The organism is Rhizobium sp. LARHSG275, assembly GCF_052871115.1.
This window is the reverse complement of the sequence record NZ_JBIXJN010000017.1, coordinates 111,485-161,577: the sequence shown is the minus strand read 5'-3', so window position 1 is coordinate 161,577 and position 50,093 is coordinate 111,485. Positions and strand designations below refer to the sequence as shown.

The window sequence follows — 50,093 nt, the reverse complement described above, 5'->3', positions numbered from 1 at the left end:
CCCGAAGATCATCCGAAAAAGGTTTCGCCATCCAGACCGGCCTCCTGCACCCGCCAGAATGGTGAATCTGATTTGCACCAGAAAGGGAATCCCTGTTCCGATTCCGACTAAAACAATCCCGCTCTAGCTGCAAAGCTTGAATATCGCTCCTCTCCATACCCTTCACATTGATGATGATGTTCACGTCGACGGGTTTGTCGATGTCGAGAATCGGCGCTGTCGATTTCGCCATGGCAAAAGCCACGATCTCTTCCACAGACAACGAAGAGCGAATTGACTGCAGCTTTGTGGTATCGATCGCAAGCGCAGGTGTTCCAACCAGCGCTGCGGCCAGTCCTGCAACCAGGCGCCGTGGCGCCCTTTTGAATAACATAAGCGCCCCCAACAAATGCCGTCCGCCGCTGATCAACCAATCAGCGGCTTCAATGTTTGAACCGGTCGATCACACGCCGGTGGAGCCGAAGCCGCCTGCGCCGCGCGTCGTTTCGCTGGCCGCGGTAATCTCCGCCACCCGCGTTTGGGTCACCGGCGCGATCACCATCTGGGCGATGCGCATGCCGCGCGAGATGACGAAGGGCTCCTCGCCGAGATTGATCAGCAGCACCTTCACCTCGCCGCGATAGTCGCTATCGACGGTGCCTGGCGAATTCAGGCAGGTGATGCCGTTTTTGAAGGCCAGGCCGGAGCGTGGCCGCACCTGTCCCTCGAAACCTTCGGGGATCTCGAAGATGAAGCCCGTCGGCACCAGCGCCCGCTTGCCGGGTAGAAGTGTCAGTGGTGCTGCCTCGTCGACGGCAGCGCGCAGGTCCAAACCGGCCGCTCCCTTGCTTTCGTAGGCGGGCAGATCGAGGCCTTCGCCATTGGCCAGGCGAATGAGGTTCAGCATCGGGCTGAGATCGTGATGAATGGTCATGGCCCATTACTTTGCGCGTGGAAGGGCAAGGTCAATTGCATTGCCGGGCTTTAATCGCTAGATACGCGGCAATTCCACAGGATTCACAAGCATGGCCGAAAGTCTCGCCGAGGCGGTCTCCCGCCGCCGCACATTCGCTATTATCGCCCACCCGGATGCGGGCAAGACGACGCTCACCGAAAAGCTGCTGCTGTTCGGCGGCGCCATTCAGCTTGCCGGCGAAGTCAAGGCCAAGAAGGATCGCATGCAGACGCGCTCCGACTGGATGAAGATCGAGCGCGAACGCGGCATCTCCGTCGTCACCTCGGTGATGACCTTCGAATATAACGACAATGTCTTCAACATCCTCGACACGCCCGGCCACGAGGATTTCGCCGACGACACCTATCGCACGCTGACCGCCGTCGACGCCGCCGTCATGGTCATCGATGCCGCCAAGGGCATCGAGCCGCGTACGCTGAAGCTCTTCGAAGTCTGCCGCATGCGCGATATCCCGATCATCACCTTCATCAACAAGATGGACCGCGAAAGCCGCGATCCCTTCGAGATCCTCGACGAGGTGGAAGAGAAGCTGGCGCTGGATACCGCGCCGATCACCTGGCCGATCGGTCGCTCGAAGACCTTTTGCGGTTCCTACAATATCGCCGCCAACACGGTGCGCGGTTCGGATACCGAAATCGAGGGAACGCCGGTCAATGGCCCGCAAAGCGTGGCCGGCAGGCTGCCGGAAAACGAACGCCAGGTCTTCATCGAGGAGACCGAGCTGGCGATCGAGGCCTGCCGTCCCTTCGACCGCGAATCCTTCCTGGAAGGCCATATGACGCCGGTCTTCTTCGGCTCGGCGCTGCGCAATTACGGCGTTCGCGACCTCATCAACGCGCTCGGCGATTTTGCGCCGCCGCCGCGTGACCAGGTCGCCGATACCAGGACCGTGCATGCGACCGACGACAAGATGACGGCCTTCGTCTTCAAGATCCAGGCCAACATGGACCCCAACCACCGCGACCGCATCGCCTTTGCCCGCATCTGCTCCGGCAAGCTCGAGCGTGGCATGAAGGCAAGGCTCGCCCGCACCGGCAAGCAGCTCGGCCTGACGGCGCCGCAATTCTTCTTCGCCTCGCAGCGCCAGCTCGCCGACACCGCCTATGCCGGCGACGTCGTCGGCATTCCGAACCACGGCACATTGAGGATCGGCGATACGCTGACCGAAGGTGAATCGCTGGTCTTCCAGGGCGTGCCGAACTTCTCGCCGGAGATCCTGCGGCGCGTGCGCCTGGAAGATGCGATGAAGGCGAAGAAGCTGAAGGAAGCCCTGCAGCAGATGGCCGAAGAAGGCGTCGTCCAGTTGTTTTCGCCGGAAGACGGCTCGCCGGCGATCGTCGGCGTTGTCGGTGCCCTCCAGCTCGACGTCTTGAAGGAGCGGTTGATGGCCGAATACGGCCTGCCGGTCTCCTTCGAAATGTCGCGTTTCTCCGTCTGCCGCTGGATTTCGGCCGAGCAGCCGGCCGACCTCGAAAAATTCCTCACCGTCAAGCGCGGCGATATCGCCCGCGATCTCGACGGCGACCCCGTCTTCCTCGCCCAGGACGGTTTCTCGCTGCGTTACGAGTCCGAGCGCCATCCGGCGATCAAGATGGTCGCCATCAAGGAATATCACGCCGCCAAGGCGGCGTGATCATCATCCGCCAAGCCGCTCCGCCAGGAAATCGACGACGGCGCGCACCGCCGGCAGCTGGCCGCGCCGATGCGGCATCAGGATGGTCGTCTCGATGCTGCCGGCCGTCCATTCCGGCAGCACCCGCACCAGCCGCCCCTCTGCCAGCGCCTTGCGGCAGACGGATGTCGGCAGGCAGGTGATGCCGAGCCCAGACATGGCCATTTCCATCAAGACATAAGGCTCATCCGCCGCCATGACGGATTGCAGCATGACGAGAGCCTCATCGCCGCCCGAATAAAGCCGCCACTGGTCCTCCGTCAGGCTGGTCATGATCGTCGCATGCTGTGCCAGTTCCTCCGGCCGGCGCGGCTCGCCATGGGCACTCACATAATCCGGCGAGGCGAGGATGAAGAAAGGATGGCTGGCGAGCTTCCGCTGGACCAGCGCCGAATCCGGCAGCGGCGTCCGGTGGCTGCGCAGCGCGATGTCGAACCCTTCCTGGACGATATCGACGAAACGGTCCGTCACATGCACGGAAAGCCGGAGCTTCGGATAGCGCACCGCCAGCGCCGGCAGATGCTCCGTCAAGGTAAACTGTGCCGTCGGCACCGAGGCGGTCAGGCGAACGCTGCCGGCAGGTTCGGCCAGATGCCGCCGCACGATGCCCTCGGCCATCTCCGCCTCGATGATCGAGGCCTGGGCATGCTGAAAGAACTCCCGGCCGAGTTCGGTCAGTGCGAAGCTTCGCGACGTGCGCTGGATCAGCCGTACGCCAAGCCGCCCCTCCAGCTCTGCAACCCGCTTGCTCACCGTCGATTTAGGCATGCCGAGATGTCTCGCCGCAGCCGTAAAGCTGCCGCTGTCGACGGCCTGGACGAAAAGATGGAGGTCGTTGAGGTTGAAAAGCGCCATCGTCAGCTTCCAGATATGTGGACATTGCGATGCATTTATAGCATCTACCGCAAGATCGTCCACATCCTCACATTCATCGCGTCCAAACGGGTTCAATTCTGAAAGGAACGATTGATGTCACCCATATTGTTTTACGGCGTCCCTGAAGGCTGCTCCTTCGGCTCGATCGTCGCGCTGGAATGGTCCGGCCTGCCTTATCGGCTCTGCCGCGTTGAGATGCCGGAAATAGTCTCCAGCGAAGAATATAAGCGGATCAACGCAGTCGGCGAAACGCCGTCGCTGCTGCTCGAAGATGGCAGGACGATCAGCGAAAGCATGGCGATCCTCCACCATATTGGTGCCCGCGCAGTCGGCAACGGTCTGGGTTTTGTGCAGGGGGCGGCGGATTTCGATCGGCTGAACCAGATGCTCGCCTTTCTCAACACCACCTTCTTCAAGGCCTTCGGCCCGCTCTGGTATGCGATCGAGCATCCAATGGAGCCGGAGGAGAAGCAGGTCCTCACCGCCTATGGAATCGCCGCGGTCGAAAAGGCGCACCAGACGCTGGAGCGTCTGCTCGACGGCCGCGAATGGCTTCTCGGCAACGGGCCGGGCCTGGCGGATGCCTATTTCGTCGGCATCGCCCGCTGGAACGACTTTCACCAGGTCGTCGACCGCCGGCAGTTTCCCGGCCTGCATCGCCTCTATGAGCGCATGCAGCAGGAGCCGGCCGTGCGTTTCGCCCATGCGATCGAGCATCGGCAGGAGGCGAAAAGCAGTGGCGGTTTCCGCGGTGAGGTCGATCTGGCCGAGGCGCTCGGCCTGTTGAAACAGGCGGCCTGATTGCCGCAGCCGTCGCATCCCTGGGGATGCGACGGCCAATCTGCCGTCAGCCGGCGGCGATGATTTCGATCTCGACGAGCCAGTCGTCGCGGAGCGTTTCGACGATGATCGCCGTGGTCGGCACGGCGCGGCCGTTAAGGGCTCCAAGACGGGCATTCTGGTTCGCCTCCACAAAGGCGCCGTCGCTGAGATAGCTCGTCAGCCGCACGATATTATCCACCGTCATATCAGCGGACGTGAGGATGGCGCGCAGATTGGACCAGATGAGATCCAACTGGCCTTCCAGATCGGCCGCGGCCATTCCCTGTTGATCGAGACCCATGGTGCCGCTGACGAAGAGCAGCCGGGACGGTTGCCTGACCTCCAGCGCATGGATGTAATCAGGGCTGGCCGCATAGATCCCGTTTGCTGGATTGTGCGCGATCATCTCCATGAGATTTCTCCTCCTCCGAATATTCTATTGAAGAATGCCAGTATCGGCGATTATTCTTCGGCAGAAAGGGGAGTTTGCGGAATGGTGAAAAATACAGACGATCTTCGGCGGAGACGGCCCCAGCCGCCGGTCATCGATGCCTTCGACCGAAGGATATTAGCCGCGCTCGCCGCCGACAGCAGCCAGAGCTATGCCAGGCTTGGCGAAACGGTCGGCCTCTCGGCGCCGGCCGTGCATGAGCGTGTGCGCCGACTGAGACAATCCGGCGCCATCAAGGGCGTGCATGCTGCGCTGGACGGCGCAGCCCTTGGCAAACCGCTGCTTGCTTTCGTGCATGTGGAGGCGGCCGGCTGGGGCAAGAGCGAGCGGCTGATGCAGGTCCTGCAGTTTCCCGAGGTCGAGGAGATGCATTCGGTCGCCGGCGACGCCAGCGTTCTCTTCAAGGTCCGCACCGCCAGCCCGCAGGCCTTGGAAGCTTTTCTCGCCCAGATCCATGCCGTTCCCGGTGTCACCGGCACCCGCAGCTATATCGCCCTATCCACCTATCTGGAGCGTCCGGTCCAGGCCGGCGTGACCGATCGCTGGCCTGGTATGCCGCTGCCGGAATAAAGGCGCGATGGTAAGCCGGCCTGAGCCTAATCCTCTCTCTCGAAGCGTGGCAGCTTTTCGATATTCGCCAGCCCAGGCAAAGCCGAGCGGCACCATATCTGCTTTTTCGGCACCAATTCCCGCCGCTGGTCGATACCGCCGACGCGGATGCCGATGGCGCCGCCTTCGCCGTCTGTGCGGTAGAGCGGCGATCCGCAATTCGGGCAGAAGAATTGACGGCTGAGACCGCCGCTGTCGCCATATTTTGCATAGGCTTTTGGCTCACCTGACGTGAGCGTGAAACTTCCCGGCCGCGCTGGTGCTGTGATGCGATAGGCGGAGCCCGTCAACCGCTGGCAATCGGTGCAATGGCAGATCGAGACCCGCTCCGGGTCGATCTCCGCCTGATAGCGGATCGCCCCGCAGTGGCATCCTCCGGTGATATGCATCGGCGATTCCTCAGTCTGCCGGCGGAGCGGCCGGGTGTGTGGCGTAGAAGGCCTTCGCATCCGCCGTGAAGGCCGCCCGCTGATCGGCTTTCGTATAGAACATATGCCCGCCGCGATAAAGCTTCAGCCCGACGCGGCCACCGGCGAGCGAGGGCGGCAGGTGGTCGACCACGTAGCGGCTGACGCCATAGGGCGTTACCAGATCGCTGTAGCCATGCGCAATCAGCAGACGGAATGCCGAGTTCGAGGCGAGCAGCTGCCGGATGTTGTCGGTGGCGCTGGCCTGGAAGCGCGATCCGCCGCCACGTCCTCCACCCCATTCCCAGCGTCGGCTGATATCGCCGTCGAGCAGCGAATAGGTCATCTCGGTCTTGAAGCCGAGCTCGTTGCGGGCGTAATCGGCAAAGGCGCCGCCATAGGCGCGGGCGAAGCCGTCGAGGATGGCGTCGTCGCCGCGATCGTAATCCGATTCCGGATAGGGATCGGGTGCTGCAAAGGAAGCGTCGTAGGCGCTCATCACCTCGCCGCTGCCGGCGTCCGAATGTTTGACGTAGGAATTGCCGAGGAAGCCGCGGTTGCGGGTAACGATATCCTCGGGAATGCCCGTCAGCCCGGCGATCCTGCCATAGAAGACGGCGGCGTCGGCACCCGTCGGCGGCGGCCCGGCCAGCGTCGTCAGATAGTCGCCAAGCGCGAAGATCTCGGCCGCCTTCTGCTTCTCTTCGTCGAAGGCCTTGTGCCGGTCGAGTTCGGCTGCCGCAAGTGACGGCAGCTCCAGCGCTGCGCCGAGCGCGAACTGATCGGCATTGAACATCAACTGGCCCTCGAGCAGGGGGGAAAGCATCACCGCGCCGGCGACAATGATTCCCTGGCTTTCCTGCAGCACCGAGGCGACCTTGGCCGCACGGAAGCCGCCATAACTCTCGCCGAGAAGATATTTTGGCGAGTTGGAACGGTTGTTGTGCGCGACATAGAGCGCGATCGCCTTGGCGATGCTCTCAGCATCTGAGTTGACGTTATAATAATTGGAGGCGTCGTCGGCCTTCGCCGTCCGGCTCCAGCCGGTGCCGATCGGGTCGATCAGCACGAGATCGGTGAAATCGAGCCAGCTTTGCTCGTTATCGACGAGTTTCGCATTGGCGCCGTCGCGTCCGTCCGGCCCGAAATCGAGCACCTTCGGCCCGACCAGCCCGAGATGCAGGAAGGCGGAAGCAGCACCCGGCCCGCCGTTGAAGGCAAAGGTCAGAGGCCGGTTCGGCCCGGCATCCCGCGCGACATAGGCGGTGTAGAAGATCGCGCCGGTCTGCGCGCCGTCCTGGCCGAAGAGATCCAGCGTGCCGGCGGTTGCAGTATAGGCGAGCTTCCGGTCGCCGATCGTCAGCGCGTGCTCTGTGACGGAATCGGCCGGCAGCAGCTTCAATACGCCGTCGCGCGCGCCGCTGTGGACATTTGCCCTCGGCTGACTGCTTTCCTGCGCATAGGAAAGGGCGGGGGTCAGCATTGCCGCAAGTGCGGCGAGCAGAAACAGGGTTCGTATGCGCAAGATGTCTCCTCCGGCGGTGGGGAATGAGAGGCTGAGATAGCGCAACATCCGCGGCTGACGACCGGCATCAAGAGATGGTGATGGACAGGTGAGCGAAGGGCTCAGCCGTCCTTTTCGACCGCATGGACATTGATCTCGACCGCCCGCCCGGCCTTCCAGCCATTGATCGCCGCTCCAAGCCCGAGCGCAACGAAGAGAACCGCGCACCAGGAAAAACTTCCGGTCCAGCCGCGGATGAGGCCGACGATGAGCGGGCCGATGGCGGCGAGCAGGTAACCGACGCATTGCGCCATGCCGGAAAGATGGGCTGCGATATCGGGATCGCGCGAGCGCAGCACGATCGTCGTCATGGCCGCCGCGATCAGCCCACCCTGGCCGATGCCCTGCAGCACCGCCCACAGCCAGACCGTCGAAAGCGGCGCAAAGAGCAGGCCGAGCAGGGCGATGACGGCAACGCCACAGAGGCTCGCATTGATCAGCCGCTGGTCGCGGCCGCGCACGGCGATATGCGGCACGATCAGGCAGGATGCCGCCTGCACCATCACCGACAGCGAAACGATTGCCCCGGCAGTGACGCCGTCCAGCCCGCGTTCGCGCAAGATCGGAACCAGCCAGCCGAAGACGCAATAGGCAAGCGCCGATTGCAGCCCCATGAACAGCGTCACCTGCCAGGCGAGCCGGTCACGCCAGAGGCCTTTGACGTGGAAGCCATTTCGTCTAACCTGGGTGCCGCTGCGAAGAACCTCAGGCAGCCAGAGCAGGCTGACGGCGAGGGCGGGTAGCGCCCAGATGGCGAGCGCGCCCGCGAGAGAGCCGCCGAGTGCGTGCTCGATCGGCAGCGTCAGCCCGGCGGCACTGGCCGCCCCGGCGCAAAGCGCCATCGTGTAGAAGCCGGTCATCAGCGCGGCGCGCCCGGCGAAATCCCGCTTCACCAGCCCCGGCAGCAGCACATTGCCGACGGCGATGCAGGCGCCCGCAAGGGCGGTGCCGATGAAGAGCAGCGGTATGGAGGAAAGCCCGCGCAATGCGGTGCCGAGTGCCAGAAGCAGGAGAACGCCGAGCAGCGTGCGTTCCGTCCCGAAGCGCTGGGCAAGACGAGGGGCAAGCGGCGAGAAGGCGCCGAGGCAGACGACCGGAAGCGTCGTCAGCAGGCTGGCGCCCAGCGCGCTCAGGCCGAATTCCCCACGGATTTCCGGCAGCAGCGCCGAGGCGCTGGAGAAGACCGGGCGCAGGTTGAAAGCGATCAGCACCAGGCTTGCGCCGAGCAGAATCCGATCCGCAACTCCCCGCACCGGTATTACCTGCGGCGGCGGAAGGCTGCCGGCCTCGGCGTCTGCAAGCAGTTCGTCGGCGGCATCGAGCGCGCTGACGGCATGGTTGGCAGGCGTGTTCATGACAGGATCATCCGGTCGAGTGCGGCAAGAACCGGCGCCATGAAGCGCCGCACCGCCGCATCCGCCTTGCCGGGGTCGCCGGTTTCGATGGCGTCGACGATATCGGCATGCGCCTGCATATCCGGCTCGGGAATGTCCTTGCCGAGCGTCGCCGCGATGGTATCGGCGATCGAGTCCGAGAAGAAATCGTAGATCTCGATCATCGCCCGGTTGCCCGAAGCGGCGATGATAGCCTTGTGAAAGGCGAGGTCGCGTTCGATGAAGGCGGCCTGGTTGCCGCCGTCGTAATTGCCGCGTTTGGCAAGCAGCCTGCGAAGTCCGGCGACCGTCTCCGGCGTCTTGCGCATCGCCGTCAGCCGGGCAGCCTCGACGTCGAGTGCCAAGCGCGCCTCGAACTGGTCGCGCAGGCTGGCGCGCCGCGCCATTGTCAGCGGCCGGCCGGCGTCGCTGGTCGCGCGGACATAGGTTCCCGAACCCTGCCTTGTTTCGAGATAACCCTGAGAGGCGAGAACGCGCACCGCCTCGCGCACCGTGCCGCGGCTGACGGAAAGCATGGCCGAGAGCGAGGCTTCATTCGGCAATTTTTCGCCGACCGCTCAGCGTTTGCCGAGAATGTCGCCGCGGATCGCCTCGATCGCCTCATCGGCGAGATTGGTTTTGCTGAGCGCTCGCATCTCACTACTCATAAAGTCATCAGATGACCTTACGAGTAGTGAGATTTCGATCTTTCGTCAACGCCTGGCATCAAGACAATAAAGACATCAAGACAGTAAAAAAGGGCCGCCTCAGCGACCCTTTCCATGAGTTTGGCCTCTAACTGGCCTGGACTGTCTATGCAGCCCTAGGAAGGCGGGGATTAGAGCGAGGGCTGCCTCGCCTTCGTCACCTCTTCCATGCCCGTTACGAGGTCCGAAATCTCATTAGACATTGGATCACCTTCCTTTCGTTCTGTTGCTGATGACTTAAAGTTAGGCTGATTCTTCGCAGATGCAAGAGAGAAATGCGTTCAATGCGCAGCTTTGATGAAGGTGCCGTTCTGCAGTTCGCGCATCGCCTGCATGATTTCCTCGCGCGAATTCATCACGATCGGGCCGTGCCAGGCAACCGGCTCCTCGATCGGCTTGCCGGAGACAAGCAGGAAACGGATGCCCTGGTCGCCTGCCTGCACCGTCACTTCGTCGCCGCTGTCGAAGACCACGAGCGTGCGGTTGCCGGACATGTCGCGGATATTCAATTCCTCGCCGTCGACTTCCTTCTCGACGCGCACGCCGAAGGGTTTCGATGCATCGCGGAAGGTGCCGGAGCCGGCGAAGATATATGCGAAGGCATTGCGGTAGGTATCGACCGGCAGGCGCTTCTTCCGGCCGGGCGGCACCGACACGTCGAGATAGATCGGCTCGGCGGCGACACCATCGACCGGACCGGCCTTGCCCCAGAAATCGCCGCAGATCACCCGCACCGCCGTGCCGTCATCATCGACGACGACAGGAATATCGGTGGATTTGACGTCCTGGTAGCGCGGCGCCGTCATCTTCAGCGAGGAGGGCAAGTTCGCCCAGAGCTGGAAGCCGTGCATTCGGCCGGCAAAATCGCCCTTCGGCATTTCCTGGTGCATGATGCCGCTGCCGGCTGTCATCCACTGGATGTCGCCGGCGCCGAGCAGGCCGCTATTGCCCAAGCTGTCGCCGTGCTCGACGGTGCCGGCGAGCACATAGGTGATCGTCTCGATGCCGCGATGCGGATGCCAGGGAAAACCGCGGATATATTCCGCCGGATTGTCGTTGCGGAAATCATCCATCATCAGGAAGGGATCGGTCATCGCGGGATCGCCGAAGCCGAAGACGCGGTGCAGCTTTACGCCGGCGCCTTCCATGGTCGGTGTGGCAGTACTTTCATGCTTGACGGGGCGGATCGACATGGCGTCCTCCTAGGGGTTCAACTTGGCGGCGACTATAGCCGCCCGGCTGCCGGGCGCGAAGTCTGCGGGGCAGACAACGCAGTGTTCACAAAAGAACACAGCGTTTCGCCGAATTTGAAGAGGTCAGGCGTCAAGAAATCGTCATGTTTCACTTGCAAACCGGCCGGGCGTTAAGCTGTTATTAGCGACGACATTCGACAATTCAGTTGAGTTTCAGCATTTCCCGCCGATGCGGCGGGTTCCGGAGCAAAGAGCCATGTGTCGCTGGGCAGCCTATCGCGGAGACCCTCTCTATCTCGAAGATCTGGTATCCTCGCCCGCCCATTCCCTGATCGAGCAGTCGCATTGCGCCACCCGCGCCAAGACGGCGACGAATGGCGATGGTTTCGGCATTGCCTGGTATGGTGACAGGCCCGAGCCCGGCCGCTACCGCGATATCCTGCCGGCCTGGTCGGATTGCAATCTGAAGAGCCTGGCACGGCAGATCCGTTCGCCGCTCTTCCTCGCCCATGTCCGCGCTGCCACAGGCGGCGGCACGCGCCGCGACAACTGCCATCCCTTCACCAATGGCACCTGGTCCTTCATGCACAACGGCCAGATCTCCGGCTTCGAGCGCCTGCGCCGGCCGATGGAGGCGATGCTCGACGATGAATTGTTCAATGCCCGCGGCGGCACGACCGATTCCGAGCTGATGTTCCTGTTGGCGCTGCAGTTCGGCCTGCGCGAAGCGCCGGTCGCCGCGATGGCGGAAATGATCGGCTTCATCGAGGACCTGGCGGAAAACACCATAGGCTCGATCTTGCTGCGTTTTACCGCTGCCTTCTCCGATGGCAACACGCTCTATGCGATCCGTTATGCCACAGATCGCAGGGCCCCGACGCTCTATGCTTCTCCCGTCGGCGCGGGCTATTGCCTTGTGTCCGAGCCGCTGAACGACGATGGCGATGCCTGGGCGGAAATTCCGGATGGCAGCGCCGTCACCGTCGGTAAAGGCGGCATCGATGTCGCCGACTTCCGGCCGGAGAAGCGGAGCGCCTCCAAGCCGCAGCGGGTCGCCATTCCTGCCTGAGCCGCTTGCGATCAGCTGAGCCGCTCGGCGTTAGCCGATCTGCTTGGCGATCAGCGCCGCGAGCCTTTCGGCAACCTCTTCCTTCGTCAGGTCAGGCCATTGCTCGACCCCGTCGCGGCGAATGAGTTTGACGCTGTTGCGGCTGCCGCCCATGATGCCTGTCGTGGGGGAAACGTCATTGGCGACGATCAGGTCGGCGCCTTTCCTTTCGAGTTTCGCCTTCGCATTGCTTTCGACGTCCTGCGTCTCGGCGGCAAAGCCGATCACGAGCCTCGGCCGCATCGTATGATGGCCGACGGTTTTCAGGATGTCCGGATTCTCGGTCAGCGCCAGCGTCGGAATGGATTCGCCGGGATGTTTCTTCAGCTTCTGGTCGGCGGCCGAGGCGACGCGCCAGTCCGCCACCGCTGCCACCATCACCGCGATGTCGGCCGGCAGTGCCGCAAGCACGGCATCGCGCATTTCCTCCGCCCGTTCGACATGCACGGTGTCAACGCCGACGGGGTCGGCGATCGCCACCGGCCCCGATACGAGCGTCACATCAGCCCCGAGCTTTGCAAGGGCTGCGGCGATCGCATGCCCCTGCCGGCCGGAGGAGCGGTTGGCGATATAACGCACCGGATCGATCGGTTCGTGCGTCGGTCCTGACGTGACGATCGCTTTACGTCCCTTGAGCGGCTTTTCTCCATCGTCGAGCAGGGTTTCGGCCGCAGCGACAATGTCAAGCGGTTCCGCCATCCGGCCAAGCCCCGCCTCCCGGCTTTCCGCCATCTCGCCGGCCATCGGCCCGACGAAGCGGATGCCGTCGGCTCGGAGCATTGCCGCATTCCGCCGCGTCGCTGGATGCGCCCACATGCCGGGGTTCATCGCCGGTGCCGCCAGCACCGGCCTGTTCGTCGCCAGAAGCACGGTCGAAGCGAGATCATCGGCAAGCCCGTTCGCCATCTTCGCCATCAGATCGGCGGTGGCAGGAGCGATCAGCACGAGGTCGCAGTCGCGCGCCAGCCTTACATGACCGATATCCTGTTCGTCCTGGCGCGAAAACAGATCGAGGAAGACATGGTCCGCCGCCAGTGCACCAACGGCAAGCGGCGTGACGAATTCCTGCGCGCCTTTGGTCATGACGGGGCGCACGCTCGCGCCGCGCTCGCGCAGCCGGCGAATCAGATCCAGGCTCTTATAGGCCGCGATGCCGCCGGAGATGATGAGGAGGATGCGTTTGCCGCTGAGAGCCATGGCCTTCTTCCCGTTGCCTTTTCTGACCACCCTCGACCCTAAGCCTTTGGCGTTGAACATGCAATCGCGGGGACGGCACCCATCGGCCGCAGCCGGCGGGTCCGCCCCGTTCATGACGTCAGCTGTCATCTTCGTCGGGTCAGAGGTTGCTCATCCCGCCGTCGATGATGAGTTCGCTGCCGACGATATAGGCCGCCTCATCGGAGGCGAGGAAGACGATCGTCTTGGCGACTTCGCCGGGATTTCCGAAACGGCCGACGGGGATCTGGGCCTGGATCTGCTCGGCCATCGCCTTCGATTGGGCTTCCGAGGCGCCGAGCTTGCTGTAAAGCGGTGTGGCGATCGGACCGGGGCTGACGGCGTTGACGCGGATGCCGCGGCCGATGAGTTCGCCCGACAATGTCTTGGCAAGCGTCAGCAGCGCACCCTTCGTCAGCGAATAGACGCTGGAGTTCGGCATTCCGATATGGGCGTTGATCGAGGTGTTGAGCACGATCGCGGCCTGCTTCGAAAAAATCGGCAGCAGCGCCTGAATCAGGAAGAACGGTCCTTTGACGTTGATATCAACCGACTTGTCGAAGGCGGCTTCGCTCCACTGTTCCAGCGGCCCGAATTCGGCGACCCCGGCGTTGACGAAGAGGATGTCGAGCGTGCCGAAAACCTCTCTCACGCTATCGGCGACGGCCTTCTGGCCGACCGCATTGCCGGCATCGGCCTGGATGACGGTGGCTTTGCCGCCAAGTTCGGCGCGGGCCGCCTCGACGCTTGCCGCGCTGCTGCCGGTAACGACGACGCGGGCGCCCTCGGCGATGAATTGGCGGGCGGTCTCGAGACCGATGCCGCTGGTGCCGCCGGTGATGAGGGCTGTCTTGTTTTGCAGGCGTGACATGATGACGTTCCTTTGATCGAATTTTGGGCCGCGGCCCGTTGTTGGGAGAATGCCCTGAAAAAGGCGGCGCGATAAGCCGGCGCGTTGAAGGATCGTCAACCCGCAGCGGATAATCGCGCCGCGCCGTCTCAGGTGCGGGTGATCGAACCGCCGCCGTCGACCAGCGACGCCGTGCCGGTGACGAAGCTCGCATCGTCGGAGGCGAGATAGAGAACCGAGCGGGCAAGTTCTTCGGGTGTCGCGACACGCTTTAACGCATGCAGGTTGGTGACGAAGGCCTGCTTCTCAGGCGTGTCGTTCATGTCCCGATACATGTCGGTATCAACAGCACCCGGCAGGATGGCATTGACGCGCACGCCCTGCTGGCCGAATTCGGCGGCAAGCGCCTGCGTCAGGCCGATCAGGCCGGATTTGCTGGCGGCATAGGCGGCAACGCCCGGAAAAGCGAAGCTGTAGCCGACGAAGGTCGAGGTGAAGATCACCGAGCCGCCGCCATTCTCCACCATTGTGCCGATCTGGTGCTTGGCGGCGAGGAAGGAGGCCGTCAGATTGATCGCCAGTGCCTCGCTGAAGCCTGCTTCCGAAACGGCGGTGCTCGGACCGGCTTCGCCGAGCGTGCCGGCATTGTTGAAGGCGATGTCGAGCTTGCCGTAATTCGTCACGGCGGCGACGACCAGCGCCTTGTGATAGTCTTCCGAGCGCACGTCCCCGGCAATGGCGATGGCGTCGCCGCCCTCTGCCTTGATCTCGGCGACGAGACTGTCGAGTTCGCCCTGGCGGCGGGCGCCGACGACGACCTTGGCGCCTTCGGCGGCAAAGAGCTTTGCCGTGGCGCGGCCGATGCCGGAGCTTGCGCCGGTGACGATTGCGACCTTGTTGTTCAAACGGTTCATGGATCCATCTCCTGCGTTTAAGGTGAGGGGGCCCCTGCCGTCCCTTTCGATGAAGGGAAGATGGCATTTTCCTTTCGTTCGGATTAGTCTCCAGATTGGGGAATTCGAATTCGGAAAAGCCGAACGATGATCAGGATCGAGGGTATTGCGGCTTTCGTCGCCGTGGTTGAGGCGGGCTCGGTCAGCGAGGCGGCCCGGCGCCTGCGGCTGTCCAAATCCGTCGTCAGCGAAAGGCTGGCGGAACTCGAGAAGTCGCTGGGCGGCATGCTGCTGCACCGAACGACCCGCAAGCTCACCTTGACGGAGGATGGCGCGGTCTTCCTGGAGCGCGCCGCGCGCATCGTACGCGAGATCGAGGAAGCCGCGGCCGATATGGCCGAACGGCGCGGAACGCTGTCCGGCCCGATCCGCATCGCCGCCCCCGTCACCTTCGGCCGCATGCATCTCGGCCCGGCGCTTTATCCCTTTCTTGCCGAACATCCCGAGATCGAACTGACCCTCGATATCGATGACCGGCGCGTCGATGCCGCCTCGGACGGTTATGATGCCATTATCCGCAACGGCCCGATCGCCGATAGCCGGCTGGTCGCCTGGAAACTCACGCGCAGTCGCCGCCTTCTCTGCGCCTCGCCCGATTATCTCGCCCGCCGGGGAATTCCGTCGTCGCTTGATGATCTCAACAGCCATCGCGGCATCTTCTACACCAATCGCGGCGCTGCCGACTGGCGCTTCCAGACGCCCGACGGTGCGATCGTCGTCCGCGCGAAACTGGCGCTCGGCATCAACAATGGCGACATGCTCCGCGACGCCGCGATTGCAGGGCTCGGCATCGCGCTGCTGCCTGCCTTCATCGCCGGCCCGGCCATCCGTGAGGGCCGGCTTGCCGAAATCGATGTCGGCCACAAGCCTGAGGCCGAATTCATCTACATGGCCCATCCCGAAGGCCGAAATCCCTCCGCCAAGCTCCGCGCCATCGCCGATCATCTGAAGAAGAGTTTTGGTGATCCGCCCTATTGGGATCCGGTGGGTTAGAGCATGTCGCGCAAAAGTGTGCAGCGGTTTTGCGGGAACGACATGCGCAAAACAAAGACCTAAAGCGCGAAGAGCGAATCGGAAAGATCGCGACGCGCTTTAGCTAGCTCAGCAAGCTGATCAGGTTCTCGGTGACCGGCGAGCGATGTGTTTTCAGCATTGCCAGCGCCAGGCCGCCACGGCCGGCGGCCCCTCGATCGGCCGGTAGGCCGCACCTTCGAGCTTCATCTGCGAAATGGAGGCCGGCACGATCGAGACGTCGAGATCGGCGGCACCAGAAGGAAATCTGCGGCGCCTCCTGCGCCACGGCCAGCTCGAACCCCGCCCGCGGCAAGCGAGCACGACATCGTCTTCCTCTCCAGATCGCGGATCTACTGGCTGAGCGGCGGCTGCCCGATGCCGAGTTTGCCGGCGGCACGGGTGAAGTTGCCTTCTTCCGCCACCAGGAAATATCGCAAGTGCCGCAGCTCGATCGTCATCTCCAAAACCTATCGAAATCGCTAGTTTCATATATTGGAAAAATGGAGTGGCGTTGACTAGATCGAAGGTCGGAAGGATGAAGAGATGCCGACGTCAGCGCATGCAATAAAGACCGCCGAGACAGCTGCGATCCCAGGGCAAAAACACTATCTGACCCGCGGAACCGGCGCCTATCGCCGCGCCAGCCTGGCGCTCTTCCTCTCCGGCTTCTCCACCTTTTCGTTGCTCTATTGCGTGCAGCCGTTGCTGCCGATTTTCTCGCAGCAATTCGCCGTCAGCCCGGCCGAAGGCTCGCTGTCCCTGTCGCTCTCCACCGGTTTCCTGGCGGTTGCCATCGTCTGCGCCGCCGCCGTCTCGGAAGGCCTTGGCCGCCGCAGCCTGATGTCGATATCGCTGGTCGGCGCGGCATTGCTGACCATCGCCACCGCCTTTGCCCAGAACTGGCACTTGCTGCTTGTCATCCGCGCGCTGCAGGGCCTCGTTCTCGGCGGCGTGCCGGCCGTCGCCATGGCCTATCTCGCCGAGGAAATCGATCCGCGCGGTCTTGGCGCCACCATGGGCCTTTATGTCGGCGGCACGGCCTTCGGCGGCATGTCCGGCCGCGTGCTGACCGGTATCTTCGCCGAATATCTCACCTGGCGTCCGGCGCTTTTTCTCATCGGCGCCATTGGCCTTGCCGCCGCGATCGGCTTCATCGCCCTCTTGCCGCCGTCACGCAATTTCGTCCGCCGGTCGGGCTTCGATCCAAGCTTTCATGCAAAAGCCTGGCTTGGCCACCTCAGGAATCCAGCGCTGCCTTTCATCTTCGCCATTGCCTTCCTGGCGATGGGCTCCTTCGTGACGATCTACAACTATGCCGGTTTTCGTCTGGTGGCGCCGCCTTACGACCTCAACCAGACCGAACTCGGGCTGATCTTCACCGTCTATCTCTTCGGCATCGGCGCCTCTTCGATCGGCGGTCTGATCGGAGACCGGATCGGGCACTTTTCCGTGCTTCTCTTCGGTCTGGCGCTCACCGCCGCCGGCAGCGCGTTGACGCTCTTTGCCTCGCTCCCGGTCATCATCCTCGGTATAATAGTGCTCACGACCGGCTTCTTCATGAGCCATTCCATCGCCAGTGGCCTTGTCGGCAAGTTGGCGCATGGCACCAAAGGCCACGCCTCATCGCTCTATATGCTCGCCTATTACGTCGGCTCCAGCCTCATGGGTTCGGCGGGCGGGTGGTTCTTCGCGGTTGAAGGCTGGGCCGCCGTCGTCGTCTTCACCCTTGCCATGCTGGCGCTGGCCTTTATCTCCGCCTGTGTCGCCCAGCGCCTTGCGAGGAGAAAAGCATGATCCGCATAGACCATCTCGATCATCTCGTGCTGACCGTCGCCGATATCGCGAGCACCTGCGATTTCTATTCCCGCATCCTCGGCATGTCGGTCGAAACCTTCGCGGAAGGCCGCAAGGCACTGAAATTCGGCGGGCAGAAGATCAACCTGCATCAGGCCGGCCACGAATTCGATCCCAAGGCGAGACACCCCACACCCGGCTCCGGTGACCTCTGCTTCATCGCCGAGACACCGCTTGCCGATGTCATCGCTGATCTACAGGCCGCGGACGTTGCGATTGAAGAGGGTCCGGTTGAGCGCACCGGTGCGACTGGGCGTTTGCGCTCGGTCTATTTCAGGGACCCCGACGGCAACCTCCTCGAAGTCTCCAATCTGATCGCTTGACGTCGGCCTCCCGCACATCAACCAAGCCGGATATAGGGCACGTCCTTCTTCGCCACCTCATCAAGCGCCTCCTCGTAACCCGCATCGGCGTAACGCATGACGCCGAGCGCCGTATCGTTGGTCAGCGCATGGTCGAGCCGTTCGTCGGCGGCATCCGTGCCGTCGGCGATAACGGTGACGCCGCAGCTCGTCATGTAGCCGGCATAGCCGCCGCCGCCGGAATGGACGACGACCAGATCGGCCATCGACGAGCAGAGCATCATCGCATCGATCAGCGGCCAGTCCGCAATCGCATCGGAGCCGTCCTTCATCCCCTCGGTCATGATATTCGGATGCGCCATGGCGCCGGCGTCGAGATGGTCACGGGAGAAGGCAACCGGCCCTTTAAGGGTGCCGTCTGCCACAATCGCGTTGACGCGCCTTGCGAGTGCGGTGCGTTCGCCGTGGCCGAGCCAGGCGATGCGGGCCGGAAGACCCTCGAAGGGCACATGCTCGCGCGCCAGCCGGATCCAGTTGGTGATGATCTTGTTGTCGGGGAACATCTCGAGCAGCAGATCATCGATCCGGGCGATGTCGCTCTCCTCGCCCGATAGCGCCATCCAGCGGAATGGACCGATCGCCCGGGCAAACAGCGGCCTGAGATAGGCTTCGGTAAAGATCGGAATGTCGAAGGCATTGGCGACGCCGCCCTCTTTGGCCTGCGTGCGGATCAGATTGCCGTTGTCGAACACTTCCGAGCCGCGCTTCTGGAACTCCAGCATTGCCGTCACATGCTCGACGATCGAGGCGCGGCTTGCCGCCATCAACTGGCCCTGGCCATCGTCGCGCAGGCCCTTGACCTGACCGAGGCTCATGCCCTTCGGCACGTAACCGTAGACGAGGTCATGCGCCGAGGTCTGGTCGGTGACGATATCGGGCACGATGCCGCGCCGGGCGATTTCCGGATAGACCTCCGCCGCATTGCCGACGAGGCCGACGGACAGCGCCCGCCTGTCCTTCACCGCCGCATCGATCATCTGAAGGGCGGTATCGAGATCCGGCGCGATTTCCTGGAGATAGCCGATCTGCTGGCGCTTGCGGGCGCGCTCCGGATCGATGTCGATGCAGAGGATTGCAGCCCCCGCCATGCGGCCGGCGAGCGGCTGCGCCCCGCCCATACCGCCGAGGCCGGCCGTCAGCACGAAACGACCGAAAAGATCGCCGCCGAAGCGCCGCTCGGCGATGCGCATGAAGATCTCGTAGGTGCCCTGGATGACGCCCTGGCTGCCGATATATTGCCAGGCGCCGGCTGTCAGCCCGCCCCAGCAGATCAGTCCCTTGCGCTGCAACTCGTAGAACACTTCGGCCTTTGCCCATTGCCCGACGATATTGCAGTTCGCCATGATAACAAGCGGCGCCTTGGCATGCGTTCGAACGAGCCCGATCGGCTTGCCGGACTGGATGAGCAGCGTCTGGTCTTCCTCCATCTCGGTCAGCGCCTTGACGATGCCCCTGTGCGCCGGCCAGTTGCGGGCCGCCTTGCCGAGCGCGGCATAGACGATCAGATTGTCGGGATCCTCACCGACGGAGAGCACGTTTTCGAGCAGCCGCAGCAGCGCTTCCTGCCGCCAGCCCTTGGCGCGCAGCTCCGGCCCGCCGGGGATCGGAAATTTCGGATGACGTGGATTGGCCTTCGGCATCGTGGGTTCCTCGTTTGGTTGCTTTTCCCTTCTCCCCTCGGGGGAGAAGGTGGCCCGAAGGGTCGGATGAGGGGGCTGCACGGCATGCACTTGCCTGCCTTCGCTTGCGCTCAGGCACTCGCGGCTTTGCCGCTCGCCCCCATCTGTCCTTCGGACATCTTCTCCCCGCTGGGGAGAAGGGGAAAAGCTCAGTCTTTATTTCTCCGGCATCGATTCCACATAGGCGAGTGCCGCATCGAGCAGACGCCGTCTCAGGGCATCGTCGCCGTAAACCTCGGCATTGCCTCGCACCCAGCCATGCATCACCCTTTCGCCCGACAGCATCCGGATCACGCCTGGCAGTGCCAGCGCCCAGCCGTCATTGCCCTTGCCGAGACGGATCAGCATGCCGTCATGGCGCGCGCAGCAGAGAAGATTGCCGTTCAGCATGAAGGCCAAGCCGCCGAACATGGATTTCTCGGCAAGGCCCGGCCGGCCGCCGAGTTCCTCACGCATCAGTTCTTCGAGACCGGGATCGCGCGCCATGGCTCAGGCCCTCGTTGCCAGTGCATAACGTGCGATCTCGATCCCCATCGCCTTTTCGACGACGGGGTAGACGGTCGGATCGAGCACGCTTGCCGACAGCGGAATGATATCCATCGGCACATGCAGGATGAAGACATGCATGCCCTCCTTGAGCTGGCCGACGCTGAGCGGTTCGCCCTCCGGTGAAAGCGTGGTGATGACCGCGGGGAAAGTCGCAAGCCTTTTGCCATCCGCATCGTCCACCGCCATATATTCGTTCATCACATGCAGCGTCACCGACATTTCGCCTGCGCCGACGGTGATCGTGCCGATGTCGAAGGCTTCCTTGGTGTAGACGACCTCCCTGCGGGTAATGATCCCTTCGGCAAGGATATGCCCGCCCGTCGTCTTGCAGATCGCGTCGATGATGGCTGATCCGCCGCGCTTCTCCGCCGCGATAATTGCTTCGCCGAGCGCAAGCGCCATTGAGATGCCGCCGAGCGCCGCATGGGTGCGGACATAGGAGGCCTTCAGCGGATTGCGGCAGCTGGCGATGAAGCCGCCGGATTGGTCGGCAGCAGTGCGCAGCACCGGCGAAATCTTTGCCGTCGCCCCTTTCACCACCAGCTCGATGTAACGGTTCTCGGCGCGATTGCCGCCGACAGCGGTCTGGATCATCGGCTCGGGCGAACCGGCCATGCCGATCGAGCCCATGTCGCCTGTCGGATGCGCGCGGATATCGCCGACCGCGTCGACCACCTTGGTGCCGAGGATTGCCGACGGCAGCCAGCCGTTCAGCGTCGAGGATTTGCCGTTCTGGCCGATGATCAGCCCGGAAAGCTTTTCGCCGAGCGCCTCCTGCAGCAATTGCACTGATTTCACATAGTCGATGCCCTGCATTTCCCAGGGGGTGGTGGAGGCCGGCGCGCCGATCGCGGCCGCAGTCGCAATCCAGTCCTCGTCCTTCAACTCGTCGATCGAGACCAGCTCCGGCTTGCCGACATTGACGGCGGCATAACCGAGCATCCGCCCGTGATCGGCCCAGCCGCCGCCGCCGGCGGCATAGACGGAGCCGCCCTTGACGGCAGCTTCCACGTCCTTCTCAACGAGTATGCGACCCATTCGCCTTCTCCTGATTCAAGCCCTTGTTAATCAAGCCCTTGTCCATCTCGCGCACCGCCTCGAAAAGCACGGCGGCGCCGAGCGCGATATCGTCATTGTCAGCCCATTCGTCGGCCGAATGGCTGCGGCCTTCCCGGCAGGGCACGAAGATCATCGCCGCCGGTGCCACCTTGGCGATCCAGGCCGTATCGTGCCCCGCGCCGGAGGCCATGCGCCGATGTTTTGCGCCGACCCGTTCGCAGGCAGCCTCCAAGATCGACAGCAGCCCGGCATCGCCAGGCGTCGGCTGATTGTCGGAAACCCGGTTCGGCGTTTTGATCGTCACGCCATAGGCCCCCGCCAGCTTTTCGACATGGCCGTCGAGCCAGCGGCAGAATGCCTGCATGTCGGCGCGGATTTCGGCACGGCCATCGATCAGCAGCACCACCTTCGAAGGCACGACATTGGCGGCGTTCGGCTCGATCGTGAATTCGCCAACCGTCGCTGCGAAATGCCCCGGCGTTTTGGCAAGTTCGGCGGCGGCATTGCGGATATCGAGCACCAGCTGTGACGCCGCCACCAGCGCGTCCGCCCGGCGGTCCATCGGCGTCGTGCCGGCATGGTCGGCCCGCCCTTCGACGGTGATCTCGATGCGGGTGATGCCCGATATCGCGGTGACGATGCCGATATCCTCCTTTTCAGCTTCGAGCACCGGGCCTTGTTCGATATGAAGCTCGAGAAAGCCCGCTATATCGGGTCTGTTCTGCTGCATCAGCACGTCGGGTCGGCCACCGACCTCGGCGATGCCCTCGGCCAAGTCGCGTCCGTCGCTGACACGCGAAAGCCAAGCCTCCGGCAGTTGGCAGGTCATGCCGCGGCTGCCGATGCAGGACACGCCGAAGATGCTCACCTCCTCGGCGAGGAAATCGACGATTTCCAGATCATGATCGAGCTCGATATTCTGATCGCGTAGCGCGCGCGCCACCTCCAGCGCCGCAATTACCCCGGCAATGCCGTCAAAGCGGCCGCCGTCCGGCACCGTGTCGGAATGCGAGCCGGCCATGATCGTGCCGAGCCACGGCTTCCGGCCTGTCCGCCGGCCGACCAGATTGCCGGCGGCATCGATCCGTGTTTCCAGTCCCGCCGCCTTCATCCGCGCTTCGATATAGGCCCTGCCGTCGAGGAAGAGCGGCGAGAAGGCCCGCCGCGTCCAGGGATGCCCCGGCTCGGTAATCCCGGCCAGCGTCTCGATATCTGCAGCGATCCGGTCGGCATTGACGGGAAGATTGCGGCTCATGCGAAGGCTCCCGCAATGACCTGGCGCGGCAGCGGCCGAACGAAGCGCCCGGTGCCGGGTTCAGCCAGCACCTTGGCGCCCTCGGCGATCTTTTCGCCCCTGAGGTAGGTGGCGGAAACCGTCCAGGGCAGGCGGAGGCCGTTATAGGGGCTCCAGCCGACGACGTTGTTACCGCTCGCGGCGGCGTGATAGACACTGTCGCGCGGCTCGAGCACGACGATATCGGCATCCTTGCCCGGGGTCAGCGCACCTTTGATATGGTCGAGCCGGAAATGCTTCGCCGGGTTTTCCGCCATTAGCCTGGCTGCCCATGTCAGCGGAATGCCGCGTTCGACGGCGCCTTTGATGAAAAGCGGCATCATCACCTCGAGGCCGGGAATGCCGGAGGCGTTGGCGAGCATGTCGGGATTGGTCTTGCGGTTTTCCGACCAGCTGACGTGATCGGTCGAGACCAGCCAGACATCGCCGTTAGCCACTTTCCGCCAGAGCCTCTCCACCTCGGCGCGCGGCCGCACCGGCGGATTGATCTTCGCCTTGCCGCCGAGCCGCTTCACGTCGTTTTCCTCGTCGAGCGTCAGGTAATGGATGCAGCATTCCACAGTCGCCGCAAAGCCGTCGCGGCGATAGGCGCGCGCAATATCGTAACCGCGCGCGAGCGAGCAGTGCACCACATGTGCCGGGCAGCCGGTATGAGCACCCGTTTCGAAGATCGTGTGCATCGCCAGCAGCTCGGTGATCGGCGGCCGCGACAGGCCGTGCGCCCGCCAGTCGGTGATGCCGCTCGCCTTCACCTGCTCCACGTAAGTGCGCACGGTCTCATCGTCTTCATTGTGCACGCCCGCCGTCAGCCCCGTCGGCGCGATTGCCGCAAAGCAGGCGTCGAGCAGGGCCGGCGGAATGCGCGGAAAGCGCTTGGGATCGGTGCCGAAGGTCGAGAATTTGAAGGCGGCAACGCCTGCCTCCACCATTTCGCGGATCCGTGCGGGGCCTTCTTCCGGATCGACGGTGCCGTAAAGCGCGAAATCGACCCGCGCTTGCGGGCTGGCATGGTCGATCTTCCGCTTCACCGCCGCCGCCGAGCAGACGAGATTGCCTTCGTCATAGGGCATGTCGACAATCGTCGTCACCCCGCCGGCCGCCGCCGAGCGCGTCGACCAGAGGAAATCCTCTTGGTCCTTCTGGGAAAGCGAATGCACCTGCGCGTCGATCGCGCCGGGCAGGATCAGCGCTTTTCCGAGCAGATGCCGTTCGCGGCCCGCAGGCGGCACGCCGAGGCCGACCTCGGCGATTTTGCCGTCGCGCACGGCGACATAACCCTCGTCGAGAATGCGCTCCGGCAGCACCACCGTGCCCTGCAGAACGAGATCGAAATCCATGCCGCTTCCTCCCTAAACTGGATCAGACTGCCGGCTGGAGCATGATGTCGAGAAGTGTGAGCGGTTTTCGGACGGCATCATGCTCTAACTCTTTCATTTAGCTGGTCAGCCGCTCCTCGACACGCTCCTGCGATCCGAGGGCGAAGAAATCGTCGAAGGACGCGATCGGAACCTGTTCGGTCAGCTTCGAGACGAAGTCGTCCGAGCCGAGCTCCTCCTCGATCGCCTCGACCTCAGCCGAAAGCGGCCGGTCGACCGTATAGAAATCCGCATGTTTGCGCACGACCTCATAGAGCATGGCGGCGACACCCTTCGGCTCATCGCCGAGAATGTCGATTGCCTGGGCAGACAGCAGCGCCTCGAGGGCTGCGAGACGCTTCAGCGCCCGCATCTGCCGGTCGAAGCGCTCGATGACGAGCGGCAGGAAGGCAGCTTCGTCCTCCAGCCCGGCCGCAACAACCAGTGACTGGGCCGACACGGGATTGGACATCGACAGCACGCGCGAGAAGATCTCGCCGGCAAGTTTGATGATCGGCCCGAAACCGGTGGCAATCCGCCCCGGCGGCACGAGATTGACCGGCAGGTCGCGCCGCTGGCCGTTGCCGAGAATGACGCACCGGTTGAAGGCGTTGCGCGCTGCATGCGCCATACAGAGTGCTGCCGATTCGAGCAGGATTGTCACATCGAGCGGCAGCGAACCGCCCGACGTCATCACCCGGCCTTCGACCACGACGGGATTGTCGTCCGAGCGCCCGGTGGCGGCAAGGATCTTGTGGCCGGTCGATAAGAGGTTTTCGATCACCGCGCCGAACACCTGGGCGATCATGCGCAGGCTGAGCGGATCCTGCACATGCGTTGCGACGGGCCAGTTCCATTCGTCGGCGGCATTGCAAAGCCAGGCGCCGATCAACGCCTCGCGCGCCGTTCCGACATGCCGGACCGCCCTCCAGGGATCGCGGGAAGCACCGAGCGCGCCGGCCGCCATCATCGCTGTCGCCAGCAGGACGCGGATCGAGGCAGCAGCATTGCGCGTCGTTTCCGCCGCCGAGGCAAAGCTCACCGCATTGATGCTAAGCGAGGCGAGGCTATCGCGCGGCGCCATCTGCATCGGTTCCAGCCCGGCCGCCTGGAAAGCCTCGGCCGCCTGCATCCGGTTGCCGCGATAGATCGCTTCGCCGACGCCGGTCAGTACCGCGCCGATCTGTCCCATCAGGCCGATATCCGCACAGCCGATCGAGCCGGTACGGCGCACGACCGGGATGAGATCGGCCTCGAGCATCCTGATATAGGCCTGGATCAGCTCCGGCGTGCAGCCGACCTGGCCGGTCAGCGCCGTGTTGATGCGGATCGCCATGGCATTGCGCACGATATTGCAGGAAAAGGGTGTGCCGGTGCCGAAATGATGGGCGCGCACCAGGCCGAGATTGAAGGTGTCGAGTTCGTCGGCCGACCATTCCACATCCTTCATGGCGCCGACGCCTGTCGTCGAGCCGTAAACGGGCATGCCGGAGGCAATCGCATCCTCGACGACCTCGCGGGCGATTGCGATGCGGGCCATGCCTGTCGCCGAAGCCGAAATCACAGCCTTGCCCGCACCAATCGTCACCATCTCGGCAAAACCGAGCGGTCGTCCGGAAAGTTCGATGCCAGGGCGTTCGTGCTTCATGTGCTGTGTCTCCCTAGAACAGGATGATTTTAGGCCGATCGGTCTAAAATCTGAATCCTGTTCTCAATTAAAGAGTCAGAGCATGATGTCGCCTGAAAACCGTTCACACTGTTCGGCATCATGCTCGGAACGCGAGACTAAGCGAGGCCTCCGTCACATGGGATATCCCAAATGCCGAACACCGCATGTTGGCAGGCGGTCAGCTCAGCATCCAGGCAATATAGACAAGCGTCAATGCGATGATCCACAGCGCAATCCTGCCCGAGCGGTTGTGCCGCGCTTCGGACTTGCCGATCGCCTCCGCCGTCTCATTGTCGAAACGTAAGCCGTGCTCGCTCATATGCAGCAGCTGATGGTGGAATTTTTCGGTCTTCGCCGCGATTTCCGGCACGGCTTCGGCGAGCTTGACCGCCGCTTTCAGCCCGTCCTTGAGATCGGTGGCGATCCGTTTCGGACCGAGATTGGTGCGGATCCAGTCGCCGACGACAGGTTCGGAGGCCTTCCACATGTTGAAGCGCGGATTGAGCATGCGCGACACGCCCTCGACCACGACCATGGTCTTCTGCAGCATCACCAGCTCCGGACGCGTCGCCATGTCGAAGAGCTCGGTCACCTCGAACAGCAGTGTCAGCAGCTTGCCCATCGAGATCGTCTCGGCCGGCTGTCCATGGATCGGCTCGCCGATCGCCCGGATCGCCTGGCCGAAGCTTTCGACATTGTGGTGGCCGGGCACATAGCCGGCCTCGAAATGCACCTCGGCGACGCGGATATAGTCGCGGGTGATGAAGCCATAGAGGATTTCGGCGAGGAACCGCCGTTCCTTCTTGCCCAGCCGCCCGACGATACCCATGTCGACGGCGACGATCATGCCGCCCGCATCGACGAAGAGATTGCCCGGATGCATGTCGGCATGAAAAAAGCCGTCGCGCAGCGTATGACGCAGGAACGACTGGATCAGCGTATCGGCAAGCAGGTTGAGGTCGTGGCCCGCCGCGCGCAGGCCCTCGACATCGGACATCCTCGTGCCGTCGATCCACTCCATGGTGATGACGTCGCGCCCGGTGCGCTCCCAGTCGACCTTCGGCACACGGAAGCCGGGATCCTTTTCGGTATTCTCGGCGATCTCGGAAAGGGCTGCCGCTTCCAGGCGAAGATCCATCTCCACCTTCGTCGTCTGCTCCAGCGTCTTCGTCACCTCGACCGGCCGCAGCCGCCGGCTGGACGCCAGGAAACGCTCCTGCATATGAGCAACGAGATACATTGCCTCGATATCGTGGGCAAAACGCTGGCGTACGCCGGGCCGCACGATCTTGACGGCGACCTTCTTCCGGCCCTCGGCGCTGTTGACCTCGGCCGGATGCACCTGCGCGATCGAGGCGGCGGCGATCGGATCGCCGAAGCTTGCATAGAGTTCGCCGATCGGCCGCCCGAGCGAGCCTTCGATATTGGCCTTGGCGGCTGCCGAGGGAAAGAAGGCCATGCGGTCCTGGAGCTGCGACAGGTCGTTGGCGAATTCGACGCCGACGACATCCGGCCGCGTCGCCAGGAACTGCCCGATCTTTACATAGGAAGGGCCGAGCCGCTCGACCGCCTTCGCCAACCGGTCGCTGCGCTTCTGATGCCGCGCCTTGCTTCGCTCGAAAATCGTGACGAAGGATTTGGCAAGCGCCACCGGCGGCGGCAATCCTTCGGAAGGAAGGGCTGACACGACACCCTCACGCACGAGCACCCAGCCGACGCGCCAAAGGCGGAAATATGCGCCGAAAGTACTCATGTTCTGTTTGATTCTCGCGCGACGCTATTCGAAAACCGCTCTACACTTTTCGGCGTCATGCGTCAGAGCTTCCAGCCGGAATGGAGTGCGGCGATGCCGCCGGTATAATTGGTGAAGGTGACGCGCGAAAAGCCGGCCTGGCGGATCATTGCCGCGAAATTCTCCTGGTTCGGGAACTTGCGGATCGATTCCACCAGATATTGGTAAGGTTCGGCATCGCCGGTGATCGCCTTGCCGAATTGCGGAATGGCGTTGAATGACCAGGCGTCGTAGATCTTGTCGAGAAGCGGCATATCGACTTCGGAAAACTCCAGCACCAGCAGCCGCCCGCCGCGCTTCAACACGCGATAGGCCTCCGACAGCGCCGCATCGATCCTCGGCACGTTGCGGATGCCGAAGGCGATCGTATAGGCGTCGAAACTGCCTGCCTCAAAGGGCAGTTCCTCGGCATTCGCCTCGACGAAGGTGAGATTGCCGGAAAGCTTCTTCTTTTCCGCCCGCTCGGCACCGACGCCGAGCATCGAGCCGTTGATGTCGAGCACGGTGGCATGCGCCTGTCTGCCCGAAGCCTCGACGATGCGGAAGGCTATGTCGCCGGTGCCGCCGGCAACGTCGAGCACCTTGTAGCCAGGCTCCTTGCGCGGGTTCAGCGCCGAAATCATCGCATCCTTCCAGGCGCGGTGCATGCCCATCGACATGACGTCGTTCATGATGTCGTAGCGCTTGGCGACCTTGTGGAATACCTGGTTGACCAGGCCCTGCTTCTGGCCATCAGGCACCTCGCGGAAGCCGTAGGAGGTCTCCATGCCGCCATCGGCGGAAGTGCGGCTTTCTGACATCAGACTGCTCCGTTCCTGAAGATTCGGGCGCCGCGGCCATAGCGAAAGACCGCGCGCGACGTTATCTATGGGCCGCGTTCTCCACGGCACACTGGCGCTATAGCGCACATCGTCGCCGGTTGAAACACGTTAGAGATAGATGGGTTAAGATGCCGGAATTGCCAGAAGTCGAAACGGTGAAACGCGGCCTGACGCCGGCGATGGAGGCCACCCGCATCACCAGGCTGGAGCTGCGCCGCGGCGATCTGCGCTTCCCCTTTCCCGACGCTTTCGCAGATAGAGTTTCCGGCCGCACCATCGTTGGCCTTAGCCGCCGCGCCAAATATCTGCTGGTCGATCTCGACGACGGCAACACGCTGATTTCGCATCTCGGCATGTCCGGTTCTTTTCGCATTGAGGAGGGCCGCATTGAGGAGGGAGCCGCCTCCGGCGTGCCGGGCGAATTCCACCATGCCCGCTCGAAGGACGAGAAGCACGATCACGTCGTCTTCCATCTGCAAGCCGCAAGCGGCCCGCGTCGTATCATCTACAACGATCCGCGGCGTTTCGGCTTCATGGATATGGTGGGACGTGCCGATCTCGCAGCCCATCCCTTCTTCCGCGATCTCGGCCCGGAGCCGACAGGAAACGAGCTCAGCGCCGCCTATCTGGCCGAACGCTTCCGGGACAAGGCGCAGCCGCTGAAGAGCGCGTTGCTTGACCAGAAGAACATTGCCGGTCTCGGCAATATATATGTCTGCGAGGCGCTGTGGCGCGCGCATCTTTCGCCGATCCGCGCCGCCGGCACGCTGGTGACGCCAGGGGGCCGGCCGAAGGCGCAGCTCGACCTGCTCGTCGCCTCAATCCGCAACGTCATCGCCGATGCGATCGCCGCCGGCGGATCATCGCTGCGCGACCACATCCAGACCGACGGATCGCTCGGCTATTTCCAGCATTCCTTCTCCGTCTATGATCGCGAAAGTCAGGCTTGCCGCACGCCCGGCTGCGGCGCTACGGTCGCCCGCATCGTCCAGGCGGGTCGCTCCACCTTCTATTGCGCCACCTGCCAGAAGTAAGCCTGCCAGAAGAAGAGTGAGAAACCGGGAGAACAGCATGGCCTATGAGACGCTGATCGTCGAAACCCGAGGCAATGTCGGCCTCGTTACGCTGAACCGACCCCAGGCGCTGAACGCGTTGAATTCCTCCGTCCTGAAAGAGCTGAAAGAGGCCTATGCCGCCTTCCACGCCGACGAGACGGTCGGGGTGATCGTGCTGACCGGCTCCGAGCGCGCCTTTGCCGCCGGCGCCGATATCAAGGAGATGCAGCCGCTTGAGTTCGCCGATATCTATAAGAGTGATTTCATCAGCGGCTGGGATGAGGTCGCCAAGGCGCGCAAGCCGGTGATCGCTGCGGTCAGCGGTTTTGCGCTCGGCGGCGGCTGTGAGCTCGCCATGATGTGCGATTTCATCATCGCCTCGGAGACGGCGAAATTCGGCCAGCCGGAAATCACCCTGGGCGTCATTCCCGGCATGGGCGGTTCGCAGCGGCTGACGCGCGCCGTCGGCAAGGCGAAGGCGATGGATCTTATCCTGACCGGCCGGATGATGGATGCGGCGGAAGCCGAACGATCGGGACTCGTTTCGCGTGTGGTGGCCCCCGAGCGTCTGCTCGACGAGGCTTTTGCCGCGGCCGAAAAGATCGCTTCGCTTTCGCGTCCCTCGGTCATGATGGCCAAGGAGGCGGTCAACCGCGCATTCGAGACGACGCTGGAGGAGGGCTTGCGTTTCGAGCGCCGCCTGTTTCACAGTCTCTTTGCCACGGACGACCAGAAAGAAGGTATGGCGGCCTTCGTCGAGAAGCGCAAACCGGCTTTTACGCACCGTTGAATGCTTTTCGGCGGTTGCCAGCGGTAAAGCTTGAAAATCCGCGTTGACGTGGGCCGGCTTTAGAGTTATATGCCCGCCCACGGTTCGGAAAGCCGGTTTGGTTTTCCGCGATTGCTCCCGCATTGCTGGATTTTGTGGCCGCAGGGCCCGCGGTAATGGCGGAGTTTGTTCGAATTCTTGAGAGAGGCATCCATGGCCAATACAACTTCGGCGAAAAAAGCGACCCGCAAGATCGCCCGCCGTACCGACGTCAATAAGGCTCGTCGCTCGCGCGTTCGTACTTTCGTTCGCCAGGTCGAAGAGGCCATCGCATCCGGTGATGCCGCCAAGGCGAAGGAAGCTTTCCTGGCTGCTCAGCCCGAGCTTGCCCGCGCCGCCAGCAAGGGTGTGCTGCATGCCAACACGGCATCGCGCAAGGTCTCGCGCCTGGCCGCTCGTGTGAAGGCTCTTTCGGTCACCACGACCGCGTAATCTTCCATTAACAACTTCTTCTTTATGATTAGCCCGGTAATTTTGCCGGGCTTTTTCGATTCCGCCGATCAGCCCTGCATGGTTAATCTCACGACTGTTTCGTGTCAGCGCCATGACAGGAAATAGTGTTAAAAAACAACGACTTGCGCAAGGATGCTTTCACGCCGCGCGACTCTACCCCAAGCTTCCGGGACCACAGGGGAGTCAAGAGGATTTTATTTTTTTTCTTTCAATGCGTGTCAAAATAGCCCGAACGGGGGAATCTCTTTGATTCAACTGCGATTCTTTTTTGACGCTGGTGTGACGCCCGAAAAGGGCAGGCGGAGTCAATGCCCGCCTGTTAATTTTGCGTAAAATTCATCGTTGATATTGCCGTTTGATCCTGCCTAAATGGCTTCCAACAAAGGGCGCGGACATCACCTGCAGAGGCTCGGTTTTAACTGCCACGTCGGCAGGGCGATGAGTTTGTGCCTTTTGTTACGGAGCCTTGCGCTTCCGTTTTTTCAAGCACTCGACGGATTTGAGCCGTAACGTGGCTGTTACGGAGCGGGGATGTTTTGTGCCTTCATTGGCCACACGTTTAAGGCGAGGCCAGCGGAGAAGGTTAAAGTTATATTGCGTTCGGGCTGGTCGGCCGAAAACGAGGTTCGACCGCCAGCCTGGCACGGAAAGCCGATGAAGGTTGCCGCATGAGCGCGCCACCTGCAACGGAGTTCTGCGCCGGTCCCTTATGGGGCAGTGTTTGAGTGAACCGGCAGGCGAGCGGCTCATGAGGATCCGTCAGCCCGCCAAAGCGGGGATGATCGGGCGGCCGTATTAGCGGATGCCGCCCGGTGGAATTGAAAGGCGGCATTATGCAGATGAATACGATGACGACGAGCGGGCTCGACAATGGGGATGCGGCACCGCAGGCGTTCGGCTCCATTCGCCTGGAAGCGGCGGAAGTAAAGGCGGATACGAAGCAGAACGTATTGTTTGAGCGCGTCAGTGCGCGCTTGAAGGCTCAGGTCGGTCAGGATGTCTACGCCAGTTGGTTCGCCAGATTGAAGCTGCATTCGGTATCGAAGAGCGTCGTTCGCCTTTCGGTCCCCACGACCTTCCTGAAGTCGTGGATCAACAATCGTTATCTCGACCTCATCACCGGTCTGTTCCAGGCCGAAGATCCGGAAATTCTGAAAATCGAAGTCCTGGTGCGTACGGCGACGCGCCACGGCACGAAGGCGCTCGATGAGGCGGTCGCGCCGGAACCTGCCGCCCCGACGCAAATGCGCCGCCCGGCAAGCGCTCAGCCGGCCGGTCAGGCTGTCCAGCAAGCGGTTTCGGCTGTTGCCGCCGCAAGGCCCGCAAGCTTTGGCTCGCCGCTCTTCGGCTCGCCGCTCGATAGCCGCTTTACCTTCGACACCTTCGTCGAAGGCAGCTCCAACCGGGTCGCGCTTGCGGCTGCAAAGACGATCGCGGAAGCTGGTCAGGGCGCCGTGCGCTTCAACCCGCTCTTCATCCATTCGGCCGTCGGCCTTGGCAAGACCCACCTGCTGCAGGCGGTCGCCAATGCGGCGGTGCAGAACCCCAGGGCTCTGCGCGTCGTCTATCTGACGGCTGAATATTTCATGTGGCGCTTCGCCACCGCGATCCGCGACAATGATGCGCTGACGCTGAAGGATTCGCTGCGCAACATCGATCTCTTGATCATCGACGACATGCAGTTCCTGCAGGGCAAGATGATTCAGCATGAATTCTGCCATCTCCTGAACATGCTGCTCGACAGCGCCAAACAGGTCGTCGTTGCGGCCGACCGTGCGCCCTGGGAGCTGGAGTCGCTCGACCCCCGCGTCCGCTCGCGCCTGCAGGGCGGTGTCGCGATCGAATTCGACGCGCCGGATTACGAGATGCGTCTCGAAATCCTCAAGCGTCGCCTTGCTGTCGCCCGGCTCGAAGATCCGTCGCTGGAAATTCCAGCCGAACTGCTCCAGCATGTCGCCCGCAACGTCACGGCCAGCGGCCGCGAACTTGAAGGCGCCTTCAACCAGCTAGTCTTCCGCCGCTCGTTCGAGCCGAACCTGTCGATCGAACGCGTCGACGAACTGCTCGCCCATCTGGTCGGCTCCGGCGAGCCCCGCCGTGTACGCATCGAGGATATCCAGCGCATCGTCGCAAGGCACTACAATGTCTCGCGCCAGGAACTGGTCTCGAACCGTCGCACCCGCGTCATCGTCAAGCCGCGCCAGATCGCCATGTATCTGTCGAAGACGCTGACGCCGCGCTCCTTCCCGGAGATCGGCCGCCGTTTCGGCGGGCGCGATCATACGACCGTGCTGCACGCCGTGCGCAAGATCGAAGAGCTGATTTCGGGTGACACCAAGCTTTCGCACGAAGTCGAGCTTCTGAAGCGGCTGATCAACGAATAATCGGCGGGTTTTCCAAAAAATCGACGGCCGGAAGCGATTCCGGCCGTTTTCCTTTATAAGTTTTTTATTCTATACCTCCCGCGCATCACGTGCATATCAAAGACTGAAGCGCCAAAACGGCGCGTGGGAGGAATGAATGAGTTTTGAAAAGATCGCCGTTCTCGGCCTGGGCAAGGTCGGACGGCTGGCGGCGACGCTTTTGCATGAAGGCGGCTTCGAGGTCATCGGCGTCGATGCGCAATTGCCGCTGAGCGACGTCCCTTTCAAGTGCCGCACCGGCGATATCTCCGATCTCCAGGTGATCGGCGAACTGCTCTCGAATGTCGAGGCTGTGCTCTCCTGCCTGCCCTACCATTTGAACATCGAGCTGGCGCGCGCCGCCCATCTTGCCGGCATCCATTATTTCGATCTGACCGAAGACGTTCCCACAACCAATTTCATCATCGAGCTGTCGAAGACATCACGTGGCCTGATGGCGCCGCAATGCGGCCTGGCGCCGGGTTTCGTCGGCATCGTTGGCGCAAGCCTCGCCGACGGTTTCGATCGCTGCCGGTCGATCCGCATGCGTGTCGGTGCCCTGCCACAGCATCCGACCGGACTGCTCGGTTACGCCTTCAACTGGTCGCCCGAGGGCGTCGTCAACGAATATCTGAACGATTGCGAGGTCATCGAGGGCGGCGTGCGCAAGCTCGTCTCGCCGATGGAATGGCACGAGACGGTCTATGTCGGCGGCGTCAAGCTCGAAGCCTTCACGACGTCGGGCGGCCTTGGCACCATGTGCGACACCATGCTCGGCAAGATCGACAATCTCGATTACAAGACCATGCGTTATCCCGGCCATATGGAGCTGATGAACTTCTTCTTCCACGAGCTGTTGATGCGCGACAAGCGCAAGCTCGCCGGCGAGATTCTGACCGAAGCCAAGCCGCCGGTTGAAGACGATGTCGTCTATGTCCATGTCGCCGCCGAGGGCACCGAGAATGGCAGCCTGCGCCGCAAGGAATTCGTGCGCGCCTATTACCCGATCGAGATTGCCGGCGCGCGCCGCACAGCGATCGCCTGGACAACGTCAGCCTCCGTCGTTGCCGTCATCGAGATGGTCCGCGACGGCCTGTTGCCGGCGACCGGTTTCCTGCACCAGGAGCATATTCCGCTGGAGATGTTTCTGAAGACGCCGACCGGCAGCCTCTTCAAGGCGGGCGCCACCGGCCATGGCTGAGACATGCCCTCAGGTGCGGCGGCAATATCGATGCCGCCGCGCTGCAAATCCATCGAGCCGTACGGACGTCAGCAGGCGAGGTCGGCGACGACGGAATCGAGGATTAGCATGCCGGATGGTGTGCAGCGCAGGCGTGAATTGCCGATCCGCTCGATGAATTTGTGCTCGAGCAGGAATTCCTCGCGCTTCGGGTCGAGGTCGCGGCCGGAAAGCTGCTGCCAGCGGGCGAGATCGACGCCTTCCCTGAGCCGCAGCCCCATCAGCAGCAGCTCGTCGGACTGTTCCTCGAAGCCGAGCCGCTCCTCGTCGAGAATGCCGTGCCCATCACGCTCGACCATGTCGAGCCAGGCTTCCGGCTTGCGCTCGGTGGCGGTCGCGAGCTTCTCGGGGCCACGCGTCAGCCGGCCGTGAGCGCCTGGGCCGATGCCGGCATAATCGCCGTAGCGCCAGTAGGTCAGGTTATGCCGGCTTTCAGCACCCGGCCGGGCATGATTGGAAACCTCATAGGCCGGCATGCCCTCGCGCGCCGTGATCTCCTGCGTCGCCTCGTAGAGCAATGCCGATTGCTCGCCGTCCGGCACGACCAGCTTGCCGGCCTTGTGCAGGCCGTAGAAGGGCGTGCCTTCCTCGATGGTCAGCTGATAGAGCGAAAGATGGTCGACCGCGTAGGAGATCGCCTCCTTCAACTCCTTTTCCCACTCCTCGACTGTCTGGTCGGGCCGGGCATAGATCAGGTCGAAGGACATGCGCGGAAAGATGTCGCGCGCCAGCCTTATCGCCTTCAGCGCGTCGGCGACATCATGCAGCCGGCCGAGGAATTTCAGATCCCGGTCGTTCAGCGCCTGCACCCCAAGCGAGACGCGGTTGACGCCGGCTGCTCGGTAGCCGCGGAAACGTTCGGCCTCGACGCTCGAAGGGTTGGCCTCCATGGTGATCTCGATGCCATCTGGCACATGCCAGTGCCGCGCAATGCCGTCGAGAATGGCGGAAACCGTTTCCGGCTTCATCAGCGACGGCGTGCCGCCCCCCAGGAAGATGCTTGTCACCGTCTTCGGCCCACTGAGCGACCGGACCGCCGCCATCTCCTTCAGGAAGGCAGATGTAAAACGCTCCTGGTCCACCGGCTGGTGGCGCACATGGCTGTTGAAGTCGCAATAGGGGCACTTCGCCGCGCAGAAGGGCCAATGCACATAGACGCCGAAGCCCGGCTCGCCGGTATCAGGCAGCAGGGCCGCATCGCGCGAAATGCTTGGCGTATCGAAATTGCCCACAGACCGACTCTATGCCTCCAGGCAGGTTTCGACAAAGAGTTTGAAGGCACGGGCCCGGTGCGACAGCGCTTGCGGCTTGCCGACGTTCCAGCCGTGTTTTTCCTCGCCGCTCATTTCCCCGAAGGTGATGTCGTAGCCCGCAGGCTGGAACACCGGATCGTAGCCGAAACCCTGCGTGCCGCGCGGCGGCCAGACGACGCTGCCTTCCACCTCACCGCGGAACAGCTCCGTATGCCCATCCGGCCAGGCAAGGCAGAGCACGCTGATGAAACGCGCCCTGCGCTGTTCCGGCTTTGTCGCGCCCGCATCCTGCAGCGCCTTTTCCACCTTCGCCATCGCCATGTCGAAATCGCGCGTGCCGTGAGATGTCTCCGCCCAATTGGCGGTGTAGACACCAGGATCGCCGCCAAGCGCGTCGACCACCAGCCCGGAATCGTCCGAAAGCGCCGGCATGCCTGATGCATTGGCCGAGGCGACCGCCTTGATCATCGCATTCTCCTCGAAACTGGTACCCGTCTCATCCGGTTCGACGAAATTCAGTTCGGCGGCCGATTTGGCGGTGAAGCCGAGCGGCCCGATCAATTCCTGGATCTCGCGGATCTTGCCGGCATTGTGGCTGGCGACGACGATGGTCTTCGTTTCAAGCTTGCGCATTCAGATATCCTGTTCGATGCCCCAGATTTTAGCCTCCGCGCATTCCAGGCTGTTGCCGGCCGGATCGCGGAAATAGATCGAGCGGCCGCCGTTCGGCCAGCGCACCTCGGATTCGATCGCAACGCCCGCCGCCGACAGCCGTTCGGCCATGGCATCGATATTGCGGCCGGACACCCGGAAACAGGCGTGGCCTTGGCCGTTCGTGCCGTGCGGCGGCACCTGCAGTGCTTCGGGTGCCGGCGGCTTCACCGTTTCCTCGGGATTGAAGATCAACAGAACGCCGGGTCCACAGCGGAAGAAGACATGCCGGTTGGCGGCCCGCGCGATCTTTTCAAGCCCGAGAACGTCTTCGTAAAACGTCTCGGCCTTATCGAGATCCCGCGCATAGAGCGCCGTTTCCAACATGCCTTCCAGCATGGGTTCATCCTTCGACGGCTTGCTTCTGCAGCGCCACGAGTTCGCCGATGCCGTTTCTGGCCAGCTGCATCAGCGAGGTGAATTCGCCCTCACTGAACGGCGTGCCTTCGGCGGTGCCCTGGATCTCGACGATCCCACCGGTGCCCGTCATGACGAAGTTCGCATCGGTCTCGGCCGAGGAATCCTCGAGGTAATCGAGATCGATCACCGGCTGGCTGGCAAAGATACCGCAGGAAATGGCGGCGACGTGATCCTTCAGGACCCGGTCGACCTTGATCATGTTGCGGCTTTCCATCCATTTCAGGCAGTCGTAAAGCGCGATCCAGCCGCCGGTGATCGAGGCTGTCCGTGTGCCGCCATCGGCCTGGATGACATCGCAATCGAGCGTGATCTGCCGTTCGCCGAGCGCCTGCAGGTCGACAACGGCGCGCAGCGACCGGCCGATCAGCCGCTGGATTTCCTGGGTGCGGCCGCCCTGCTTGCCGGCGGCGGCTTCGCGCTTCATGCGTTCGCCAGTCGCTCGCGGCAGCATGCCGTATTCGGCCGTGACCCAGCCCTTGCCGGAATTGCGCAGCCATGGCGGCGTCTTTTCTTCGAGGCTCGCCGTGCAGAGTACATGCGTATCGCCGAATTTCACCAGGCAGGAGCCTTCCGCATGCTTGGAAAAATTGCGCTCGAACGAGACCTTGCGCATCTGGTCGATTTTTCTGCCTGAAGGCCGCATTCTTATCTCCTGGGGTTTATTTGACCGCTTCTACGATTGGCGGCGCTCATTTGCAAATTCCCTTTTGCCACGGGTGTGAGTTTGACTTACTTTTCGGGAAGTATCATCAGCATGGGTTTGAAAGCTTCATGGGCATCAGGTCGACGTCGGTTTCGGATGCCGTAGCTGCGCTGGACGAGCGCTCCAGGGAAATTTTTCGTCGCATCGTCGAAGGTTACCTGGAAAGCGGCGAGCCGCTCGGTTCGCGCAACCTGTCCCGTATCCTGCCGATGTCGCTGTCGCCGGCCTCGGTGCGCAACGTCATGAGCGATCTCGAAGAGCTCGGCCTGATCTATTCGCCGCATGTCAGCGCCGGCCGGCTGCCGACCCAGATCGGCCTGCGCTTCTTCGTCGATGCCTTCATGCAGGTCGGCGACCTCTCCGCCGAGGAGCGCGCCAACATCGACCGTCAGCTGCGGGCCGAAAGCGGCGGCAATCCCGTTGAATCGATGATGAACGAGGCAAGCCGCATGTTGTCGGGCATTTCGCGCGGCGCGGGCCTCGTCATCACCTCGAAAAGCGATCCGGTGCTGAAACATGTCGAGTTCATCCGGCTCGAACCGACAAAGGCGCTGGCCGTGCTCGTCGGCGATCATGATCAGGTGGAAAACCGCATTATCGAGCTGCCGGCGGGCGTCACGTCCTCGCAGCTGACGGAGGCGGCGAATTTTCTCAATGCCCATATGTCCGGCCAGACCCTGCCGGAGCTCCGCAAACAATTGAGCCGCCTGAAGGACGACGTCCGTCACGAGCTCGATGCCCTGTCGCGCGATCTGGTCGAGCGCGGCATTGCTGTCTGGGCTGGGAGCCCGGATGAGGGGAAGCCGACGCAGCTGATCATCCGCGGCCGCGCCAACCTGCTCGAAGGCCTCGCCGGCGCCGACGATCTCGACCGGCTGCGGCTGCTGTTTGATGATCTCGAGAAGAAGGACAGCCTGATCGAGATCCTCAATCTCGCCGAAAGCGGCCCGGGTGTGCGCATTTTCATCGGTTCGGAAAACAAGCTCTTCTCGCTGTCCGGCTCATCGCTCATCGTCGCGCCCTATCGTGACGACGACGATCGCATCGTCGGTGCCGTCGGCGTCATCGGCCCGACGCGGCTCAATTATTCCCGCATCGTGCCGATGGTGGACTATACAGCCCAGCTCGTTTCCCGCCTTTCGCGCAATCAGCTTTGACGCAGCAACCGCCAAGCACGCGGAATTTTCGCTTCTTTGTCACGCAGACTTGATTTTTTTCGGTCAAACCTCGATATCGGGCGCATCTGAAGACACCAACCGGAGACCGTCATGACCGATGACACGACGAAAAACGGACCTGACGCAACTGCGGCCGATGCCGCAGCCGACGCTGCCGCCTACGTCGAGAACGAAACTGCGCAGCAAGAGCCCGCCCAGCCGGACCCAATCGAGCTTCTGAAAGCCGAAAACGGCGAGCTGCGCGACCGCTATTTGCGCCTTGCTGCCGAGATGGACAATCTGCGCCGGCGCACCGAGCGCGAGGTAAAGGATGCCAAGTCCTATTCCGTCGCCGGCTTTGCTCGTGACATGCTCGCCGTCTCGGACAATCTGCGCCGCGCGCTCGATGCCATCCCTCCGGAGACCAAGGCTGCCGCCGATGCCGGCCTGAGCACGCTGATCGAGGGTGTCGAGATGACCGAGCGCGCCATGCTGTCGGCTCTCGAGCGCCACGGCGTTCGCAAGCTTGAGCCGGTTGGCCAGAAGTTCGATCCGAATTTCCATCAGGCAATGTTCGAGGTGCCGAACCCCGACGTGCCGAACAATACGGTCGTGCAGGTCGTGCAGGCAGGCTTCTCCATCGGCGAGCGCGTGCTGCGCCCGGCCATGGTCGGCGTCGCCAAGGGCGGCCCGAAGCCGACCGAAGCCGAAACCAACTCCGTCTTCGACGAGAAAGACGCCTGATATCCCTTCCTTCTGCCTCGTGCAGAAGGAAAAGCCGAAGCGTTAGATGCGGGCGAAGCGTTCGATCAGCAGATCGAAAAAGCCATCCGCATCGACATGGCGCATGACCTTGGCGTTGCGCTTGCGCTCGGTCACATGCCACCAGTCGACGACCGTCATGCCGACGGTGAGTTCGGACTGGACCTCGATCTCGACATTGCAGTCGCGGCCCTGGAAAAGTTCCGGCTCCAGCAGGTAGGCGACAACGGTCGGGTCGTGCAGCGGCCCGCCGTCGGAACCGTATTTCTCGATGTCGAAGCGTTCGAAGAATTCCAGCATCTCGACCATGGCCTTTGCCGGCGCCGTGCCGATCTCGGCCATGCGTTTCACCCGGTCCTTGCGGGTCAGCAATTGATGCGTCACATCAAGCGGCATCATCACGATCGGAACGCCTGAGCGGAAGACGATATCGGCCGCCTCCGGATCGACATAGATGTTGAATTCGGCCGCCGGCGTGATGTTGCCGCCCTCGAAGAAGCCCCCGCCCATCATCACCAGTTCGCGGATGCGGGGGACGATGTCGGGTGCCTTCTGAAAGGCCATGCCGATATTGGTGAGCGGCCCGAGCGTGCACAGCGTCACCGTGCCTTCCGGCTCGCGGCGCAACGTCTCGATGATGAAGTCGACGGCATGGCTAGGCTGCAGCGCCATCGTCGGCTCGCTGAGTTCCGGACCGTCGAGGCCGGTCTTGCCGTGCACATGTTCGGCCGTCACCAACTTGCGGGCGATCGGCGCGTCGGCGCCGGCGAAAACCTTGGTCTCCGTCCGGCCGCAGAGTTCGCAGACGATGCGCGCATTGCGGCTGGTGAGCGGAAGCGGCACGTTGCCGGCGACCGTCGTGATCCCCAGCACTTCCAGCTCGTCGGGACTGCCGAAGGCCAGCATGATGGCGGCCGCGTCGTCCTGGCCAGGATCCGTGTCGATGATGATCTTTCTTGCGCTTGCCATTCCGATCGTTCCATCCTCGCACTGCGTGTTACCGGGCATGCACCGATTTCTTCACGTCCCGTCACAAATCAGCACAATCCGCGCGGACATGTTTTGATGCGAGGCAGCAGCTGCTTTGTCAAGGAAAGAGCCTGACGTCAGCTTAAAATTGAGCAGGTGGCGCCGACACGTCGTGCCCCATGCCTTGCAGCGCCAGGCTCTTGTCCCCATATTAGCGGCATCCGGATGCTGCACTGAAGGTCCGGGATGGTCGCTTGCGCCAAGGACTTGAAAAGAGATGAGCCGCATTACCCCTTTCGCCAGCCCGCTGCTTCTGGGCTTCGATGCCATGGAAAAGACGCTGGAGCGCATTTCCAAGACGAGCGACGGATATCCGCCTTACAATATCGAACGCATCGGCGCCGACAGCGGCGCGCCGGAGCGTCTGCGTATCACCCTTGCCGTGGCTGGCTTCAGCGAGGAGGAACTCGATGTCTCCATTGAGGAGAACCAGCTTCTCATCCGCGGCCGCCAGGTGGAACAGGGCGAGCGGGACTATCTCTATCGCGGCATCGCCGCTCGCCAGTTCCAGCGCACCTTCGTTCTTGCCGACGGCATGCAGGTGCTGGGTGCGGCCCTGAAGAACGGGCTGCTCTCGGTCGATCTAATTCGCCCGGAACCTGCGCGCATGGTCAAGAAAATTAACATTTCGGTCTCACAGTAGCACAACGGTTTGTCGAACCGTTGGTCCCTTCTCCCGGAGGAACAGGAATGTTGATGAAAGAAGCCACGTCTCACTTGACCAAATCCGAGCTTGCCCACATCGGCAACGGCGAGGTCGCCTATATCAGAAAAATGCGGACCGATGAGGTCGCCAAGTGCTTTCCCGAGGCGCCGGATATCGATCCGACCGTCGATCTTTGGGCGCTCTTCGGCGCCGACGGCACGCCGATCCTGCTGACGGACAACCGCTCCAGCACTTTTTTCAAGGCTGCCGAGGACGAATTGAAGACGGTCAGCCTGCACTGACCGTCAAAACCGTCAGCTCCGTTTCACTGCTTGCGGCGCACGGTCGCTCTATTCGATTTCGCTGCGATCGGGACGGATGTCGCGACATATGCGCGTAGCCGTCTTCCGGCGCCGTACCTGCGATGACGTTGAAAATTCCAGGATCCGGTAGCAACTGAATGAATCGAACTCATTGAAGATGCCGACCTCTCATCGGGAACTAAGCACTCTGGCCAAGAAATTATGGGCAAGCTACGCTTGGCATTCTTGTGCCGCTTGAGCAGATTTTCCTGATTTGAATCCTGACAAGCCCAAGGGTTGTCCGCTCCGGGCCGAGACCCGTCAGTAGACCAGTTGAGGCGTGATTGAGATCTCCTATCCGTGCCAGGCTCTCTCACCCGAACCGGACCGCCGTTCTCGCGCGCGCCTTTGCCGCTACCTCCTCGCGATCACGAGGAGGTTGGGACGTTTCCATCGAATCGAGCAGCTCGCGGGCGCATGCCGCGATCGAACTGACCGCGCGCTCGAATGCGACCTCATTGCGCTTCGACGGTTTGGTCGTTCCGCTCACCTTCCGTACAAACTGGAGCGCCGCATCGTGGATCTCCTCGTCAGTCGCCGGCGGATCGAAATTGAACAGGGGTTTTATATTTCGGCACATGACTTGCTCCCGGTCATTTTCTCTTCCATTTGAGAGGAGGGGTGACCAGCACAGAAAATAGTCACGTGAGCGCTAATGGCAACCGGTCTAACGGCTGAACTCTACGCGCCGCATGAGGGCGCAGCTCTTACGGTTCGGTCTGTTGTCGTTGTCGGCTTTAAGCCGGATGCCGGAAATCCGTCGGCCAGCGTCCGACGCGATTGCTCACGCGAAGAACATCGCGGCGCGTTCGCCGACTTGCGGGCAGCCTCAGATCTTCCTGAATGTCAGATAGGCCGAAGACCGGCCCTCGCGCCGCGCCTTGGCCTCGTAGCGTGTGCTCGGCCAGCCCTCATAGGGGGTCAGCCAATCGGCTGCATTGTCGGCCATCCATTCGAAACCGCCATGGTCGCGGCATTTCATCAGCGTCCAGTTCACATAGGTGTCGATGTCGGAGGCGAAGCAGAACAGGCCGCCGGGCTTCAACACGCGATGAAAGCGGCCGAGATTGGTCTTCGAGACGAAGCGCCGTTTCCAGTGCTTCCGCTTCGGCCAGGGGTCGGGATAGAGCAGATCGATTTGATCGAGTGAACCGTCCGGCAGCCAGTCGAGCAGTTGCGTCGCGTCGTCATTATAGACGCGGATATTGGAGGCGCTGGTCTCGCCGATGCGAGACAACAGCTTCTGCATGGAATTGACGAAGGGTTCGACGCCGATGAAGCCGGTCGAAGGCGTCTCCAGCGCGCGGTGGATCAGGTGCTCGCCGCCGCCGAAACCGATTTCCAGCCGCAATCTCTCGACCGGGATCGGGAAGAGGGATGATGTCAGCGGCTCCGGGGGAGCCGCCGTCAGATCGATAAGGAACGCCGGAAGCAGACTGTTCAGCGTCTCCGCTTGCTGTTCACGCAGGGCCTTTCCCTTACGGCGACCGAAGAAAGCTTCGGTCGCCCGGCCCCGGCGCTCCATATCCGTCATGCAGCAGCCTTGGTCTTGACGGCTTCCTTGAGCGCCTTCACGAGGTCCGTGCGCTCCCAGGAGAACGAGCCGTCGCGTCCGGCCTTGCGGCCGAAATGGCCGTAAGCCGAGGTCTTGGCATAGATCGGCTTGTTGAGGTCGAGATGACGGCGGATGCCCGACGGCGACAGGTCCATGTTCTGGCGGATTGCGGCTTCGACCTGATCCTCGCTGATGCCATTGCCGGTACCGTGCAGGTCGACATAGATCGACAGCGGCTGAGCGACGCCGATGGCGTAGGAGAGTTGGATCGTGCAGCGGTCGGCAAGACCGGCGGCAACGACGTTCTTGGCAAGATAGCGGGCGGCATAGGCGGCCGAACGGTCGACCTTCGTCGTGTCCTTGCCGGAGAATGCACCGCCGCCATGCGGAGCGGCACCGCCGTAGGTGTCGACGATGATCTTGCGGCCGGTGAGGCCCGCATCGCCGTCCGGTCCGCCGATGACGAACTTGCCGGTCGGGTTGATGTACCAGTTGCAATCGTCGGCGATCTTCAGCTCGCCGAGCGCTTCGCGGATATAGGGCTCAACGACGGCGCGGACCTTGTTCGAATCCCAGCTCTCGTCGAGATGCTGGGTCGAAAGCACGATCGAGGTTGCTTCCGACGGCTTGCCGTCGACGTAGCGCACGGTCACCTGGCTCTTGGCGTCGGGGCCGAGCTTGGCGACTTCTCCGTCGCCCTTCTTGCGGGCAACTGCGAGCAGCTGCAGGATCTTGTGGGAATAATAGATCGGCGCCGGCATCAGGTCCGGCGTTTCGCGGCAGGCATAACCGAACATGATGCCCTGGTCGCCGGCACCCTCGTCGCCCTGCTGGTCGGCGGCGCTGTCGACGCCCTGCGCGATATCGGCCGACTGCGAGTGCAAGAGCACGTCGATCTTTGCCTTCTTCCAGTGGAAGCCGTCCTGCTCGTAGCCGATATCCTTGATGGCGCGGCGGGCGGCGGCCTTGAACTTCGACGGGTTGATGACGTCCTTGCCGTCCTTGTCCTTCTTCATCAGGCTCGGCGGCAGGCGAACTTCGCCGGCGATGACGACGCGGTTGGTCGTCGCCAGCGTCTCGCAGGCAATGCGCACGCCCCATGGATTGACGCCGGTCTTGGCCGCTTCGCGGTAGACCAGATCGACGATCTCGTCGGAGATGCGGTCACAGACTTTGTCCGGATGACCTTCGGCAACAGATTCGCTGGTAAAGAGATAATTCGCGCGCATTTCGGGATTCCCCTCAAAGAATAAAAGCCAGCTAGTAGGTACTCAGTTCGGGGGCCGATGACAAGCGCAGAAGGACATAAATATATCTTTATATCTGTGGCAAAATGACAAATTTTGCCCCAAAAACGCAAAAAAGGCGGCCTTTCGACCGCCTTTCGAATTCTGCACCGGTCTTAGTTCAGTCGGCGTCGGCTTCAGCCGCCAGGGCTTTCACCAGCTCCACGACCTTGCGGCGAACCTTGGGATCGGAAATCTTGACGAAGGCGCGGTTGAGCTGCAGTCCTTCCGAGGAGGAGAGGAAATCGACGACGTAATTCGAGCTGGAGGCTTCCATGCCGCCGCCGCCGGCAGAATGTTCGCCGGGCGCGTCCTCGAAGAAAAACGACACCGGAACATTGAGGATGTTCGAGATGTTCTGCAGACGGCTTGCGCCGACGCGGTTGGTGCCCTTTTCGTATTTCTGGATCTGCTGGAAGGTGATGCCAAGGCTTTCGCCAAGCTTTTCCTGGCTCATGCCCAGCATCGTACGACGGAGGCGAATACGGCTGCCAACATGGATGTCGATCGGATTCGGCTTCTTTTTGTTTTCAATCATGGTCGTGCCCTAGCTAAGAATTTCAACCTGTTTCTAACCGGCATGCCCCAGATCCATCCCAAAACGCCACGTTGCAAGAGGTGAGGAACCCACCTTCGAACATACGTTAAGAACGCCGATTGTCATCACTATGCAATTTTAGGGGTTTTTGGTCAATTCAACCCGGAAATAAAACCTCTGCGAGAAATTAGCGCAATCAGAATCAGCAACGCCTCGGTCAACCAGAAGTATGTTTGCGGGGGGTATGTCGTTCCGAGTCCCGCGCTGATGCTATCGAGCGTTGCATCGATGAAGCCGGTTTCCCCAAGATCGAGGCCTGCAATAATTTCCCCATGGGCGTTCACCAGCGCTGAAATGCCGCTATTGGCATCACGAATCAGCGGCATGCCGGTTTCAACAGCCCGTACTCGCGCCTGCTGGAAATGCTGGTAGGGGCCGGGCGTCGCGCCGAACCAGGCGTCATTGGTGATATTGAGGATCGCGTTGGCGTCTTTGATGTCGCCGGTCATTTCGTCGGGGAAAATGATCTCGTAGCAGATCAGCGGATAGAGATTGAGGCCGCCGGGCAGCGTCAGCAGGTGCCGGCTTGCCGCGGCCGAAAATCCTCCCGGTATTTCGACGACGTTCTGGATGCCGAATTCGGTGAGCACGTCCTCGAAGGGCAGGTATTCGCCGAAAGGCACCAGATGCACCTTGTCGGAGGCGCCGATGATCTGGCCGCGGCCATCGATCACGTAGATGGAATTATAATAGCGCGTCGGAATGCCCGGTCCCATCTCCTCGGCGCGGACGGCGCCGGCGATCAGCACCTGGTTGTCATCGAGCGTATCGGCGATCCGCGTCAGCGCATCCTGGTTGTCGGTCAGGATGAAGGGGATCGAGGTTTCCGGCCAGACGATGATATCGGGTTTGCGTCCGCCATTTTTCGGTGCTTCAGCCGAAAGCTTCAGATGCGTCTCGAAGATCGCGGCGCGGTCGGCGTCGTTGTCCATCTTCGCCGCCTGGTCGATCGCCGGCTGCACCAACCGCACCACCGGCCGCTTGTCCTCCGGCAATGTGTCCGGCCGGGGCGCGAGATAGAGAGCATAAGCGCCATAACCGAGATGGGCGGCAAAGAGCAGGACGGCGAGCGCGATTCCCGGCCGCGCGCCTTGCCGCGTCCCGGCAAGGGCAGGCGCAGAAAAGACGAAGACGGCAAGGGCAGTCACCCCCGTCGCCCCGATCACATGCGCCGACTGCATCATCAGCGGAACCGGCATCATGCCGTAGCCGATGGCGTTCCAGGGAAAGCCGGTGAGGATCACGCTTCGAAGCCACTCCATCAGCCCGAAGCCAGCCGCAAGCGCGGCGATCCGCCCCATGCCATCAGACCAGACGATGCGGGCAAGGGCGGCCGCCAGCCCGTAGAAGATCGCAAGACAGGCCGGCAGGCCGAGGATTGCCAGCGGCAGCGCCCACGCGAATTCTTCCTGATCGACCAGCAGCGCATGGCCGAGCCACCAGAGGCCGGCGACGAAATAGCCGAAGCCGAACAGCCAGCCGGTGGTGAACGCCGGCCACAGCCTGCCGATCAGGCCGCTCTCAGGCGAAGCCGCCGCCCCGTCGATCAGCCAGACGAGCAGCGTGAAGGAAACGAACATTGCCGCAAAAAAGCCGAAGGGCGGCAGCGCCAGAACCGCGAATGCCCCGGCGGCGATGGCCAGCAGCGACCGTTTGAAACCCCAGACGAGGATAGCCCTGTCCGCAAGCCGCTCCATGCGCACTCCCATCAAACCGCGAATCAACCCATCCGCAGTCTTTCAAAAAAGCGGCTCTTTGTCCCGTTAGGTCCTGTTAGTTGGCGGTCGATTCCGCCGGCCGGTCTTCGCCGGCCTCGGAGCCGGGAGCGATGTCGCCATCCGTCTTGGCGCGGCGGCGAACCGCGTGGCGCTTGCGGGTAATGCGCAGCCGTTTGATGCGGCGCGGATCGGCGTCGAGGATGTGGAATTCGAAGCCCGGCAGTGCCTGGACGACTTCGCCGCGCACCGGAATGCGGCCGAGCGCCGAGAAGATCAGGCCGCCCAGCGTATCGACCTCGTCGACCTGCTCGCTGATGTCGAAATCCGGCCCGATCGCTGCGGCGATCTCTTCCAGTTCGACGCGGGCGTCGGCGATGAAGACGTCTTCGGCGACGCGCTTGAACATCACTTCGTCATCGTCATGTTCGTCGTCGATGTCGCCGACCACCATCTCGACGATGTCTTCATGCGAGGCAAGCCCGTCGGTGCCGCCATATTCGTCGATGACGAGCGCCATCTGCGTGCGGTTCACCTGCATCCGGCGCAACAGGTCGGACGCCAGCATCGACGGCGGCACGAACAGGATCTTGCGGATGATGCCGGCCTCGGCCAGCGTCTTTTGCAGGTCGACGCGGGCGAGATCGAAATTCTGCTTGGCCGAACGCGTGGTCTTCTGGATGTTTTCGGGCGCAACCTCGATCGCCGGCAAGACAGCGGCCGGTTTCGTCGGGCCGCGGCGTTTGTTGCGCGCCTGCTTGGCGATATAGGAGAGCAGATCGCGGATATGCACCATGCCGCGCGGATCGTCGAGCGTATCGGCATAGACAGGCATGCGCGAGCGGCCGGATTCCTCGAAGAGGATCATCAACTCGCCGATGGTGATGTTCTGGTCGACCGCCTCGATATCGGCGCGCGGCACCATCACGTCGGCGACGCGCACTTCGCGAAAGCGCAGGATGTTGTTGAGCATCGCCCGTTCGTCGGGCGAAAAGGCGTCGTCGCCGGCCGCATCGGTCATCAGCGCGTCGGCGAGATCCTCGCGCAGTCGCGAGCCCTGCTGCGGGCGAAGGATGCGCGCGGCGCGCGACCAGAAGGATTGGGATCGGCCGGATGGCCGACTACTACTGCCTGCCTCGTCCGAAGAGGAGGATGGCTCGGAGTCCTTGGCGTCTGCCGCCGGCTTCGTCGTAAAGTCGCTCATGGTTCCATTTTAAGGTCTTGACCCTCGTAAGGATCAGATAGGCCGAGCTGCGCCAAAATGCGAGTCTCCAGCCCCTCCATAATTTCGGCTTCGGTACTATTCATATGATCGTAGCCGAGAAGATGCAAGAAACCGTGCACCAGAAGATGGGTCAGGTGGTCGTCGAAGCTCTTTTCGAGCTCGGTCGCTTCCCGCTCCACCGTCTCCCGGGCGATGATGATGTCGCCGAGCATCGGACCGGGCATCTTGCCGGGCCGAACCGGAAAGGCGGGAAAGGAGAGCACGTTGGTCGCCTTGTCCTTGCCGCGCCATTCGGCGTTGATGTCCTGGATCGAGGCATCGTCGGTAAAGACAAGCGAGACCTCGGGCGGCATCGTCGGGAAGGGCTGCTTCTCGCTGTCGCGGAGATAGATTGCCGCGGCGTCGAGCACCCGTTCGCAAAACGACTGCAGCGTTTCTTCGCCGGGCCAGCCGATGTCCTCGACGCTGATCTGGATATCGAGTTCGGCCATTAGTCCTGCCGGCTGACGTCTTCGGTTTCGACGGCATAGGTGGAATCATAGGCCCTGACGATGCGCCCGACCAGCGGATGGCGGACGACGTCGGTATCCTTGAAGCGCACGATCGAGATGCCCTCGACGCCGTTCAGAAGCTGCAAGGCCTCGACGAGGCCGGATTTGACGCCGCGTGGCAGGTCGATCTGGCTCGGGTCGCCGGTGACGATCATGCGCGCATTCTCGCCGAGACGCGTCAGGAACATCTTCATCTGCATAGATGTCGTGTTTTGCGCTTCGTCGAGGATGATGGCGGCGTTGGCGAGCGTGCGGCCGCGCATGAAGGCGAGCGGCGCGATTTCGATGACGCCGGCAGTGATCGCCCGGTCGACCTTGTCGGCGGGGATCATGTCGTAGAGTGCGTCATAGAGCGGGCGAAGATAGGGATCGACCTTTTCCTTCATGTCGCCGGGCAGGAAGCCGAGGCGCTCGCCGGCCTCCACCGCCGGACGCGACAGGATGATCTTTTCGACCGCGCCGCGCTCCAGCAACTGGGCGGCATGCGCGACGGCAAGATAGGTCTTGCCGGTGCCGGCCGGGCCAACGCCGAAGACGAGCTCGGCGCGTTCCAGCGCCCTGATATAGGCGTCCTGCGTCGGCGTGCGGGCGATGATCGTCTTCTTGCGTGTCGAAACCTGCGCCATCGTCAGCTTGGCCTTGCGTTCCATTGTGGGAAGGCTGAGCTGGTCGTCGGCGGCGACCGCCATGCGGATTGCTCCCTCGACGTCGGATCGTTCCACGCTGCCGCCTTTCTGAAGTTTTTCATAGAGATAGTCGAGCGTGCGCCGCGCCTGATTGGTGGTCACGACATCGCCTGTGATGACGACGGAATTGCCGCGCGCCCGCGCATCGATATTGAGCCGTTGCTCGAGTAGCTTGAGGTTCTGGTCGAATTGCCCGAACAGCTCGCTGGCGAACCGGTTGTTCTCGAACGTCAGGACGAAGTGATTGGTGTCGCTCGGCGTGCGGGGGTGGCGCGGTGAAGAAGAAACCAGTTCTTGTCCGTTCAAGCGGTCGGGCTCCTTAGGTTAAACCGCAGCCTCTGCGCGTTCGGCAAACAGGCTGTTTGTTCCGGTTCCGGTGATTCGCACTTTAATAATGTCACCGATTTGCGATGCTTTTGCATCAACATTCACTGATTGAAGCCAGGGAGAACGTCCGATTAGTTGTTCCGGCATGCGACCGGGCTTTTCGAGCAACAGGTCGATCTCCTTGCCGATGCAGGATTCGGCAAATTCCTGCTGCTGCTTCAGGAGAAGCATTTGCAGGCGTTCCAGACGTTCTGCCTTGATTTTTTCCGGCACCTGGTCCTTCAGTTCCGCGCCGGGTGTGCCCGGCCGTGTCGAGTATTTGAACGAGAAGGCCTGTGCATAACGGACCTCCTCCACAAGCCTCAGTGTATCCTCAAAATCCTTATCTGTCTCCCCCGGAAAGCCAGTGATGAAATCGCCCGACAGGGCGATGTCAGGCCGCACCGTGCGGATGCGCTCGATCAGCGCCAGATATTCGGCCGCCGTATGACGCCGGTTCATTGCTTTCAGGATGCGGTCCGAGCCCGACTGTACCGGCAGATGCAGATAAGGCATCAGCGCCCGGAGGTCGCGATGAGCGTTGATCAGCCGGTCGTCCATGTCGCGCGGGTGGCTTGTGGTATAGCGCAGCCGCGCAAGGCCGGGGATCTCGGCCAGGCGATAGAGCAGGTCGCCGAGGCTCCATGCCTCGCCGTGGCTCCCGGCGCCGTGCCAGGCATTGACGTTCTGGCCGAGCAGGGTGATCTCGCGCACCCCGCTGTCGACGAGCTTTTCGGCTTCCTCGACGATCTGGGAAACCGGCCGCGACACTTCCGAGCCGCGTGTATAGGGCACGACGCAGAAGGTGCAGAACTTGTCGCAGCCCTCCTGCACCGTCAGGAAGGCGGTGACGCCGCGGGCACGGATCTTTCGGCTCTCGGCGATC

Annotated in this window: 48 protein-coding genes and 4 pseudogenes (1 of these 52 cut by a window edge); 16 read left to right on the top strand and 36 right to left on the bottom strand. The window is 62.4% G+C overall.

Annotated elements, in window-relative coordinates; all coding sequences use genetic code 11:
* Nucleotides 1–373 (bottom strand): annotated as a pseudogene (locus tag ACIPSK_RS23070) (hypothetical protein); the annotation flags it as partial.
* Between the two features lie 69 nt (nucleotides 374–442).
* The gene (dut, locus tag ACIPSK_RS23065; protein ID WP_162115441.1) at nucleotides 443–913 is read right to left on the bottom strand and encodes a dUTP diphosphatase; all 471 of its coding nucleotides are present in this window, start codon (nucleotides 911–913) and stop codon (nucleotides 443–445) included.
* A 91-nt stretch (nucleotides 914–1,004) separates the two neighbouring features.
* Between dut and ACIPSK_RS23060 the strand changes: the two genes are divergently transcribed.
* Nucleotides 1,005–2,588, top strand: coding sequence for a peptide chain release factor 3 (locus ACIPSK_RS23060; RefSeq protein WP_131605476.1), 1,584 nt, complete (start codon nucleotides 1,005–1,007; stop codon nucleotides 2,586–2,588).
* 3 nt (nucleotides 2,589–2,591) lie between these two features.
* On the opposite strand, the gene ACIPSK_RS23055 is transcribed toward ACIPSK_RS23060, so the two are convergent.
* The gene (locus tag ACIPSK_RS23055) at nucleotides 2,592–3,482 is read right to left on the bottom strand and encodes a LysR substrate-binding domain-containing protein (RefSeq protein WP_162115440.1); all 891 of its coding nucleotides are present in this window, start codon (nucleotides 3,480–3,482) and stop codon (nucleotides 2,592–2,594) included.
* A gap of 114 nt (nucleotides 3,483–3,596) precedes the next feature.
* On the opposite strand from ACIPSK_RS23055, the gene ACIPSK_RS23050 reads away from it, so the two are divergent.
* Nucleotides 3,597–4,304, top strand: a complete 708-nt coding sequence (locus ACIPSK_RS23050) for a glutathione S-transferase family protein (protein ID WP_162115439.1) — start codon at nucleotides 3,597–3,599, stop codon at nucleotides 4,302–4,304.
* Nucleotides 4,305–4,350: 46 nt separating this feature from the next.
* Here the strand turns inward: ACIPSK_RS23050 and ACIPSK_RS23045 are convergent, their stop codons facing one another.
* On the bottom strand, nucleotides 4,351–4,737 hold the full coding sequence (locus ACIPSK_RS23045) for a RidA family protein (protein WP_162115438.1): 387 nt from the start codon (nucleotides 4,735–4,737) through the stop codon (nucleotides 4,351–4,353).
* Nucleotides 4,738–4,764: 27 nt separating this feature from the next.
* Between ACIPSK_RS23045 and ACIPSK_RS23040 the strand changes: the two genes are divergently transcribed.
* Nucleotides 4,765–5,346, top strand: coding sequence for an Lrp/AsnC family transcriptional regulator (locus tag ACIPSK_RS23040; RefSeq protein ID WP_162115437.1), 582 nt, complete (start codon nucleotides 4,765–4,767; stop codon nucleotides 5,344–5,346).
* Between the two features lie 26 nt (nucleotides 5,347–5,372).
* Here the strand turns inward: ACIPSK_RS23040 and ACIPSK_RS23035 are convergent, their stop codons facing one another.
* The 5 genes and pseudogenes from ACIPSK_RS23035 to ACIPSK_RS23015 all read right to left on the bottom strand — a co-directional run bounded on the left by ACIPSK_RS23035 (nucleotide 5,373) and on the right by ACIPSK_RS23015 (nucleotide 10,629).
* On the bottom strand, nucleotides 5,373–5,774 hold the full coding sequence (locus ACIPSK_RS23035; protein ID WP_017966689.1) for a GFA family protein: 402 nt from the start codon (nucleotides 5,772–5,774) through the stop codon (nucleotides 5,373–5,375).
* A gap of 10 nt (nucleotides 5,775–5,784) precedes the next feature.
* Nucleotides 5,785–7,317: a S10 family peptidase gene (locus tag ACIPSK_RS23030; protein WP_162115436.1), complete on the bottom strand. Its 1,533-nt coding sequence runs from the start codon at nucleotides 7,315–7,317 to the stop codon at nucleotides 5,785–5,787.
* A 101-nt stretch (nucleotides 7,318–7,418) separates the two neighbouring features.
* Nucleotides 7,419–8,711 (bottom strand): CynX/NimT family MFS transporter, encoded by a 1,293-nt coding sequence (locus ACIPSK_RS23025; protein WP_162115435.1) that lies wholly within the window; start codon nucleotides 8,709–8,711, stop codon nucleotides 7,419–7,421.
* Nucleotides 8,708–9,385, bottom strand: a pseudogene (locus ACIPSK_RS23020) (FadR/GntR family transcriptional regulator). The gene ACIPSK_RS23025 and the pseudogene ACIPSK_RS23020 overlap by 4 nt, the downstream one beginning before the upstream one ends.
* Before the next feature lie 332 nt (nucleotides 9,386–9,717).
* Nucleotides 9,718–10,629: a pirin family protein gene (locus ACIPSK_RS23015; protein ID WP_003544775.1), complete on the bottom strand. Its 912-nt coding sequence runs from the start codon at nucleotides 10,627–10,629 to the stop codon at nucleotides 9,718–9,720.
* 256 nt (nucleotides 10,630–10,885) lie between these two features.
* Here ACIPSK_RS23015 and ACIPSK_RS23010 point away from each other — a divergent pair, with 256 nt between their 5' ends.
* The gene (locus ACIPSK_RS23010; protein ID WP_020486177.1) at nucleotides 10,886–11,698 is read left to right on the top strand and encodes a class II glutamine amidotransferase; all 813 of its coding nucleotides are present in this window, start codon (nucleotides 10,886–10,888) and stop codon (nucleotides 11,696–11,698) included.
* 30 nt (nucleotides 11,699–11,728) lie between these two features.
* On the opposite strand, the gene coaBC is transcribed toward ACIPSK_RS23010, so the two are convergent.
* The 3 genes from coaBC to ACIPSK_RS22995 form a co-directional block, all read right to left on the bottom strand.
* Nucleotides 11,729–12,934 (bottom strand): bifunctional phosphopantothenoylcysteine decarboxylase/phosphopantothenate--cysteine ligase CoaBC, encoded by a 1,206-nt coding sequence (gene coaBC / locus ACIPSK_RS23005; protein ID WP_162115434.1) that lies wholly within the window; start codon nucleotides 12,932–12,934, stop codon nucleotides 11,729–11,731.
* A gap of 139 nt (nucleotides 12,935–13,073) precedes the next feature.
* Complete coding sequence (locus tag ACIPSK_RS23000; RefSeq protein ID WP_162115433.1) at nucleotides 13,074–13,823, bottom strand: SDR family oxidoreductase; 750 nt, start codon at nucleotides 13,821–13,823, stop codon at nucleotides 13,074–13,076.
* 128 nt (nucleotides 13,824–13,951) lie between these two features.
* Entirely contained in the window at nucleotides 13,952–14,716 is a 765-nt protein-coding gene (locus ACIPSK_RS22995; RefSeq protein WP_162115432.1) for an SDR family oxidoreductase, read from the bottom strand.
* A 126-nt stretch (nucleotides 14,717–14,842) separates the two neighbouring features.
* On the opposite strand from ACIPSK_RS22995, the gene ACIPSK_RS22990 reads away from it, so the two are divergent.
* On the top strand, nucleotides 14,843–15,748 hold the full coding sequence (locus tag ACIPSK_RS22990; protein ID WP_162115431.1) for a LysR family transcriptional regulator: 906 nt from the start codon (nucleotides 14,843–14,845) through the stop codon (nucleotides 15,746–15,748).
* Nucleotides 15,749–15,851: 103 nt separating this feature from the next.
* On the opposite strand, the pseudogene ACIPSK_RS22985 reads toward ACIPSK_RS22990, so the two are convergent.
* Together ACIPSK_RS22985 and ACIPSK_RS22980 are read right to left on the bottom strand one after the other, a co-directional pair.
* Nucleotides 15,852–16,099: pseudogene (locus tag ACIPSK_RS22985) on the bottom strand (LysR family transcriptional regulator); the annotation flags it as partial.
* Nucleotides 16,100–16,122: 23 nt separating this feature from the next.
* A pseudogene (locus ACIPSK_RS22980) lies at nucleotides 16,123–16,221 on the bottom strand (LysR family transcriptional regulator); the annotation flags it as partial.
* Nucleotides 16,222–16,312: 91 nt separating this feature from the next.
* Between ACIPSK_RS22980 and ACIPSK_RS22975 the strand changes: the two are divergent.
* Together ACIPSK_RS22975 and ACIPSK_RS22970 are read left to right on the top strand one after the other, a co-directional pair.
* Nucleotides 16,313–17,563, top strand: coding sequence for an MFS transporter (locus ACIPSK_RS22975; protein WP_162115430.1), 1,251 nt, complete (start codon nucleotides 16,313–16,315; stop codon nucleotides 17,561–17,563).
* Nucleotides 17,560–17,946 (top strand): VOC family protein, encoded by a 387-nt coding sequence (locus tag ACIPSK_RS22970; RefSeq protein WP_162115429.1) that lies wholly within the window; start codon nucleotides 17,560–17,562, stop codon nucleotides 17,944–17,946. Before ACIPSK_RS22975 ends, ACIPSK_RS22970 begins: the two co-directional genes overlap by 4 nt.
* A gap of 17 nt (nucleotides 17,947–17,963) precedes the next feature.
* Here ACIPSK_RS22970 and ACIPSK_RS22965 read toward each other — a convergent pair whose 3' ends face one another.
* The 8 genes from ACIPSK_RS22965 to ubiE all read right to left on the bottom strand — a co-directional run bounded on the left by ACIPSK_RS22965 (nucleotide 17,964) and on the right by ubiE (nucleotide 28,182).
* Nucleotides 17,964–19,625: a urocanate hydratase gene (locus ACIPSK_RS22965; protein ID WP_162115428.1), complete on the bottom strand. Its 1,662-nt coding sequence runs from the start codon at nucleotides 19,623–19,625 to the stop codon at nucleotides 17,964–17,966.
* Between the two features lie 195 nt (nucleotides 19,626–19,820).
* Nucleotides 19,821–20,150, bottom strand: a complete 330-nt coding sequence (locus tag ACIPSK_RS22960; protein ID WP_162115427.1) for a TfoX/Sxy family protein — start codon at nucleotides 20,148–20,150, stop codon at nucleotides 19,821–19,823.
* Between the two features lie 3 nt (nucleotides 20,151–20,153).
* A complete protein-coding gene (locus ACIPSK_RS22955; RefSeq protein ID WP_162115426.1) occupies nucleotides 20,154–21,251 on the bottom strand; it encodes a DUF917 domain-containing protein in 1,098 nt (365 codons plus the stop codon).
* Nucleotides 21,232–22,527 (bottom strand): Zn-dependent hydrolase, encoded by a 1,296-nt coding sequence (locus ACIPSK_RS22950; RefSeq protein ID WP_162115425.1) that lies wholly within the window; start codon nucleotides 22,525–22,527, stop codon nucleotides 21,232–21,234. Before ACIPSK_RS22950 ends, ACIPSK_RS22955 begins: the two co-directional genes overlap by 20 nt.
* Nucleotides 22,524–23,903, bottom strand: a complete 1,380-nt coding sequence (locus ACIPSK_RS22945; RefSeq protein WP_162115424.1) for a dihydroorotase — start codon at nucleotides 23,901–23,903, stop codon at nucleotides 22,524–22,526. Before ACIPSK_RS22945 ends, ACIPSK_RS22950 begins: the two co-directional genes overlap by 4 nt.
* A 97-nt stretch (nucleotides 23,904–24,000) precedes the next feature.
* Nucleotides 24,001–25,569, bottom strand: a complete 1,569-nt coding sequence (locus tag ACIPSK_RS22940) for an aromatic amino acid lyase (RefSeq protein WP_162115423.1) — start codon at nucleotides 25,567–25,569, stop codon at nucleotides 24,001–24,003.
* A 199-nt stretch (nucleotides 25,570–25,768) separates the two neighbouring features.
* Nucleotides 25,769–27,343 (bottom strand): 2-polyprenylphenol 6-hydroxylase, encoded by a 1,575-nt coding sequence (gene ubiB / locus ACIPSK_RS22935; protein WP_162115422.1) that lies wholly within the window; start codon nucleotides 27,341–27,343, stop codon nucleotides 25,769–25,771.
* Nucleotides 27,344–27,405: 62 nt separating this feature from the next.
* A complete protein-coding gene (gene ubiE / locus ACIPSK_RS22930; protein WP_011650173.1) occupies nucleotides 27,406–28,182 on the bottom strand; it encodes a bifunctional demethylmenaquinone methyltransferase/2-methoxy-6-polyprenyl-1,4-benzoquinol methylase UbiE in 777 nt (258 codons plus the stop codon).
* 149 nt (nucleotides 28,183–28,331) lie between these two features.
* Here ubiE and mutM point away from each other — a divergent pair, with 149 nt between their 5' ends.
* The 5 genes from mutM to ACIPSK_RS22905 all read left to right on the top strand — a co-directional run bounded on the left by mutM (nucleotide 28,332) and on the right by ACIPSK_RS22905 (nucleotide 34,143).
* Nucleotides 28,332–29,237 carry a bifunctional DNA-formamidopyrimidine glycosylase/DNA-(apurinic or apyrimidinic site) lyase gene (gene mutM, locus ACIPSK_RS22925; RefSeq protein WP_162115421.1) on the top strand — a complete coding sequence of 302 codons (906 nt, stop codon included), beginning with the start codon at nucleotides 28,332–28,334 and terminating at the stop codon, nucleotides 29,235–29,237.
* Between the two features lie 37 nt (nucleotides 29,238–29,274).
* On the top strand, nucleotides 29,275–30,048 hold the full coding sequence (locus ACIPSK_RS22920) for an enoyl-CoA hydratase (RefSeq protein ID WP_162115420.1): 774 nt from the start codon (nucleotides 29,275–29,277) through the stop codon (nucleotides 30,046–30,048).
* A gap of 192 nt (nucleotides 30,049–30,240) precedes the next feature.
* On the top strand, nucleotides 30,241–30,519 hold the full coding sequence (gene rpsT, locus ACIPSK_RS22915) for a 30S ribosomal protein S20 (RefSeq protein ID WP_003556028.1): 279 nt from the start codon (nucleotides 30,241–30,243) through the stop codon (nucleotides 30,517–30,519).
* Nucleotides 30,520–31,373: 854 nt separating this feature from the next.
* Complete coding sequence (gene dnaA / locus ACIPSK_RS22910; RefSeq protein WP_017966712.1) at nucleotides 31,374–32,924, top strand: chromosomal replication initiator protein DnaA; 1,551 nt, start codon at nucleotides 31,374–31,376, stop codon at nucleotides 32,922–32,924.
* 136 nt (nucleotides 32,925–33,060) lie between these two features.
* A complete protein-coding gene (locus ACIPSK_RS22905; RefSeq protein ID WP_162115419.1) occupies nucleotides 33,061–34,143 on the top strand; it encodes a saccharopine dehydrogenase family protein in 1,083 nt (360 codons plus the stop codon).
* Nucleotides 34,144–34,211: 68 nt separating this feature from the next.
* Here the strand turns inward: ACIPSK_RS22905 and hemW are convergent, their stop codons facing one another.
* From hemW to rph, 4 genes are read right to left on the bottom strand one after another with little or no spacing between them, the layout of a single operon-like run.
* Nucleotides 34,212–35,414: a radical SAM family heme chaperone HemW gene (gene hemW / locus ACIPSK_RS22900; protein ID WP_162115418.1), complete on the bottom strand. Its 1,203-nt coding sequence runs from the start codon at nucleotides 35,412–35,414 to the stop codon at nucleotides 34,212–34,214.
* A 9-nt stretch (nucleotides 35,415–35,423) separates the two neighbouring features.
* Nucleotides 35,424–36,068, bottom strand: coding sequence for an RdgB/HAM1 family non-canonical purine NTP pyrophosphatase (gene rdgB, locus ACIPSK_RS22895; protein ID WP_162115417.1), 645 nt, complete (start codon nucleotides 36,066–36,068; stop codon nucleotides 35,424–35,426).
* Nucleotides 36,069–36,485, bottom strand: coding sequence for a VOC family protein (locus ACIPSK_RS22890; RefSeq protein WP_162115416.1), 417 nt, complete (start codon nucleotides 36,483–36,485; stop codon nucleotides 36,069–36,071).
* Nucleotides 36,486–36,489: 4 nt separating this feature from the next.
* On the bottom strand, nucleotides 36,490–37,209 hold the full coding sequence (gene rph, locus ACIPSK_RS22885; RefSeq protein ID WP_007633796.1) for a ribonuclease PH: 720 nt from the start codon (nucleotides 37,207–37,209) through the stop codon (nucleotides 36,490–36,492).
* A 128-nt stretch (nucleotides 37,210–37,337) separates the two neighbouring features.
* Here rph and hrcA point away from each other — a divergent pair, with 128 nt between their 5' ends.
* Together hrcA and grpE are read left to right on the top strand one after the other, a co-directional pair.
* Nucleotides 37,338–38,426 (top strand): heat-inducible transcriptional repressor HrcA, encoded by a 1,089-nt coding sequence (hrcA, locus tag ACIPSK_RS22880; RefSeq protein ID WP_017966717.1) that lies wholly within the window; start codon nucleotides 37,338–37,340, stop codon nucleotides 38,424–38,426.
* A 111-nt stretch (nucleotides 38,427–38,537) separates the two neighbouring features.
* A complete protein-coding gene (grpE, locus tag ACIPSK_RS22875; protein WP_017966718.1) occupies nucleotides 38,538–39,170 on the top strand; it encodes a nucleotide exchange factor GrpE in 633 nt (210 codons plus the stop codon).
* 42 nt (nucleotides 39,171–39,212) lie between these two features.
* On the opposite strand, the gene ACIPSK_RS22870 is transcribed toward grpE, so the two are convergent.
* Nucleotides 39,213–40,157 carry a nucleoside hydrolase gene (locus ACIPSK_RS22870; RefSeq protein WP_162115415.1) on the bottom strand — a complete coding sequence of 315 codons (945 nt, stop codon included), beginning with the start codon at nucleotides 40,155–40,157 and terminating at the stop codon, nucleotides 39,213–39,215.
* A 277-nt stretch (nucleotides 40,158–40,434) separates the two neighbouring features.
* Here ACIPSK_RS22870 and ACIPSK_RS22865 point away from each other — a divergent pair, with 277 nt between their 5' ends.
* Both ACIPSK_RS22865 and ACIPSK_RS22860 read left to right on the top strand, forming a co-directional pair.
* The gene (locus tag ACIPSK_RS22865; protein WP_017966720.1) at nucleotides 40,435–40,860 is read left to right on the top strand and encodes an Hsp20 family protein; all 426 of its coding nucleotides are present in this window, start codon (nucleotides 40,435–40,437) and stop codon (nucleotides 40,858–40,860) included.
* Nucleotides 40,861–40,907: 47 nt separating this feature from the next.
* Entirely contained in the window at nucleotides 40,908–41,165 is a 258-nt protein-coding gene (locus ACIPSK_RS22860) for a BQ00720 family protein (protein WP_003556039.1), read from the top strand.
* Between the two features lie 373 nt (nucleotides 41,166–41,538).
* Here the strand turns inward: ACIPSK_RS22860 and ACIPSK_RS22855 are convergent, their stop codons facing one another.
* The 9 genes from ACIPSK_RS22855 to miaB form a co-directional block, all read right to left on the bottom strand.
* The gene (locus tag ACIPSK_RS22855) at nucleotides 41,539–41,805 is read right to left on the bottom strand and encodes a DUF2277 domain-containing protein (RefSeq protein ID WP_162115414.1); all 267 of its coding nucleotides are present in this window, start codon (nucleotides 41,803–41,805) and stop codon (nucleotides 41,539–41,541) included.
* A gap of 249 nt (nucleotides 41,806–42,054) precedes the next feature.
* Nucleotides 42,055–42,759: a tRNA (guanine(46)-N(7))-methyltransferase TrmB gene (gene trmB, locus ACIPSK_RS22850; protein ID WP_162115413.1), complete on the bottom strand. Its 705-nt coding sequence runs from the start codon at nucleotides 42,757–42,759 to the stop codon at nucleotides 42,055–42,057.
* Nucleotides 42,756–44,009 carry a methionine adenosyltransferase gene (gene metK / locus ACIPSK_RS22845; RefSeq protein WP_017966724.1) on the bottom strand — a complete coding sequence of 418 codons (1,254 nt, stop codon included), beginning with the start codon at nucleotides 44,007–44,009 and terminating at the stop codon, nucleotides 42,756–42,758. The genes trmB and metK overlap by 4 nt, the downstream gene beginning before the upstream one ends.
* Nucleotides 44,010–44,187: 178 nt before the next feature.
* Nucleotides 44,188–44,604 (bottom strand): helix-turn-helix domain-containing protein, encoded by a 417-nt coding sequence (locus ACIPSK_RS22840; protein ID WP_017966725.1) that lies wholly within the window; start codon nucleotides 44,602–44,604, stop codon nucleotides 44,188–44,190.
* A 152-nt stretch (nucleotides 44,605–44,756) separates the two neighbouring features.
* On the bottom strand, nucleotides 44,757–46,361 hold the full coding sequence (gene lnt, locus ACIPSK_RS22835) for an apolipoprotein N-acyltransferase (protein ID WP_162115412.1): 1,605 nt from the start codon (nucleotides 46,359–46,361) through the stop codon (nucleotides 44,757–44,759).
* A 76-nt stretch (nucleotides 46,362–46,437) separates the two neighbouring features.
* Nucleotides 46,438–47,583 (bottom strand): hemolysin family protein, encoded by a 1,146-nt coding sequence (locus ACIPSK_RS22830; protein WP_162115411.1) that lies wholly within the window; start codon nucleotides 47,581–47,583, stop codon nucleotides 46,438–46,440.
* Nucleotides 47,580–48,095, bottom strand: a complete 516-nt coding sequence (gene ybeY / locus ACIPSK_RS22825) for an rRNA maturation RNase YbeY (RefSeq protein ID WP_162115410.1) — start codon at nucleotides 48,093–48,095, stop codon at nucleotides 47,580–47,582. Before ybeY ends, ACIPSK_RS22830 begins: the two co-directional genes overlap by 4 nt.
* The gene (locus ACIPSK_RS22820) at nucleotides 48,095–49,147 is read right to left on the bottom strand and encodes a PhoH family protein (protein WP_017966729.1); all 1,053 of its coding nucleotides are present in this window, start codon (nucleotides 49,145–49,147) and stop codon (nucleotides 48,095–48,097) included. Before ACIPSK_RS22820 ends, ybeY begins: the two co-directional genes overlap by 1 nt.
* Before the next feature lie 18 nt (nucleotides 49,148–49,165).
* Nucleotides 49,166–50,093, bottom strand: the 3' portion of a protein-coding gene (miaB, locus tag ACIPSK_RS22815) for a tRNA (N6-isopentenyl adenosine(37)-C2)-methylthiotransferase MiaB (protein ID WP_162115409.1). Its footprint extends 482 nt past the window's final position; the window shows 928 of its 1,410 coding nt (coding positions 483–1,410); its start codon lies off the right edge, out of view; it ends in the stop codon at nucleotides 49,166–49,168.

Bases quoted from the DNA above. Each gene is read 5' to 3' on its own strand.
- dut (WP_162115441.1), bottom strand. From the start codon at position 913: ATGACCATTCATCACGATCTCAGCCCGATGCTGAACCTCATTCGCCTG.
- ACIPSK_RS23060 (WP_131605476.1), top strand. From the start codon at position 1,005: ATGGCCGAAAGTCTCGCCGAGGCGGTCTCCCGCCGCCGCACATTCGCT.
- ACIPSK_RS23055 (WP_162115440.1), bottom strand. From the start codon at position 3,482: ATGGCGCTTTTCAACCTCAACGACCTCCATCTTTTCGTCCAGGCCGTC.
- ACIPSK_RS23050 (WP_162115439.1), top strand. From the start codon at position 3,597: ATGTCACCCATATTGTTTTACGGCGTCCCTGAAGGCTGCTCCTTCGGC.
- ACIPSK_RS23045 (WP_162115438.1), bottom strand. From the start codon at position 4,737: ATGGAGATGATCGCGCACAATCCAGCAAACGGGATCTATGCGGCCAGC.
- ACIPSK_RS23035 (WP_017966689.1), bottom strand. From the start codon at position 5,774: ATGCATATCACCGGAGGATGCCACTGCGGGGCGATCCGCTATCAGGCG.
- ACIPSK_RS23025 (WP_162115435.1), bottom strand. From the start codon at position 8,711: ATGAACACGCCTGCCAACCATGCCGTCAGCGCGCTCGATGCCGCCGAC.
- ACIPSK_RS23015 (WP_003544775.1), bottom strand. From the start codon at position 10,629: ATGTCGATCCGCCCCGTCAAGCATGAAAGTACTGCCACACCGACCATG.
- ACIPSK_RS23010 (WP_020486177.1), top strand. From the start codon at position 10,886: ATGTGTCGCTGGGCAGCCTATCGCGGAGACCCTCTCTATCTCGAAGAT.
- coaBC (WP_162115434.1), bottom strand. From the start codon at position 12,934: ATGGCTCTCAGCGGCAAACGCATCCTCCTCATCATCTCCGGCGGCATC.
- ACIPSK_RS23000 (WP_162115433.1), bottom strand. From the start codon at position 13,823: ATGTCACGCCTGCAAAACAAGACAGCCCTCATCACCGGCGGCACCAGC.
- ACIPSK_RS22995 (WP_162115432.1), bottom strand. From the start codon at position 14,716: ATGAACCGTTTGAACAACAAGGTCGCAATCGTCACCGGCGCAAGCTCC.
- ACIPSK_RS22990 (WP_162115431.1), top strand. From the start codon at position 14,843: ATGATCAGGATCGAGGGTATTGCGGCTTTCGTCGCCGTGGTTGAGGCG.
- ACIPSK_RS22975 (WP_162115430.1), top strand. From the start codon at position 16,313: ATGCCGACGTCAGCGCATGCAATAAAGACCGCCGAGACAGCTGCGATC.
- ACIPSK_RS22970 (WP_162115429.1), top strand. From the start codon at position 17,560: ATGATCCGCATAGACCATCTCGATCATCTCGTGCTGACCGTCGCCGAT.
- ACIPSK_RS22965 (WP_162115428.1), bottom strand. From the start codon at position 19,625: ATGCCGAAGGCCAATCCACGTCATCCGAAATTTCCGATCCCCGGCGGG.
- ACIPSK_RS22960 (WP_162115427.1), bottom strand. From the start codon at position 20,150: ATGGCGCGCGATCCCGGTCTCGAAGAACTGATGCGTGAGGAACTCGGC.
- ACIPSK_RS22955 (WP_162115426.1), bottom strand. From the start codon at position 21,251: ATGGGTCGCATACTCGTTGAGAAGGACGTGGAAGCTGCCGTCAAGGGC.
- ACIPSK_RS22950 (WP_162115425.1), bottom strand. From the start codon at position 22,527: ATGAGCCGCAATCTTCCCGTCAATGCCGACCGGATCGCTGCAGATATC.
- ACIPSK_RS22945 (WP_162115424.1), bottom strand. From the start codon at position 23,903: ATGGATTTCGATCTCGTTCTGCAGGGCACGGTGGTGCTGCCGGAGCGC.
- ACIPSK_RS22940 (WP_162115423.1), bottom strand. From the start codon at position 25,569: ATGAAGCACGAACGCCCTGGCATCGAACTTTCCGGACGACCGCTCGGT.
- ubiB (WP_162115422.1), bottom strand. From the start codon at position 27,343: ATGAGTACTTTCGGCGCATATTTCCGCCTTTGGCGCGTCGGCTGGGTG.
- ubiE (WP_011650173.1), bottom strand. From the start codon at position 28,182: ATGTCAGAAAGCCGCACTTCCGCCGATGGCGGCATGGAGACCTCCTAC.
- mutM (WP_162115421.1), top strand. From the start codon at position 28,332: ATGCCGGAATTGCCAGAAGTCGAAACGGTGAAACGCGGCCTGACGCCG.
- ACIPSK_RS22920 (WP_162115420.1), top strand. From the start codon at position 29,275: ATGGCCTATGAGACGCTGATCGTCGAAACCCGAGGCAATGTCGGCCTC.
- rpsT (WP_003556028.1), top strand. From the start codon at position 30,241: ATGGCCAATACAACTTCGGCGAAAAAAGCGACCCGCAAGATCGCCCGC.
- dnaA (WP_017966712.1), top strand. From the start codon at position 31,374: ATGCAGATGAATACGATGACGACGAGCGGGCTCGACAATGGGGATGCG.
- ACIPSK_RS22905 (WP_162115419.1), top strand. From the start codon at position 33,061: ATGAGTTTTGAAAAGATCGCCGTTCTCGGCCTGGGCAAGGTCGGACGG.
- rdgB (WP_162115417.1), bottom strand. From the start codon at position 36,068: ATGCGCAAGCTTGAAACGAAGACCATCGTCGTCGCCAGCCACAATGCC.
- ACIPSK_RS22890 (WP_162115416.1), bottom strand. From the start codon at position 36,485: ATGCTGGAAGGCATGTTGGAAACGGCGCTCTATGCGCGGGATCTCGAT.
- rph (WP_007633796.1), bottom strand. From the start codon at position 37,209: ATGCGGCCTTCAGGCAGAAAAATCGACCAGATGCGCAAGGTCTCGTTC.
- hrcA (WP_017966717.1), top strand. From the start codon at position 37,338: ATGGGCATCAGGTCGACGTCGGTTTCGGATGCCGTAGCTGCGCTGGAC.
- grpE (WP_017966718.1), top strand. From the start codon at position 38,538: ATGACCGATGACACGACGAAAAACGGACCTGACGCAACTGCGGCCGAT.
- ACIPSK_RS22870 (WP_162115415.1), bottom strand. From the start codon at position 40,157: ATGGCAAGCGCAAGAAAGATCATCATCGACACGGATCCTGGCCAGGAC.
- ACIPSK_RS22865 (WP_017966720.1), top strand. From the start codon at position 40,435: ATGAGCCGCATTACCCCTTTCGCCAGCCCGCTGCTTCTGGGCTTCGAT.
- ACIPSK_RS22860 (WP_003556039.1), top strand. From the start codon at position 40,908: ATGTTGATGAAAGAAGCCACGTCTCACTTGACCAAATCCGAGCTTGCC.
- ACIPSK_RS22855 (WP_162115414.1), bottom strand. From the start codon at position 41,805: ATGTGCCGAAATATAAAACCCCTGTTCAATTTCGATCCGCCGGCGACT.
- trmB (WP_162115413.1), bottom strand. From the start codon at position 42,759: ATGACGGATATGGAGCGCCGGGGCCGGGCGACCGAAGCTTTCTTCGGT.
- metK (WP_017966724.1), bottom strand. From the start codon at position 44,009: ATGCGCGCGAATTATCTCTTTACCAGCGAATCTGTTGCCGAAGGTCAT.
- ACIPSK_RS22840 (WP_017966725.1), bottom strand. From the start codon at position 44,604: ATGATTGAAAACAAAAAGAAGCCGAATCCGATCGACATCCATGTTGGC.
- lnt (WP_162115412.1), bottom strand. From the start codon at position 46,361: ATGGAGCGGCTTGCGGACAGGGCTATCCTCGTCTGGGGTTTCAAACGG.
- ACIPSK_RS22830 (WP_162115411.1), bottom strand. From the start codon at position 47,583: ATGAGCGACTTTACGACGAAGCCGGCGGCAGACGCCAAGGACTCCGAG.
- ybeY (WP_162115410.1), bottom strand. From the start codon at position 48,095: ATGGCCGAACTCGATATCCAGATCAGCGTCGAGGACATCGGCTGGCCC.